Source organism: Streptomyces polyasparticus (genome assembly GCF_014493765.1).
GTDB lineage: Bacteria > Actinomycetota > Actinomycetes > Streptomycetales > Streptomycetaceae > Streptomyces > Streptomyces polyasparticus.
Window position 1 is genome coordinate 1 of record NZ_JACTVJ010000006.1, and the last position, 57,360, is coordinate 57,360.

At 70.2% G+C, this 57,360-nt stretch carries 48 protein-coding genes (1 of these 48 only partly in view); 25 read left to right on the top strand and 23 right to left on the bottom strand.

The window, feature by feature from the left end:
- The first annotated feature begins 165 nt into the window (after positions 1–165).
- The gene (locus H9Y04_RS12035) at positions 166–1,617 is read left to right on the top strand and encodes an amino acid permease (protein ID WP_308800957.1); all 1,452 of its coding nucleotides are present in this window, start codon (positions 166–168) and stop codon (positions 1,615–1,617) included.
- A 31-nt stretch (positions 1,618–1,648) separates the two neighbouring features.
- Here the strand turns inward: H9Y04_RS12035 and H9Y04_RS12040 are convergent, their stop codons facing one another.
- A complete protein-coding gene (locus tag H9Y04_RS12040) occupies positions 1,649–2,848 on the bottom strand; it encodes an FUSC family protein (RefSeq protein WP_187813799.1) in 1,200 nt (399 codons plus the stop codon).
- A gap of 378 nt (positions 2,849–3,226) precedes the next feature.
- Between H9Y04_RS12040 and H9Y04_RS12045 the strand changes: the two genes are divergently transcribed.
- The 3 genes from H9Y04_RS12045 to H9Y04_RS12055 are packed head-to-tail and all read left to right on the top strand — an operon-like array spanning position 3,227 to position 6,404.
- Complete coding sequence (locus tag H9Y04_RS12045; protein WP_187813800.1) at positions 3,227–4,708, top strand: AlkA N-terminal domain-containing protein; 1,482 nt, start codon at positions 3,227–3,229, stop codon at positions 4,706–4,708.
- Positions 4,708–5,217 carry a methylated-DNA--[protein]-cysteine S-methyltransferase gene (locus H9Y04_RS12050; protein ID WP_187813801.1) on the top strand — a complete coding sequence of 170 codons (510 nt, stop codon included), beginning with the start codon at positions 4,708–4,710 and terminating at the stop codon, positions 5,215–5,217. Before H9Y04_RS12045 ends, H9Y04_RS12050 begins: the two co-directional genes overlap by 1 nt.
- A 59-nt stretch (positions 5,218–5,276) precedes the next feature.
- Positions 5,277–6,404 carry a MerR family transcriptional regulator gene (locus H9Y04_RS12055; RefSeq protein WP_214661171.1) on the top strand — a complete coding sequence of 376 codons (1,128 nt, stop codon included), beginning with the start codon at positions 5,277–5,279 and terminating at the stop codon, positions 6,402–6,404.
- A 52-nt stretch (positions 6,405–6,456) separates the two neighbouring features.
- Here H9Y04_RS12055 and H9Y04_RS12060 read toward each other — a convergent pair whose 3' ends face one another.
- Entirely contained in the window at positions 6,457–7,182 is a 726-nt protein-coding gene (locus H9Y04_RS12060) for an SIR2 family NAD-dependent protein deacylase (protein WP_187813803.1), read from the bottom strand.
- A gap of 180 nt (positions 7,183–7,362) precedes the next feature.
- Between H9Y04_RS12060 and H9Y04_RS12065 the strand changes: the two genes are divergently transcribed.
- Positions 7,363–8,526, top strand: coding sequence for a low temperature requirement protein A (locus H9Y04_RS12065; protein WP_187813804.1), 1,164 nt, complete (start codon positions 7,363–7,365; stop codon positions 8,524–8,526).
- Between the two features lie 108 nt (positions 8,527–8,634).
- Here H9Y04_RS12065 and H9Y04_RS12070 read toward each other — a convergent pair whose 3' ends face one another.
- Positions 8,635–9,801, bottom strand: a complete 1,167-nt coding sequence (locus H9Y04_RS12070; RefSeq protein WP_308800958.1) for a glycerate kinase — start codon at positions 9,799–9,801, stop codon at positions 8,635–8,637.
- Between the two features lie 155 nt (positions 9,802–9,956).
- Between H9Y04_RS12070 and H9Y04_RS12075 the strand changes: the two genes are divergently transcribed.
- The 3 genes from H9Y04_RS12075 (at position 9,957) to H9Y04_RS12085 (ending at position 13,049) form a co-directional block, all read left to right on the top strand.
- Entirely contained in the window at positions 9,957–11,696 is a 1,740-nt protein-coding gene (locus H9Y04_RS12075; RefSeq protein WP_187813805.1) for a BCCT family transporter, read from the top strand.
- Entirely contained in the window at positions 11,696–11,902 is a 207-nt protein-coding gene (locus H9Y04_RS12080) for a hypothetical protein (protein WP_187813806.1), read from the top strand. The genes H9Y04_RS12075 and H9Y04_RS12080 overlap by 1 nt, the downstream gene beginning before the upstream one ends.
- Positions 11,903–11,993: 91 nt before the next feature.
- The gene (locus H9Y04_RS12085; RefSeq protein WP_187813807.1) at positions 11,994–13,049 is read left to right on the top strand and encodes an ADP-ribosylglycohydrolase family protein; all 1,056 of its coding nucleotides are present in this window, start codon (positions 11,994–11,996) and stop codon (positions 13,047–13,049) included.
- Positions 13,050–13,541: 492 nt separating this feature from the next.
- Here the strand turns inward: H9Y04_RS12085 and H9Y04_RS12090 are convergent, their stop codons facing one another.
- The gene (locus H9Y04_RS12090; protein WP_187813808.1) at positions 13,542–14,741 is read right to left on the bottom strand and encodes a PucR family transcriptional regulator; all 1,200 of its coding nucleotides are present in this window, start codon (positions 14,739–14,741) and stop codon (positions 13,542–13,544) included.
- A gap of 205 nt (positions 14,742–14,946) precedes the next feature.
- Between H9Y04_RS12090 and H9Y04_RS12095 the strand changes: the two genes are divergently transcribed.
- The 5 genes from H9Y04_RS12095 to H9Y04_RS12115 are packed head-to-tail and all read left to right on the top strand — an operon-like array spanning position 14,947 to position 19,807.
- Complete coding sequence (locus tag H9Y04_RS12095; RefSeq protein WP_187813809.1) at positions 14,947–15,756, top strand: ABC transporter ATP-binding protein; 810 nt, start codon at positions 14,947–14,949, stop codon at positions 15,754–15,756.
- Positions 15,753–16,535, top strand: coding sequence for an ABC transporter ATP-binding protein (locus H9Y04_RS12100; RefSeq protein ID WP_187813810.1), 783 nt, complete (start codon positions 15,753–15,755; stop codon positions 16,533–16,535). Before H9Y04_RS12095 ends, H9Y04_RS12100 begins: the two co-directional genes overlap by 4 nt.
- Positions 16,532–17,422 carry a branched-chain amino acid ABC transporter permease gene (locus tag H9Y04_RS12105; RefSeq protein WP_187813811.1) on the top strand — a complete coding sequence of 297 codons (891 nt, stop codon included), beginning with the start codon at positions 16,532–16,534 and terminating at the stop codon, positions 17,420–17,422. The genes H9Y04_RS12100 and H9Y04_RS12105 overlap by 4 nt, the downstream gene beginning before the upstream one ends.
- The gene (locus H9Y04_RS12110) at positions 17,415–18,542 is read left to right on the top strand and encodes a branched-chain amino acid ABC transporter permease (protein WP_187813812.1); all 1,128 of its coding nucleotides are present in this window, start codon (positions 17,415–17,417) and stop codon (positions 18,540–18,542) included. The genes H9Y04_RS12105 and H9Y04_RS12110 overlap by 8 nt, the downstream gene beginning before the upstream one ends.
- Complete coding sequence (locus tag H9Y04_RS12115) at positions 18,539–19,807, top strand: ABC transporter substrate-binding protein (protein WP_187813813.1); 1,269 nt, start codon at positions 18,539–18,541, stop codon at positions 19,805–19,807. The genes H9Y04_RS12110 and H9Y04_RS12115 overlap by 4 nt, the downstream gene beginning before the upstream one ends.
- Positions 19,808–20,151: 344 nt before the next feature.
- On the opposite strand, the gene pssA is transcribed toward H9Y04_RS12115, so the two are convergent.
- The 9 genes from pssA to H9Y04_RS12160 form a co-directional block, all read right to left on the bottom strand.
- On the bottom strand, positions 20,152–20,934 hold the full coding sequence (gene pssA, locus H9Y04_RS12120; protein WP_093607321.1) for a CDP-diacylglycerol--serine O-phosphatidyltransferase: 783 nt from the start codon (positions 20,932–20,934) through the stop codon (positions 20,152–20,154).
- Positions 20,935–20,989: 55 nt separating this feature from the next.
- The gene (locus H9Y04_RS12125; protein ID WP_187813814.1) at positions 20,990–21,646 is read right to left on the bottom strand and encodes a phosphatidylserine decarboxylase; all 657 of its coding nucleotides are present in this window, start codon (positions 21,644–21,646) and stop codon (positions 20,990–20,992) included.
- A 169-nt stretch (positions 21,647–21,815) separates the two neighbouring features.
- On the bottom strand, positions 21,816–23,021 hold the full coding sequence (locus H9Y04_RS12130) for an acyl-CoA dehydrogenase family protein (protein ID WP_187813815.1): 1,206 nt from the start codon (positions 23,019–23,021) through the stop codon (positions 21,816–21,818).
- A 22-nt stretch (positions 23,022–23,043) separates the two neighbouring features.
- The gene (locus H9Y04_RS12135; RefSeq protein WP_187813816.1) at positions 23,044–23,547 is read right to left on the bottom strand and encodes a MaoC family dehydratase; all 504 of its coding nucleotides are present in this window, start codon (positions 23,545–23,547) and stop codon (positions 23,044–23,046) included.
- Between the two features lie 6 nt (positions 23,548–23,553).
- Positions 23,554–24,516 carry an HpcH/HpaI aldolase/citrate lyase family protein gene (locus tag H9Y04_RS12140; protein WP_187813817.1) on the bottom strand — a complete coding sequence of 321 codons (963 nt, stop codon included), beginning with the start codon at positions 24,514–24,516 and terminating at the stop codon, positions 23,554–23,556.
- Positions 24,513–26,612: a protein meaA gene (locus H9Y04_RS12145; RefSeq protein WP_187813818.1), complete on the bottom strand. Its 2,100-nt coding sequence runs from the start codon at positions 26,610–26,612 to the stop codon at positions 24,513–24,515. Before H9Y04_RS12145 ends, H9Y04_RS12140 begins: the two co-directional genes overlap by 4 nt.
- Entirely contained in the window at positions 26,612–27,949 is a 1,338-nt protein-coding gene (gene ccrA / locus H9Y04_RS12150; RefSeq protein WP_187813819.1) for a crotonyl-CoA carboxylase/reductase, read from the bottom strand. Before ccrA ends, H9Y04_RS12145 begins: the two co-directional genes overlap by 1 nt.
- A 481-nt stretch (positions 27,950–28,430) precedes the next feature.
- On the bottom strand, positions 28,431–29,264 hold the full coding sequence (locus H9Y04_RS12155) for a TetR family transcriptional regulator (protein ID WP_187813820.1): 834 nt from the start codon (positions 29,262–29,264) through the stop codon (positions 28,431–28,433).
- A 238-nt stretch (positions 29,265–29,502) separates the two neighbouring features.
- On the bottom strand, positions 29,503–31,293 hold the full coding sequence (locus tag H9Y04_RS12160) for a 3-hydroxyacyl-CoA dehydrogenase family protein (protein ID WP_187813821.1): 1,791 nt from the start codon (positions 31,291–31,293) through the stop codon (positions 29,503–29,505).
- Positions 31,294–31,739: 446 nt separating this feature from the next.
- Between H9Y04_RS12160 and H9Y04_RS12165 the strand changes: the two genes are divergently transcribed.
- From H9Y04_RS12165 to H9Y04_RS12175, 3 genes are all read left to right on the top strand, one after another.
- Positions 31,740–32,117, top strand: coding sequence for a nuclear transport factor 2 family protein (locus H9Y04_RS12165; RefSeq protein ID WP_187813822.1), 378 nt, complete (start codon positions 31,740–31,742; stop codon positions 32,115–32,117).
- A gap of 61 nt (positions 32,118–32,178) precedes the next feature.
- Positions 32,179–32,760 (top strand): adenylosuccinate lyase, encoded by a 582-nt coding sequence (locus H9Y04_RS12170; protein ID WP_187813823.1) that lies wholly within the window; start codon positions 32,179–32,181, stop codon positions 32,758–32,760.
- A 44-nt stretch (positions 32,761–32,804) separates the two neighbouring features.
- The gene (locus H9Y04_RS12175) at positions 32,805–33,125 is read left to right on the top strand and encodes an SCO4225 family membrane protein (protein WP_187813824.1); all 321 of its coding nucleotides are present in this window, start codon (positions 32,805–32,807) and stop codon (positions 33,123–33,125) included.
- 57 nt (positions 33,126–33,182) lie between these two features.
- On the opposite strand, the gene H9Y04_RS12180 is transcribed toward H9Y04_RS12175, so the two are convergent.
- From H9Y04_RS12180 to H9Y04_RS12225, 10 genes are all read right to left on the bottom strand, one after another.
- Entirely contained in the window at positions 33,183–33,746 is a 564-nt protein-coding gene (locus H9Y04_RS12180; RefSeq protein ID WP_187813825.1) for a GNAT family N-acetyltransferase, read from the bottom strand.
- A 9-nt stretch (positions 33,747–33,755) separates the two neighbouring features.
- Positions 33,756–34,157 (bottom strand): RidA family protein, encoded by a 402-nt coding sequence (locus H9Y04_RS12185; RefSeq protein WP_187813826.1) that lies wholly within the window; start codon positions 34,155–34,157, stop codon positions 33,756–33,758.
- Between the two features lie 82 nt (positions 34,158–34,239).
- Positions 34,240–35,826 carry an alpha/beta hydrolase gene (locus H9Y04_RS12190; RefSeq protein ID WP_187813827.1) on the bottom strand — a complete coding sequence of 529 codons (1,587 nt, stop codon included), beginning with the start codon at positions 35,824–35,826 and terminating at the stop codon, positions 34,240–34,242.
- Between the two features lie 144 nt (positions 35,827–35,970).
- Positions 35,971–37,020 (bottom strand): Rv2578c family radical SAM protein, encoded by a 1,050-nt coding sequence (locus H9Y04_RS12195; RefSeq protein ID WP_187813828.1) that lies wholly within the window; start codon positions 37,018–37,020, stop codon positions 35,971–35,973.
- Between the two features lie 220 nt (positions 37,021–37,240).
- Positions 37,241–38,554 carry a M60 family metallopeptidase gene (locus tag H9Y04_RS12200; RefSeq protein ID WP_187813829.1) on the bottom strand — a complete coding sequence of 438 codons (1,314 nt, stop codon included), beginning with the start codon at positions 38,552–38,554 and terminating at the stop codon, positions 37,241–37,243.
- A gap of 202 nt (positions 38,555–38,756) precedes the next feature.
- Positions 38,757–39,947, bottom strand: a complete 1,191-nt coding sequence (locus H9Y04_RS12205; protein WP_187813830.1) for a Gfo/Idh/MocA family protein — start codon at positions 39,945–39,947, stop codon at positions 38,757–38,759.
- Positions 39,944–41,401 (bottom strand): M1 family metallopeptidase, encoded by a 1,458-nt coding sequence (locus tag H9Y04_RS12210; RefSeq protein WP_187813831.1) that lies wholly within the window; start codon positions 41,399–41,401, stop codon positions 39,944–39,946. Before H9Y04_RS12210 ends, H9Y04_RS12205 begins: the two co-directional genes overlap by 4 nt.
- Entirely contained in the window at positions 41,398–43,083 is a 1,686-nt protein-coding gene (locus H9Y04_RS12215; RefSeq protein ID WP_187813832.1) for an extracellular solute-binding protein, read from the bottom strand. The genes H9Y04_RS12210 and H9Y04_RS12215 overlap by 4 nt, the downstream gene beginning before the upstream one ends.
- 97 nt (positions 43,084–43,180) lie before the next feature.
- Complete coding sequence (locus H9Y04_RS12220) at positions 43,181–44,041, bottom strand: carbohydrate ABC transporter permease (RefSeq protein WP_187813833.1); 861 nt, start codon at positions 44,039–44,041, stop codon at positions 43,181–43,183.
- Positions 44,042–44,060: 19 nt separating this feature from the next.
- Positions 44,061–44,939, bottom strand: a complete 879-nt coding sequence (locus H9Y04_RS12225; RefSeq protein WP_438818106.1) for an ABC transporter permease — start codon at positions 44,937–44,939, stop codon at positions 44,061–44,063.
- Between the two features lie 325 nt (positions 44,940–45,264).
- Here H9Y04_RS12225 and H9Y04_RS12230 point away from each other — a divergent pair, with 325 nt between their 5' ends.
- The 9 genes from H9Y04_RS12230 to H9Y04_RS12270 form a co-directional block, all read left to right on the top strand.
- On the top strand, positions 45,265–46,299 hold the full coding sequence (locus tag H9Y04_RS12230) for a hydroxyacid dehydrogenase (RefSeq protein WP_308800959.1): 1,035 nt from the start codon (positions 45,265–45,267) through the stop codon (positions 46,297–46,299).
- A 79-nt stretch (positions 46,300–46,378) separates the two neighbouring features.
- A complete protein-coding gene (locus H9Y04_RS12235) occupies positions 46,379–47,524 on the top strand; it encodes a LacI family DNA-binding transcriptional regulator (protein ID WP_187814405.1) in 1,146 nt (381 codons plus the stop codon).
- 420 nt (positions 47,525–47,944) lie between these two features.
- Positions 47,945–49,279 (top strand): M60 family metallopeptidase, encoded by a 1,335-nt coding sequence (locus H9Y04_RS12240; protein WP_187813835.1) that lies wholly within the window; start codon positions 47,945–47,947, stop codon positions 49,277–49,279.
- 5 nt (positions 49,280–49,284) lie between these two features.
- Complete coding sequence (locus H9Y04_RS12245) at positions 49,285–51,192, top strand: DUF2264 domain-containing protein (protein ID WP_187813836.1); 1,908 nt, start codon at positions 49,285–49,287, stop codon at positions 51,190–51,192.
- Positions 51,193–51,302: 110 nt separating this feature from the next.
- Positions 51,303–52,637: a S28 family serine protease gene (locus tag H9Y04_RS12250; protein WP_187813837.1), complete on the top strand. Its 1,335-nt coding sequence runs from the start codon at positions 51,303–51,305 to the stop codon at positions 52,635–52,637.
- Positions 52,638–52,720: 83 nt separating this feature from the next.
- Complete coding sequence (locus H9Y04_RS12255) at positions 52,721–53,164, top strand: hypothetical protein (RefSeq protein WP_187813838.1); 444 nt, start codon at positions 52,721–52,723, stop codon at positions 53,162–53,164.
- Between the two features lie 98 nt (positions 53,165–53,262).
- The gene (locus H9Y04_RS12260; protein ID WP_187813839.1) at positions 53,263–53,715 is read left to right on the top strand and encodes an SRPBCC family protein; all 453 of its coding nucleotides are present in this window, start codon (positions 53,263–53,265) and stop codon (positions 53,713–53,715) included.
- A gap of 180 nt (positions 53,716–53,895) precedes the next feature.
- Complete coding sequence (locus tag H9Y04_RS12265; RefSeq protein WP_187814406.1) at positions 53,896–56,265, top strand: MFS transporter; 2,370 nt, start codon at positions 53,896–53,898, stop codon at positions 56,263–56,265.
- 183 nt (positions 56,266–56,448) lie between these two features.
- Positions 56,449–57,360, top strand: the beginning of a protein-coding gene (locus tag H9Y04_RS12270; protein ID WP_187813840.1) for an ATP-binding SpoIIE family protein phosphatase. It continues 1,515 nt past the right edge of the window; 912 of the gene's 2,427 nt are visible here — the first part of the coding sequence; its start codon is at positions 56,449–56,451; the stop codon falls past the right edge of the window.

Sequence of the window (57,360 nt, forward strand, 5' to 3'; positions counted from 1 at the left end):
CAAGCTCCTCCGGAGTCATACCCCCAGCGAACTACCAACTCCAGAACCTGACCAGCCACCTAACAAAGTCCTACTAGCAGCACGCGGCATTACGGGGATATCGCCCTCCTCGGGGATAGAACAGGCAAATGCCCTGTTCAGCCCGCCGAAGGTGAGCACGCCCCCGTGACCAAGGACCTCGACACCTCTCCCGCCGCCGAGCCCGCCGATCCCGATCCGGAGGTCGTCCTCGACGTAGGCGACGCCGGATACAGCAAGACACTCAAGCCGCGCCACATCAGCATGATCGCGATCGGCGGCGCCATCGGCACCGGCCTGTTCCTCGGCGCCGGCGGCAACCTCGCCAAGGCGGGGCCCGGACTCGCGGTCGCGTACGCGGTGTGCGGCGTCTTCGCGTTCTTCGTCGTCCGCGCCCTGGGCGAACTCGTGGTGCACCGGCCCTCGTCGGGCGCCTTCGTCAGCTACGCGCGCGAGTTCCTCGGCGAGAAGGGCGCCTACGTCGCGGGCTGGATGTACTTCCTCAACTGGGCGACCAGCGGCATGGCCGACATCACGGCCATCGCGCTGTACGTGCACTACTGGTCGATGTTCACCTCGGTCCCGCAGTGGGTGCTCGCGCTGATCGCGCTGGCGATCGTGCTGAGCGTGAACCTCATCTCCGTCCGGCTCTTCGGGGAGATGGAGTTCTGGTTCGCCATCGTCAAGGTGGTCGCGATCGTCGCGTTCCTGCTCATCGGCGTCTGGGTGCTCGCCACCCGGCACCCGGTGGACGGGCAGGTGCCCGGACTCCATCTCCTGAGCGACAACGGCGGCCTGTTCCCGCTCGGTGTGCTGCCGGTGGTCCTGGTCGCCCAGACCGTCATCTTCGCGTACGCCTCGATCGAGATGGTCGGCGTCACGGCGGGCGAGACGGCGAAGCCCCAGGAGGTGGTCCCGAAGGCCGTGAACTCGATCATGTGGCGCATCGCCGTCTTCTACGTCGGCTCGGTCTTCATGCTGGTCCTGCTGCTGCCGTGGACCGCCTACTCCGGCAGCCAGAGCCCCTTCGTCACCGTGCTCTCCGGGCTCGGTGTGCCGGCCGCCGGCGGGCTGATGAACATGGTCGTCCTGACCGCGGCGATGTCGAGCCTCAACTCCGGGCTGTACACGACGGGCCGCATCCTGCGCTCGATGGCGATGGCGGGCTCCGCGCCCGGGTTCACCTCGCGGATGAGCCGCAGCAACGTGCCGTACGGGGGCGTGCTCCTGACGTCGGCCGTGATCCTGTGCGGTGTCGCGCTGAACGCCTGGCTGCCGGACAAGGCCTTCGGCATCGTCACCAACATCGCGGCGCTCGGCATCATCGCCACCTGGTGCATGATCATGATCTGCCACCTGGCGTTCGTCCGCCGCGCCAACCTCGGGCTCGCCGAACGCCCGGCGTTCCGGCTCTGGGCGGCTCCCTGGGTGAACTTCCTGACGCTCGCCTTCCTGCTCGGCGTGATCGTCATGATGTGGTTCGACACGGACGGCCCGGGCCGCGAGACGGTCCTGCTCATCCTGCCGATCGCCGCCGCCCTTGCCTTCGGCTGGTACCGCGTACGGTCACGGGTCCGCGATCCGCTGCAGCGGCTGTGAGGTGAGGCTCTGACCGGGGGCGCGGGACCGCTCAGTCGCGGAAGGCGCGCTGATGCGGTCCCAGCTGCGGATCCAGCTCGTGCAGCACCTTGCGGGCGTCCTCGAGAATCCCGGCCGTGCACAGCTCGCGCCAGTCGGCGTACGCGGCCTGCTGCGTCAGCGCACAGGTCAGGAAGCTGGTCTCCGCGGCGCCCAGGAGGCTGCGCAGCCGCTCCCGCAGCTGCGGTGTCGGGCTGTCGTGCAGCAGCCGCGGCTCCGCGAGGACGGCGAGCGTCGAGGCGAGGTCCGCGAGCAGCTGGTCGAGGCCTTCGGGAGTGCGGGTCGGCTCCGGGCGCAAGGCGCGGTCCTCGTGCGACCAGTGCAGGGCAGGCGGCCTGCCCTCTCGATACGTCAGGTTGTACAGGCCCCGTGCGATGCCGCGTATCTGATGTCCTACGTGATCGAGGCAGCGGGTCGACTCGATGAGCCGCTCCACGCGCAGGGTCGCGTCCCGGGTGTGCGGGCGCCAGCGGTTGGCGTCCTCGGCCGCGGCCACCGCCGTACGGACCTTGGTGAGGCGCTCGGACAGCGCGCGGGCCCGCTCGACCCACTCACCGCTGTGCGCGTCCCAGTTCCCGTCCCGCAGCTGCTCGGACATCTCATTGAGAAGCTCGCTCATCTGCCCCGAGAGGTGGGCCAGCTTCTCCGAGGCGCGCCGTGCGAACGGCGGCGGCGGTACGGCGAGTCCGACGGCCGCGCCGATGGCGACGCCGAGCAGATTCGCCGCGAGCCGGTGGACGCCGTAGTCGAAGTGGCCCGGCACGCCCATGACCAGGACCGCGGTCAGGGCGATCTGGTGCACCTGGCCGCCGAGCCGGAGCAGCCGTCCCGCGCACATGCCGACGAGCACGGTGGCGAACATCGTCAGCGGGGTCACGCCGACCGTCATCGAGGCCGTCAGACCCAGCGCGCCGCCGAAGGCCACCCCGGCCCCGCGGTGGAAGGCCCGCCGCGCGGTGCCGTACGGGGTGAGCTGACAGGCCAGCATCGCGCCGACGGGAGCGAGATCGGGCGCCGAGAGGTCGAGCAGATCGGCCGCCACCCACCACGCGAGCGCACTGGCCAGCGCGGCCCGCAGCACGAGGTTCGCGTCGCCGAACTGGGGGACGGCGCGGTCGGTGAGTGCCTTGAGCTGAGTGCGCGCAGGGGAGCCGGGCTCGGCGGCGGCCGATGTGCTGGCAGGCTGGGTCATGGTGCGGCTCGAGGTTCGTCGGTGTGATGGCGGGCCACCCACCACTGTCCCTCCGGCCACCTGCCCGACCCTGCGGTCTTTGGACCCGAATCCGCCGCCATTGCTCCCTGATCCACCCGTGCAGGGCGACACCCCCGCACCTGGGCCCGCGGGGCTCCGCCCCCTGCACCCCCCACCTGGGCCCGCGGGGCTCCGCCCCCTGCACCCCTGCACCTGGGCCCGCGGTGCCTGCACCCCTGCACCTGGGCCCGCGGTGCCTGCACCCCTGCACCTGGGCCCGCGGTGCCTGCACCCCGCACCCCGACCTCCCCACCCAGCCCGCACGTCCATGTCGGATTTCCGCCAGCCAAGCCACCTGCCTTGTACGAAGCTGTCCGTATGCACACCGAGACCGAGCGCTGCCTGCGAGCCGTCCAGTCCAAGGACGCACGCTTCGACGGATGGTTCTTCACCGCCGTGCGCACCACCGGCATCTACTGCCGCCCGAGCTGCCCGGTGGTCGCACCCAAACCCCAGAACATGACCTTCCTGCCCAGCGCCGCCGCCTGCCAGCAGGCCGGCTACCGGGCCTGCAAGCGCTGCCGTCCCGATGCCACCCCGGGCTCCCCGGAGTGGAACCACCGCGCCGACCTCGTGGCCCGCGCCATGCGCCTGATCGGCGACGGCGTCGTGGACCGCGAAGGCGTTCCAGGGCTCGCCGCGCGGCTCGGCTACAGCGCCCGGCAGGTCGAGCGCCAGCTCCAGGCCGAACTCGGGGCGGGCCCTCTCGCCCTGGCCCGCTCCCAGCGCGCACAGACCGCGCGGCTCCTGATCGAGACGACCGCCCTGCCGATGGCGCAGATCGCCTTCGCGGCGGGCTTCTCCTCGATCCGTACCTTCAACGACACCGTACGAGAGGTCTTCGCCCTCACCCCCGGAGAACTGCGCACCCGCGCGAGCGGCCGCCGCGGCGAGAGCGCCCCGGGCGTCCTGAGCCTGCGGCTGCCGTTCCGCAAGCCGCTCAACCCCGACAACCTCTTCGGGCATCTCGTCGCGACCGCCGTACCCGGGGTCGAGGAGTGGCGCGACGGAGCGTACCGGCGCACGCTGCGTCTGCCGTACGGGCAGGGCGTGGTCGCCCTGACCCCGCAGCCGGACCACATCGCGTGCCGGCTCTCCCTCACCGATCAGCGCGACCTCACCGTGGCGATCAGCCGCTGCCGCCGCATGCTCGACCTCGACGCCGACCCGGTGGCGATCGACGCGCAGCTGAGCACCGACGCGCTGCTCGCGCCGCTCGTCGCGAAGACGCCGGGCCGGCGGGTGCCGCGCACGGTGGACGAGGCGGAGTTCGCGATCCGCGCGGTGCTCGGCCAGCAGGTGTCCACGGCGGCGGCCCGTACGCACGCCGGCCGCCTGGTCGAGGCGCACGGCGAGCGGATCGACGATCCCGAGGGCGGACTCACCCACCTGTTCCCCGCCCCGCAGACACTCGCCTGTCTCGACCCCGAGACCCTGGCGATGCCCCGCACCCGCCGCACGACCCTGCTCACCCTCATCGGCCAACTCGCAGACGGCACCCTGCACTTGGGCCCCGAGAGCGACTGGAACGAAGCGCGCGCCCGGCTCGCCGCGCTGCCCGGCTTCGGACCCTGGACCATCGAGGTGATCGCGATGCGGGCGCTCGGCGACCCCGACGCCTTCCTGCCCGGCGACCTCGGCGTCCGCAAGGCCGCCGAAGGGCTCGGCCTCAAGTCAACCCCGGCCGCGCTCACCGCGCGTGCCGCCGCCTGGCAGCCCTGGCGCGCGTACGCGGTCCAGCACCTGTGGGCCACGGACGACCACCCCATCAACTTCCTCCCCGTACAAGGAGATTCGTGATGCGCACGCACACCGTGATGGACAGCCCGTACGGACCGCTGACCCTGGTCGCGACCGACGGAGTCCTGTCCGGCCTCTACATGACCGACCAGCGCCACCGCCCGCCGCAGGAGACCTTCGGCCTGCCGGACGACACCGGATTCGAGCCGGTCGTCGAGCAGCTCACCGCGTACTTCGCGGGCGAGCGCACGGACTTCGACCTGCCGCTGCACCTCGACGGCACGGAATTCCAACGCACCGTATGGGCCGAGCTGTTGAAGATCCCGTACGGCGAGACCCGCACCTACGGCGAACTCGCCGAGGCCCTCGGCAACCCCGCCGCATCCCGCGCCGTCGGCCTCGCCAACGGCAAGAACCCGGTCGGCATCATCGTCCCCTGCCATCGCGTCGTCGGCGCGAACGGCAGCCTCACCGGCTACGGCGGCGGCCTCGACCGCAAGCGGCAGCTCCTTGACTTCGAACGGAAGGGGGCGTGCGATCCGAACGGGGTGGCCGACGCGCTCTTCTGACGGGCCGCTCAACATCCTTTTCCCGCCCGTCCCTTGACCCTCACGTGACGTGATGCCGCATGGTCGTAGGCGTGGAAGATCACCTGACAGTGGGACGTGTGGCCGAGCTGGCCGGAGTGAGCGTCCGCACGCTGCACCACTACGACGAGATCGGCCTGGTCCACCCGTCCGCGCGCACCGCGGCCGGGTACCGGGCCTACTCGGCGGCGGACGTGGAGCGGCTGCGGGAGGTGCTCGCCTTCCGGCGGCTCGGCTTCGGACTGCGCGAGATCGCGGATCTGGTGGACGACCCGGCCACCGACGCGGTCGCGCGGCTGCGCCGCCTGCGCGGGCTGCTACTCGAACAGCGCGACCGAGCCGCCGCCATGGTGACGGGCATCGACAGGGAACTGGAGGCACGGGCCATGGGAATCGAGGCCACGTCGGAGGACCAACTGCGCATGGTCGGGGCGCAGTTGTACGAGACGATCGGGTCCGCGTATCCCGCGACCCGGCGCACCGATCCGCGGATCGCCGCGAGCATCTGGGCGGCGCTCGGGGACGCGCGGACCGTACTGAACGTCGGCGCGGGCACCGGATCGTACGAGCCGGCCGACCGCGAGGTGACCGCGGTGGAACCCTCCGCCGTCATGCGCGCCCAGCGTCCGGCCGGCGCGGCGCCGTGCCTGGACGCGAGTGCGGAGAGCCTGCCGTTCGAGGACGGCGCCTTCGACGCCGCGATGGCCGTCAGCACCGTGCACCACTGGCACGACCCGATCGCCGGGCTGCGGGAGATGCGGCGGGTGGCCAAGCGCGTCGTGGTGTTCACCTACGACGCCAGCTCCACCGGCTGGCGCGACCGGTTCTGGCTCACGCGCGACTATCTGCCGGAGTTCGCCGGACTGCTCACCGACTGGCCCTCGCTCGCCGATCTGACCCGGGCGATCGACGGCCGCGCCGAGCCGGTGCTGATCCCGTGGGACTGCGCCGACGGATTCTTCGAGGCCTACTGGCGCCGGCCCGAGGCATACCTGGAGGAACATGTGCGCCGCGCCGTCTCCGTGTGGACCCGGGTCGGCGCCGAGGCCGAGCGGCGGGCCGTGGACGGACTGCGCGAGGACCTGGCCTCGGGCCGGTGGGCCGAGCGCAATCGCGACGTGGCCGCGCTCGACACCGCCGACCTGGGCCTGCGCCTGCTGGTCGCTTGAGTCTGCTGGTGACCTGTGCCCGCTGGTGGCCTCAGCCTGCGCCCTCGTGTGCCTAGGCGCCCAACTGCCCCAGCAGCTCCGGCAGTACGGTCCCGATCGGCTCCCGTACGACCTCGGCCGCCATCGCGTCGTACGGCGTCGGATCGGCGTTGACGATCACCAGACGCGCACCGTGCTCCGCGGCGATCCCGGCGAGCGAGGCGGCGGGCTGTACCTGAAGGCTGCTGCCCACGGCGAAGAACACCTGGCACGCCTTCGCGATGCTCATCGCCTCACCGATCACCATCGGGTCGAGCCGCTCGCCGAACATCACCGTCGCCGACTTGAGCACCCCGCCGCAGGACCGGCAGGCCGGATCCTCCTCACCGGCCTCGACCCGGGCGAGCGCGTCCTCCATGGGGCCGCGGTCATGGCACTCGATGCACACCACTTCCCGTGCGGTGCCGTGCAGTTCGAGCACCTTGCGCTCGGAGAGACCGGCGCGCTGATGCAGTCCGTCCACGTTCTGCGTCAGCACCCGTACAGGGATACCGCGCTGCTCGAGGCCGGCGACGGCACGGTGCGCGGCGTTGGGCTCCGCGTGCCGCGCGGACCCGTTGAGCCGCATCTGCCAGGCGCGGCGCCGGATCTCCGGATCGCGCACGTAGTAGTCGTACGTGACGAGCTTCTCGGCCTCGGGGTCGCGCCGCCACAGTCCGTTGGGCCCGCGGTAGTCGGGGATGCCCGAGTCCGTGGAGACACCGGCACCGGTGAGGAGCGCGACGAGTGGCTTGGTCATGGGGCGAGGGTACGGAGTGCGGGGTGCGAGGGCGAACCGGTTTTCCACGGCCATGCCAGGGCCGTTCCAGGGGCCCCGGCCTGTCGACGGCCGCCGCACCCGCCTCCGAACCGGTACGAATCCGCCTGTCCGTACCCGATCGCCCCCGCCGCGTCCCGGATTCCTGCTGAGCTGTCGACCATGACCCGAATGACCGCCCGCAGCCGGCACGAGCAGCACCGGGCGGCGACGCCGCTCGAGCTCCTCTTCGACCTCTGCTTCGTCGTCGCCGTCGCCCAGGCCAACTCCCGTCTCGTGCATGCCTTCGCCGAAGGTCACTGGCAGCAGGGGATCACCGGCTACCTCGCCGTGTTCTTCGCGATCTGGTGGGCCTGGATGAACTTCACCTGGTTCGCCTCGGCCTACGACACGGACGACGCCCTGTACCGCGTCGTGACCCTCGTCCAGATCACCGGCGTGCTCATCCTCGCCGCCGGAGTCCCGCGCGCCTTCGACGACGGGGACTTCACGCTCGCGGTCATCGGCTACGTGGTGATGCGGCTCGCCCTGACCTTCCAGTGGCTGCGCGCCGCGCACGGCACCGCGGATCAGGCCGAGAAGCGGGTAGCCCGGCGGTACGCCATCGGCCTCGTGCTGACCCAGCTCGGCTGGATCGGCATGCTGTTCGTGCCCGACGCGGCCCGCGGCTATGTGTTCATCGCGCTCGTCCTGGCCGAACTCGCCGTGCCCGTGGTGGCGGAACGCGACTGGGCCACGCACTGGCATCCGCACCACATCGCCGAGCGCTACGGCCTGTTCACACTGATCGTCCTCGGCGAGACGATCGCCGGGGCCACCGTCGCCGTACAGCAGGCCGTGGACGGAGACGGGCACGGCAGCCTCGACGGTCTCGTTCCGCTGGCCGCCGGCGGACTGCTCCTCGTGTTCTGCGCGTGGTGGATCTACTTCGCGGTGCCCATCCACGAGCACCTCGCCTCCAACCGGCAGGGCTTCGTCTGGGGCTACGGCCACTTCCTGGTCTTCGCCGCGGCCGCCGCGATCGGCGCGGGCGTGGAGCTGGCCGTCGAGCAGTCGGTCGGCGAGGCACACATCTCCGAACGCGCGGCCGCGGCGGCCGTGACCGTGCCCGCGGCGCTGTTCTTCCTCGTCGTATGGCTGTTGCACGCACGCCACTTCAAGCGCACCCTCGCCCAGCAGCTCACGCTGCCGGCCGGCGCCCTCGCCATCCTTCTGTGCACCTTCGCCGGATCCGCAGGGGTGCCGCTCGCCGGGGTGGCGGCCGCACTCACCGTGGCCGTGGGGTATGTGCTCAGCAGGCGGAATGCGGAGCCTGCGGTGGCGTGACCGGGGACGGATGCGCGGGCCGCGGCGGCCCGGCGCCCGGCCGGGGGCGGGGCCTCACAAGGCCCCGCCCCAGCAGGTGCTCGGCTCGGAGAGCCGCCCGCTGTCGGATCAGCTCAGGAAGTCGCGGGCGATCTGCTCCGCCACCCGCTCCAGGATCGGTCCCGCCTCGGCGATGCACTTGGCCACGTCCGGCTCGACCGAGGTGAGCGGGTACGCACGGCGGATGCCGGCCTTGCCCAGGGCCTCCGGGGGCAGGGCGAGTCGGCCGCACACCGCGACGACCTCGACACCGGCCGCACGCGCCGCCGCGGCGACACCCGCCGGGGCCTTGCCGTGCAGGGTCTGCTCGTCGAGGGAGCCCTCGCCGGTGATCACCAGCGTGGCGCGCGAGAGCGCGGGCGCGAAGCCCAGCACGTCGAGCATGACCTCGATGCCCGGACGGAACCGCGCACCGAGCGCGACGAGCGCGCCGTAGCCGATACCGCCCGCGGCGCCCGCACCCGGGGACGCGGCGAGCTCGGCGGCCTTCGACCCGATGGACTTCTCCAGGACCTGCGCGAAGTGTCCGAGCGCGGCGTCCAGGGTCTCGACGTCCTCGGGCGTCGCGCCCTTCTGCGGACCATAGACCGCGGGCGCGCCCTTCGGGCCGGTCAGCGGGTTGTCGACATCGCTCGCGAGGACCAGGTCCACCTCGGCGAAGCGCGGGTCGATGCCCGACAGATCCGCGGTGGCGAGATCGGCCAGCGGACCGCCGCCCGCGCCGACCGCCTCACCGGCCGCGTCGAGGAACTTGGCGCCCAGCGCGGCCAGCATGCCCGCGCCGCCGTCGGTCGTGGCGCTGCCGCCGACACCGAAGACGATCGTGCGCGCACCCGCGTCGAGCGCCGCGAGCAGCAGCTCACCGGAGCCGTACGTGGTCGAGGTCAGCGGCGCGAAGACACCCTCGGGGAGCAGCTGGAGACCGGAGGCCTCGGCCATCTCGACCACGGCGGTGTCGCCCCGTAGCGCATAAGCGGCCGTGACGGGCTCGCCCAGCGGGCCCGTGACCTCGACCTCGCGCCGCTCGAAGCCGCCCGCGACCGCCGCCGCCACCGTGCCGTCGCCGCCGTCCGCGACGGGCAGGGCCTCGACCGCGAGCTCCGGCAGCACACGGCGCAGCCCGGCCGTGACCCGCTCAGCGACCTGCACGGCCGTGAGCGAACCCTTGAACTTGTCCGCGGCTATCAGCACCCGGCTCGCACTCGCCGAGTGAGCCGTCTCTGCAGCGTCCGCCACCTTGGTTCCCCTTGCTTTCGGGCCTTGCTCGCGTCAAGGCAGTCGCGCCGCCCCGACCTTAACCGGAGCAAGGGGTCCCTGCCCATGGCCGCCCGTGCGCTGAGACGGCGCGCCCAGGCGAAAAACACCACTATTTCCGACCATAGTGGGGCGCCATGAGCACGGAAACGATCGATCAGAACGGCCCCGCAGAACCTCCGGGACCCCCCGGACGCACCGACGCCGCCGAGCCCGGCGGCCCCGCCGAGGAGCGCGAACCCGACCTCACTGTGGTCGGCATCGGTGTCGCGGCCGTCGTCGGCGTCGTGGCCTGGGCCGCGATCGGCAAGAAGTCCTTCGACAGCGCCTCCTCGACCGCACTCGCCTGGGTCCTGGAGAACTTCGCCTGGCTCTTCGTGATCGCCGCGGACATCTTCCTGGTGCTCTGCGCGGTGATCGCCGTCAGCCGCTTCGGCCAGATCCGCCTCGGCCGCGACGACTCCGAGCCCGAGTTCACCAACCTCGCGTGGATCGCGATGATGTTCAGCGCGGGCATGGGCATCGGCCTGATGTTCTACGGAGTCGGCGAACCGCTCCAGCACTATCTGAGCCCGCCGCCCGCGGCCGCCGGGGTCGAGCCCGGCACGGACAGCGCGGCCGGCACGGCGCTGCAGTACTCGTTCTTCCACTGGACGCTCACGCCCTGGGCGATCTACGGCATCGCCGGCCTCGCGCTCGCGTACGCGGGCTTCCGCAAGGGCCGCGGCAACCGGCTGAGCTCGGTGTTCGTCCCGCTGATCGGCGAGCGCAGGGCGGCCGGCTGGCCCGGCCGCCTCATCGATCTGCTCGCGGTCTTCGCCACGGTCTTCGGCACCGCGACCAGCCTCGGCGTCGGCGCGCTCCAGGTGGCCAAGGGCCTCAACCTGACCACGGGCGTCGAGGACTCCACCTCGCTCGAAGTGATCATCATCGTGGCGCTCGGCGCGGCCTTCGTCGGCTCCGCGTTCTCGGGCCTGCACAAGGGCGTCAAATGGCTCTCGACGCTCAACATCGTGCTCGCCGCCTGCCTGATGGTCTTCATCTTCGTGCTCGGCCCGACCGTCTACATCCTGGACGCGATCCCCGCGAGCGTCGGCAACTACCTGATCAACCTCGTCCCGATGGCCACCCGCACCGGAGCCTTCACCGACAGCTCCTGGCTGGGCAGCTGGACGATCTTCTACTGGGCCTGGTGGATGTCGTGGGCGCCCTTCGTGGGCACCTTCATCGCGCGGATCTCGCGCGGCCGCACGATCCGCGAGTTCCTCATCGGCGTCCTGCTCGTGCCGAGCGCGGCGACCGTGGTGTGGTTCTGCGTCATGGGCGGTACGGGCATCCGCCTCGACGCCACCGGCAAGGCCGACATGGCGGGGCAGATCTCCGAAGGCCCGGAGGCCGCGCTGTTCGCGATGCTCGACGCGCTGCCGATCGGCACCGTCACCTCCTGGATCGCGATGATCCTCGTGATGACGTACTTCGTCACCAGCGCCGACTCCGCCTCGCTGGTGATGGGTTCGCTGACCAGCCGCGGAGCGCTGCACCCGAAGACCTGGCTGGTGGTGGTGTGGGGTGTCCTGATGGCCGCGGTCGCCGCGGTGCTCCTCGTCGCCGGCGGGCTCAACTCGCTGCAGAGCGCCACCATCCTGGTCGCGCTGCCGTTCGTCATCGTGATGCTGGCGCTGTGCTGGGCGCTCCTGAAGGAACTCCGCGAGGACCCGGGCGCGGGCCCGCGGCGCCACCACGCGCTGCACGGTCTGCGGGACGCGGTCAAGGCGATGGTCGGCGACGCGATCACCGAACAGTCCCCGACCCGCCACCACCGACTGCGCAGGGCCATCAAGTCCCGCAGCCAGGACGAGGATCCGGGGAGCCCGTGATGCGCGCACGAGAAGCGGGGGCCCTGGCGGCCGCGGTGGTCTCGGCCCTGACGCTGGCGGCGCCCGCGGCGGCTGCCGCCCCTTGGCCCGAGCCGCTCGTCAGAACCGGGGACATCGACGTACTCGAAGACGTACTGGAGCACATCAGCGTGCCCTTGGGAGAGGGCGGCAAGGCGGTGCATCAGCTGTACGGGGCGGAGAAGTAGTGCGGTTCGCGGAAGCGGTGCCGGTCGGCGATGTGGTGGGGGTCGGGGAAGCGGTGCGGGTCGGCGATGTGGTGCGGGGTAGACCCAAGCCATGACGGATACGGACCTGAGCGACCGGATCCTCGGCGGCTGGCTCGGCCGCATCGCCGGCAACATGCTGGGCAAGCCGGTCGAGCGGGGCGACTACTGGACGCGGCAGCGCATCGACGCGTATCTGCGCCGCTTCGACGCGCTGCCGCTCACCGGCTATCTGCCCGAACCCGTGGGCTGCGAGGGCGAGTTCGAGCTGCGGCCCGAGTGGCGCTCGTGCGTACGGGGGCGGGTGCACGGCAGCTGCCGTGACGACGACATCGACTACGCGATCCTGGGGCTCGAGCTTCTGGAGACGTACGGGTTCTCGTTCAGCACCGAGCAAGTGGGGGAGCTGTGGCTGCTGCGGCTGCCGTTCCTGCAGACGTTCACGGCCGAGCGGGTGGCGTACCGCAATCTGGCGAACGGTCTGAAGCCGCCGCTGACGGCCACGTACGACAACCCGTACCAGGAGTGGATCGGTGCGCTGATCCGTGCCGACATCCACGGCTGGACCCATCCGGGGCAGCCGCGGCGGGCGGCGGCGATGGCGCGGCGGGATGCGGTGCTCTCGCATACGGGGAACGGGGTGTACGGGGCGATGTGGGCGGCGGCGCTGATCTCGGCGGCGTTCACCGCGTCGTCCGTGCGTGAGGCGCTCGACGCCTCGCTCGCCGTCTTCCCCGCGAGCAGTCGGCTTGCGCGGACCGTGCGTCGGGTGATGGCGCTGTACGCGTCGGGGCTGACGTGGGAGTCCACGCTGGAGGCGGTGGAGGCCGAGGTCGCGGGCCTCGACTGGATCCACACCGTTCCCAACGCTGCGGTCCTCACGGCCGGGCTCCTCTACGGCGAGGGCGACTTCACCTCGACGATCGCGCTCACGGTGCGGGGTGGTCTGGACACGGACTCCAACGGGGCGACGGCGGGGTCGGTGGCCGGGGTGCTGTGCGGGGCCTCGGCGATCCCGCCGGAGTGGGTGGATCCGCTGGAGGACCGCGTACGCAGCGCGGTCTTCGGCTGGGACGGAGTGTCGATCACCTCGCTGGCGTCGCGCACGCTGGCGTTGGCGAACCCGTGACGTCACGGGGGCTCTGCCCCCGGGCCCCCGCTGGTGGCTGCGCCCCCAGGCCCCCGCTGCTGGGGGTGCTGCTTCGTGTCCGGCGTTCTGCCGGTGCGTTTTGCCGCCTGCGGTTCGTCTTCTGGGTCGGTGCCGGGGTGGGGTACCTGGTTTTCGGGCAATGTGAGCCGGTACCGAGGGACTCGCGTTGTCGTCTCGGACCGCCCGAAAACCAGGCACCCCACCCCGTCCCCTCCGGCCGTCTCGCGGGTGCACATTTCAGCCCCTGCGGCGATTGAGCAGATCCGCACGAAGTGCGGATGCGGGGGTGCAGGGGGCGAAGCCCCCGCGGGCCCACCCACCCGGGGTCTCCGCGAAAGGGGGTCCGGGGGCGAAGCCCTCGGTTTCGGGAAGGGGCGGGGCGGGGAGAAAAGCCCGCCGCAGGCGCCACCCACCCGCAGCCGACGACGAAACCGCAGGCAGGCGCCACCCCACCGCAGCCCAGAACGCACCTCAGCCGACCGCCAACCGATGCGCGTCCAACGCCAGCGTCATCTCCGTGAGATCCCGCGGCCGGGACAGATCGCGGCCCGTGAGCTGTTCGAGGCGGCGCAGGCGGTTGAAGACGGTGTTGCGGTGGCAGTACAGGCGGCCGGCGGCGCGGCCCGCCGAGCCCTCGCAGTCGAGCCAGGCGTCCAGGGTCTCCAGGAGGACCGCCCGGTCGGCGGGGTCAAGGGACATCAGCGGGCCGAACACGTCCTGGACCAGGCGGGCGGCCAGCTCGGGCTGTCCGACGACCAGGGCCGTGGGGACGCGGCGGTCGAGGCGGACGATCGCCGTCGAGTCCGGGGGACAGGTGCGCAGGGCGAGTTCGGCGAGGCGGCGTGCCCGGCCGAGTTCCGCGAGGCCGCTGACCACGGGTGAGATCCCGCCGGGGCCGGTGCACCCCGAGTCGAGCAGTCCGGACAGGGCGTCCAGGCCGACCGATGCGTCGAGGGCCGCGACCCCCAGCTCGCAGTCCGCCCGCATCCGCCAGACGAAGCGGACGCCCGTCGCCCGTATCAGCCGGTGCAGTTCGCTGCCGTCGCGGCGGTCGAGCGGCAGCACGACCACCGCGTACCGGCCCTGCTCGGGCAGGTCGAGTCCGGCCGCGGCGCGCGAGGTCAGCTCCGGTGCGGCCTGGCCGTCGAGCAGGGCGTCGAGCAGTGCCTGCAGACGCTCGTCGGTCCGGCGGCGCAGTTCGAGCTCCGTCGCGCGGTACGCCTCCGAGAGCGTGTCCTCCTGGTCGTTGACCGCCGACCAGACCATCGAGGCCGACTGCATCAGGACCGGCAGCCGCTCCGGGTGCCCGGGGCGCTGCGCCTCGGCGAGCAGTTCGTCCCAGACGAGCCGCCCCGCCTGCCGGTACGCGTGCACCAGGAGGTTCAGCGGCAGGCCCTGCTGGGCGCTGCGCCGGCCCACCCACTCCGCGCGTTCCAGGTCGCGGCGCGGCGAGTGCTTGGGCGCGCAGATGGACTCGATCCCGATCCGTATCGAGACCTCCGCCTGCTGCCAGTGCTGGTCGTAGGGGATGACGTGTTCATAGGTGGGTGAGTGGGCGTCGAGCAGCCGAAGATGCCCGTCCACCAGGTCCGGAACGCGCGTGAGCAGTGCTTCGCACGTCTCGGCGAGCACCTTCCACTCCTGCTTCGTACGAGGTCCTCGAGCCGCCATGAGCGCCGAGGATGCCACCTGCGACCCCGGGCGGATAGGCCCCTGACACGGGGTCTTGTGCAGCAGCACAACGGCCGGGGGCCTCGTCTGGTCATGGGCAACGTTTCATTACTGACCCGTAGACATACCGGCTGGTCGGTGCTGATTCTGTGCCGACCCCAAACCGCGCTGCCCCTTGATGGGCCCGGCTTTCGAAAGGGGAGCCATGCAAGGTGCCGCACTCTCCGTGCGCGACCTGTCGGCGTCCTACGGACCCGTGCGTGCCCTGCGCTCGGTATCGCTCGATGTGCCCGAAGGCGGTGTCGTCACCGTGCTCGGCGGCAACGGCGCCGGGAAGTCGACGCTCCTGCGCGCCATCTCCCGCACCCTCGCCTTCCACGGCGGTTCCGCCACCGGGACCGTGCACTTCGACGGAAAGCCGGTGCAGGCCCACGGGGCCGACCGGATCGTCGCGCAGGGCATCTGCCAAGTACCGGAAGGGCGGCAGGTGTTCGCCCGGATGACCGTCGAGGACAACCTGCGCGCCGGAGCGCTCGGATCGCGCGGTGACCGCACGGCCAAGTCCGCGGCGCTGCGCCGCGTGCACGAGCTCTTCCCGGTGCTCGCCGAACGCGCCCACCAGCGCGCGGGACTGCTCTCCGGCGGCGAACAGCAGATGCTCGCCGTCGGCCGCGCGCTGATGGCCGAGCCCAAGCTGCTGCTGCTCGACGAGCCCTCGCTCGGCCTCGCGCCGATGATGGCGACGCGGATCGCCGACACCATCCGGGAGATCAACTCCCAAGGTGTCTCGGTCCTGTTGGTGGAGCAGAACGCCGCGCTCGCGCTCAAGCTGGCGACGACCGCGTACGTACTCGAAGTCGGCGAGGTCACCCTCTCCGGCAACGCCGACACGCTCGCCGCCTCCGACGAGGTGCGCCGCCGCTATCTCGGCGTGGTCGACGAGGATGCCGCAGCCGATGCCTCGCAGGCCGCCGCCAAGCACCCCGTCCTCACGCGCTGGGAGGAGGCCCGATGATCGTCCCCGCACTCGAAGTACGGGAACTCACCGTCCGGTTCTCCGGGCTCACCGCCCTGGACGCGGTGGACTTCACCGTGGCGCCCGGCACCGTGCACGCGGTCATCGGGCCCAACGGCGCGGGCAAGTCCACCTGCTTCAACGTCCTTTCGGGCGTCTACCGGGCCACCTCCGGCAGCGTCCGCTTCGGAGATCAGGAACTGACCGGCGAGCCTCCGCACCGCATCGCCGCGCTCGGTATCGCCCGCACCTTCCAGAACCTGGCCCTGCCCCCGCGCGCCACGGTCGCCGACTCGCTCCTGCTCGGCCGCCACCGCCTCACCCGTACCGGCTTCGTGGCCGCGGGACTGCGTCTTCCGCAGGCCGTACGGGAAGAGGCGCGGCACCGCGAACGGGTCCGGGAGATCGCCGCGTTCGTCGGCATCGAGGAGCACCTGGACAAGCCCGCGGGCTCCCTGCCGTACGGCCTGCAGAAGCTCGCCGAGCTCGCCCGCGCGCTGTGCATGGAGCCCAAGCTCCTGCTGCTCGACGAGCCGGTGGCCGGCATGACCGCCGACGAGCGGCGCCGTACGGCAGGAGTGATCGCGGGTGTACGCGACAGCCTCGGAATCTCGATCGTCCTCGTGGAGCACGACATGGGCATGGTCATGCGGCTCGCCGACTCGGTGACCGTTCTCGACTTCGGCAAGCGCATCGCCGACGGCACCCCCGCAGACGTACAGAACGACCCGGCAGTGGTACGCGCCTACCTCGGCCAGAGCGAGGAGACCGCGTCATGAGCACCTTCATAGAACTGCTGCTCAACGGCGTCTCCATGGGCTCCGTGTACGCCCTGATCGCGCTGGGCTTCGTGGTCATCTTCAAGGCCACCGAGGTGGTCAACTTCGCGCACGCTTCACTGCTGTTGGCGGGCGGCTACGTCACCGCGGTGCTGCACGAGGACATCGGCTTCTGGCCGGCGCTCATCGTCGGCATCGTGGGCGCGGGCCTGGTCGGTGCCGCGATCGAGTTCCTGGTGATGCGGCGCTACCGGGGCAAGGACCACAGCGTCCTCGCGATCGCCACGATCGGTGTGGACATCCTGCTCGTCACCGATCTGACCCGCCGTATCGGCACCGATGTGCTCGCGGTCGGCGACCCCTGGGGCGACTCGCTCCTGGAGATCGGTCCGGTGACGATCGCGCACACCCGGATCGCCGCGTTCCTGGCGGCCGGGCTGCTCATCACCGCGTTCCTGCTCGCCTTCCGCTACACCTCCTGGGGTGTGGCGATGCGGGCCGCCGCCGAGAACGCCGAGACCGCGGCCCTCATGGGCATCCGCCTCGGCCGGGTCTCGCTCGGCGCCTGGGCCGTCGCCGGCGGGCTCGCCGCGGTGGCCGCGCTGTTCCTGACGGTGTTCCCCACACCCGGCCTCGAACGCGCCACGTCGCTCGCCGCGCTGAAGGCCTTCCCCGCCGCGATCCTCGGCGGCCTGGACTCCACCACGGGCGCCCTGGTCGGCGGACTGATCGTCGGGGTCACCGAGTCCCTCGCGACCGGCTACCAGAGCGATCTCACCTTCCTCGGACGCGGACTCGGCGAACTCGCGCCCTACCTCGTCATGGTCGCGATCCTCCTCGTCCGCCCCGCAGGCCTGTTCGGTACGAAGGAGCTCGCCCGTGTCTGACCTCCTCACCAAGCCGGCCGCGGACGCGCCGGCCGCCCGCACCCGGAAGCTGCCGGGCCCCCGGATCTACGTATGGATCGCGGGCGCCGTGCTGCTGCTCGTGCTGCCGTTCTACCTGGAGCGGTTCTGGCTGCAGGCCGGTCTGTTCGCGATGGCCGCTGCGATCGGCGCGATCGGGCTCAACCTGCTCACCGGCGCCACCGGCCAGCTCTCCATGGGCCATGCCTTCTTCCTCGCGGTGGGCGCGTACGGATACTGCGCCTTCGCCGGGGACGGGGACGACGGCCTCACCGGGCTCGGTCTTCCGACCGGGATCGCGATGGTCCTCGCCGTCGGGCTCGCGGGCATCGCGGGCGGCGTCTTCAGCCCCATCGCGGGCCGGCTGCGCGGCGCCTACCTCGGTATCGCCACGCTCGCGCTGATCTTCATCGGCCAGCATGTGCTGTTCAACGCGCACGATCTGACCGGCGGCTTCAACGGCCGTGACGTACCGCCCCTCAACCTCTTCGGCCTCACCTTCGACGACAGCGAACTCATGGTCGCCGCCGTGCCGTTCGGGGCCTCGGAGAAGCTCTGGTACCTGGGGCTCGTGCTGCTCGCCGCGGGCGGTCTGTTCGCCCGCGGGGTGCTGCGCGGCCGCCCGGGACGCGCCATGAACGCCATCCGCGACCACCAGATCGCGGCCGGGGTGATGGGCGTGCCCGTCGCCCGCTACCGGGCCGCGGTGTTCGTGCTCTCCTCCATGTACGCGGGCCTGGCGGGCGTCCTGCTCGCCATGGTCTTCCAGCGCACCGTGCCCGAGTACTTCGGCATGGTCCTCTCGCTCGAATATCTCGCCATGATCGTGATCGGTGGCCTCGGTTCGGTCTCCGGTGCCGTCGTCGGCGCGGTCTTCGTGTCCTTGCTGCCCCAGATCCTCACCCGCTACAGCGACTCGCTGCCGCTGGTCTCCGACGTCGGTACCGGCGGAGTCAGTCCGGGTGAGGCCGCGAAGTACCTCTACGGCGCCGCCCTCGTGGCCGTCGTGCTCTTCCTGCCGGGCGGTCTCGTCCGCCTCGCCGCCCGGCGTACACAAGCAACTCCAGGGGAACCCTCCGGCTCTGAAGGGAACGACCGATGACAACAGCGCGTGCACACAGGAGGAAGGCCACGGCGGCGGCGATCGCCGCGGTCCTGGCCATCGCGGGAGCGGCAGGCTGCAGCTCCAAGGCGAAGGACAAGGACACCGGCAAGGCGGGCGCCGGCGGGGTGAAGACCGATGTGGGCGTCACCGACAAGACCATCAAGCTCGGCGCCCTGACCGATATGACCGGTGTGTACGCCACCCTCGGCAAGAGCGTCACCCAGGCCCAGCAGCTCTACGTGAAGCAGACCAATGCCGCGGGCGGCATTTGCGGTCGCCAACTGGAACTCACGGTCCGCGACCACGGATACGACCCGCAGAAGGCCGTCGCGGGCTACACGGAGCTGGAGCCGGAGGTGCTCGGCTTCGCCCAGTTCATCGGCTCGCCGTTCGTCGCCTCCGTCAAGCAGCGCATCGACGCGGACAAGCCCCTGGTGCTCCCGCAGGCCTGGTCGGCCTCGCTGCTCGGCTCCGATTACGTGCGGGTCCTCGGCTCCACGTACGACATCGAGACGATCAACGCGATCGACTTCCTGATGAAGGAGAAGGGGCTCAAGAAGGGCGACAAGCTCGGTCATGTCTACTTCGAGGGCGACTACGGCGAGAACGCGCTGTCCGGCTCGAAGTACATGGCGGAGCAGAACGACCTGACCATCGTCGAGCAGAAGATCAAGCCGACCGACAACGACATGACCGCGCAGGTCGCCGCGCTCAAGAAGTCCGGCGTCAAGGCGATCGTGATCAGCGCGGGCCCGCGCCAGGCGGCCTCGCTCGTCGGTGTCGCGGCGGCCGGCGGCCTCAAGGTGCCGATCATCGGCAACAACTCCGCGTACGCCCCGCAGCTGCTCGCCACCCAGGCGGCGCCCGCGCTGGAGGCGATGTACTACGTGGCCACGCCGGCCCTGCCCATCGGCGACGACGCCGAGGGCCCGAGCAAGCTGGCCGCGGACTACACGGCCGCCTACCCGAAGGACGCCCTCGACAACGGCGTCGTGGCGGGCTGGACCGCCGCCAAGACCATGGGCGAGGCGCTCACCCGGGCCTGCGAGAAGAAGGACCTCACGCGCGACGGCGTGGACAAGGCCCTGCTGAGCATCAAGGACTGGAACGCGGGCTTCGGCGTCCACGACTTCACGGACCCGAACGCGCCCTCGTCCCTGGAGAGCGTGATCATCAAGCCCGACAAGGCCGCGAAGGGCGGCTCGTCGGTGGTCCGCGAGCCGGAGGTCTCGGAGGCGGCGCAGAGCTTCAAGCGCTCCTGACCGAGGCGGCAGCACGCAGGCGGGGCCCGAACCGTTCCGGTTCGGGCCCCGTCCCGCTATGCGGCCGTGAGCCGGGCCGCGAAGGGCGCGGAAGGCCCGCTCCGAGGTCCTGAACGAGGATCTGCCGGACGATCCGGCCGAGTGCCCGGCCCTGGGCCGTCAGCCGCCTCGCGGACGCTCAGCTGGGCGACGAGGCGCTCTCCCGGGCCAGTCCCGCTTCGCCGCGCCCACGGATACGCAGCCCTGACGCCCGCCCAGCCCACCGGACCCAGCCCAACAGGCCCAGCCCAACGCGAAGGGGCCCCACCGAAAACGGTGGGGCCCCTTCGTCACGTACGAACAAGCTAGGGCAGCTGCGCCGCCCGCGCCTCACGCCGGTTGTCCCGGAAGTTGTTCACCCGACGAGCCGTGGCGAACAGCGGAATCACCGCACCGAGCACGAGCTGCAGCGCACAGCCCGTCTGCAGCAGCAGCTGTCCGCCGGGAGCGTCGAACGCCCACGCCGCCAGCAGACCCATGCTGAGCACGATCCACGACAGCATCGCGACGGCCAGGCGGCCGCGCGGCTTCGGGTACTCGACCCGCGAGACCATCAGCCAGGCCGTACCGGCCACCGCGAGCAGCGTCGCGATGAACGGCAGCTCGAGCAGCACGATCGACACCACGGTCAGCGCGCCGAACGGTGAGGGCATGCCCTGGAAGGTGCCGTCCTTCACCGTCACGCAGCTGAACCGCGCAAGCCGCAGCACCACCGCCAGCAGCACCACGATCGCCCCGACCGCGGCCACCTTCTGGTGGGCGCCGTCCGTCACCATGCCGTACACGAGCACGAAGTACGCCGGCGCGAGGCCGAAGCTGATCAGGTCCGAGAGGTTGTCCAGCTCGGCGCCCATCGGCGAGGAACGCAGCTTGCGCGCGACCAGGCCGTCGAACAGGTCGAAGACGGCCGCGCACAGCATCAGGATCACGGCCGTGGCCGCGCTGTGCCGCGCCATGCCGACTTCCTCGCTGCCCGTGAAGTGCGGGATGAGGATGCCGGTGGTGGTGAAGTACACCGCCATGAAGCCACACGTGGCGTTACCGAGCGTGAGGGTGTCCGCTATTGAGAGGCGGAGCGACAGAGGCATTTCCTCCTCGTCGTCCTCCTCGGCCTCGGGAACCCAGCCGGCCTGTGTATCAGGATCAACCACGGTCAATGCGAGTCACCCCAGCCACGGTCTTCTGCCCCACTTCCACATCCACCTCGATGCCCTCGGGCAGGTAGATGTCGACACGCGAACCGAAGCGGATCAGGCCGATGCGCTCGCCCTGCTCGACCTTGGTGCCCTGCGGCACGTACGGCACGATGCGACGCGCGACCGCTCCCGCGATCTGGACCATCTCGATGTCGCCGAGCTCGGTGTCGAAGTGCCAGACAACGCGCTCGTTGTTCTCGCTCTCCTTGTTGAACGCCGGGACGAAACCGCCGGGGATGTGCTCGACCGACGTCACCGTGCCCGCGAGGGGCGCGCGGTTGACGTGCACGTTCAGCGGGCTCATGAAGATCGCGACGCGGGTGCGTCCGTCCTTCCACGGCATGATGCTCTGCACCACACCGTCGGCCGGGGAGATGACCCGGCCCTGAGCGATCTCGCGCTCGGGGTCGCGGAAGAACCACAGCATGCCCGCCGCCAGGGCGGTGGCGGGTACAGCGACGGCCTTCGCGGCGCCGGAGCGGCGCGAGCGGACGAGGCTGAGAGCTGCGGTGGCGACGGTCGGCAGAAGCCACGGCGACGCTCCGCGAGCAAGGCGTACGCCGAGGCGGCTGTCGCTTGGTGCAGAGTTCTGGCTGTGGGGCATGGATGACCTTCGTAGCGGATGATGCCGCGCGGTGACGGGGGACGGCGGCTTTCCCGGGATGGTAGCGGTTGCGCACCGCAACTGGGCAAGCCAGGAAGCCGAGTCGGAGGCCGAAGAGCGCTCACAGGGTGTGATCTTCGCCCTTGACCAATCACCCCAAACGGGACGTTCAGCCCTGAACTCGATATTCCTCGAGCAGCCTTCGACCAATGATCATTTTCTGGATCTCGGCGGTACCTTCACCGATCAGCAGCATGGGGGCTTCGCGGTAGAGACGCTCGATCTCGTACTCCTTGGAGAAGCCGTATCCGCCATGGATGCGGAACGCGTCCTCCACGACTTCTTTGCAGTACTCGGAGGCGAGGTACTTCGCCATCCCTGCTTCGAGGTCGTTTCGCTCCCCAGTGTCCTTTTTGCGCGCTGCATTCACCATCATCGCATGCGCCGCTTCCACCTTGGTGGCCATCTCGGCCAGCTTGAACTGAATCGCCTGGTGGTGGGCGATCGGCTTACCGAAAGTGTGACGCTGCTGGGCGTAGGAGACGCCGAGTTCGAATGCACGTTGTGCGACGCCACAGCCACGCGCAGCGACATTCACACGGCCGACCTCGACACCGTCCATCATTTGGTAAAAACCTCGGCCCGTCTCACCACCCAGGACGCGATTGGCCGGAATTCGCAGGCCGTCCATGATGAGTTCGGTGGTGTCGACCCCCTTGTAACCCATCTTGTCGATCTTTCCCGGAATGGTCAGGCCCGGGCGGACCTCGCCGAATCCCGGTTCCTTCTCGATCAAGAAGGTCGTCATCGACTTGTGGGCCGGGGTGCCCTCGGGGTGTCCTTCGTCACTTCGTACGAGAACGGCGACCAAAGTTGACGTTCCGCCGTTGGTCAGCCACATCTTCTGGCCGTTCAGGACGTACTCGTCGCCGTCCTTGACCGCCTTCGATGTGATCGCCGACACATCGGAGCCCAGACCGGGTTCGGACATCGAGAACGCGCCGCGGACCTCGCCGGCGGCCATGCGCGGCAGGAAGTAGTCCTTCTGCTCCTGCGTGCCGTGCTGCTTGAGCATGTACGCCACGATGAAGTGCGTGTTGATGATCCCGGACACGGACATCCAGCCGCGCGCGATCTCCTCCACGCAGAGCGCGTACGTGAGCAGCGACTCGCCCAGACCCCCGTACTCCTCGGGGATCATCAGCCCGAAGAGCCCCAACTCCTTGAGCCCGTCGACGATGTCCTGCGGGTACTCGTCGCGGTGCTCGAGCCCGGTGGCGACCGGAATGATCTCTTTGTCCACGAAGTCCCGTACGGTGGACAGGATTTCCTGCTGGATGTCCGTCAGGCCGGCGGTCTGGGCGAGTCGTGCCATGTCTCAGCGCTCCTGCACGTAGTCAGTTGGAAGGGGTCGGGCGGCCGGGCTGTTCGCCGCCGCGCTCCTTGATGTACGTCTCGGTGGGGACCATGACCTTGCGGCGGAAGACGCAGACGAGCGTGCCGTCCTGCTTGTAGCCCTTGGTCTCGACGTAGACGATCCCGCGGTCGTTCTTCGACTTCGAGGGCGTCTTGTCCAGGACGGTCGTCTCGCCGTAGATCGTGTCGCCGTGGAAGGTCGGCGCCACGTGCTTGAGCGACTCGACCTCCAGGTTGGCGATCGCCTTGCCGGAGACATCCGGCACGGACATGCCGAGCAGCAGCGAGTAGATGTAGTTGCCGACGACGACGTTCTTGCCGAAGTCCGTCGTCTGCTCCGCATAGTTCGCGTCCATGTGGAGCGGGTGGTGGTTCATGGTGAGCAGGCAGAAGAGGTGGTCGTCGTACTCGGTGACCGTCTTGCCGGGCCAGTGCTTGTAGACGGCGCCGATCTCGAACTCTTCGTAGGTGCGGCCGAACTGCATGGTGTCTTACGCCTCCGGGGCCTCGAACTTCGACGTGCGCCGCATACCCGCCGCACGCCCCTTCCCGGAGATGACGAGCGCCATCTTCCGGCTCGCCTCGTCGATCATCTCGTCGCCGAGCATCGCCGAGCCCTTCTTGCCGCCTGCCTCGGACGTGTAGTACTCGTACGCGTCCAGGATGAGCTCGGCGTGGTCGAAGTCCTCCTGCGAGGGCGAGAAGATCTCGTTCGACGCCTCGACCTGGCCGGGGTGAAGCACCCACTTGCCGTCGAAGCCGAGCGCGGCGGCGCGCTGGGCGACCTCGCGGTAGCCCTCGACGTTGCGGATCTGCAGGTAGGGGCCGTCGATCGCCTGGAGGTCGTTGGCGCGGGCCGCCATCAGGATCTTCATCAGGATGTAGTGGTAGGCGTCCGCCGGGTAGCCGGGCGGCTGCTCGCCCACGACCAGGGACTTCATGTTGATGGACGCCATGAAGTCGGCCGGGCCGAAGATGATCGTCTCGATACGGGGGGAGGCCTCGGCGATCGCGTTGACGTTGTTCAGACCGCGCGCGTTCTCGATCTGCGCCTCGATGCCGATCTTGCCGACCTCGAAGCCCATCGTCTTCTCGATCTGCGTGAGCAGCAGGTCGAGCGAGACGATCTGCTCGGCCGTCTGCACCTTCGGCAGCATGATGCAGTCGAGGTTCTGGCCCGCGCCCTCGACCACGGTCACGACATCGCGGTACGTCCACTCGGTGGTCCAGTCGTTGACCCGCACCACGCGCGTCTTGCCGGTCCAGTCGCCCTCGTTGAGGAACTTCACGATGGTGTGGCGCGCCTCGGGCTTGGCGAGCGGGGCGCAGGCGTCCTCCAGGTCGAGGAAGACCTGGTCTGCGGGGAGGCCCTGGGCCTTCTCCAGGAAGCGGGGGTTGGACCCCGGCACCGCGAGGCAGGAGCGACGCGGACGGAGACGGTTCACCTGGGTCATGCGGGGACCTCCAAGGGGTCGAGCTGGTTCGCTGTGCGGATCTCGTCGACGATACGGCCGATGATCTCCGTGATGCCGAAGTCCTTCGGCGTGAAGACGGCGGCCACTCCGGCGGCCTTCAACTGCGCGGCGTCGGCGCTGGGAATGATGCCCCCGACGATGACGGGGACCTCGGCCGCCCCCGCCTCGCGCAGCCGCGCCAGCACATCCGGCACCAGCTCGGCGTGCGAGCCGGACAGGATGGACAGACCGACGCAGTGCACGTCCTCGGCGAGCGCCGCCGAGACGATCTGCTCGGGCGTGAGCCTGATGCCCTGGTAGACCACCTCGAAGCCGGCGTCACGGGCCCGTACGGCGATCTGCTCGGCGCCGTTGGAGTGCCCGTCCAGGCCGGGCTTGCCGACGAGCAGACGGAGCTTGCCGCCGAGCTCCTCGCCGGTGCGGCGGACCTTCTCGCGGACGAGGGCGAGAGGGGAGCCCTCCTCCGCCGTGACCGCGACCGGAGCCGACGAGACGCCCGTGGGCGCCCGGAACTCGCCGAACACCTCGCGCAGCGCCCCCGCCCACTCGCCTGTGGTCACACCGGCGCGCACGCACTCCAGCGTGGCCTCCATGAGGTTCTCCGTGCCCGCCGCGGCCTCCTTGAGGCGGTCGATCGCCTGCCGGGTGGTCGGGTAGTGGAACGGATCGCCCAGCCCCTGGCGGTCGCTGGACTCCTCACGGGTCGTACGCCACTCGCCGATGGCCCGCACGACCTTGGCCTCGACCGCGTGGTCCACCGTCATGATCGCGGTGTCCAGGTCGGCCGTGAGCGGGTTGGGCTCGGTGGTCTCGTAGATGTTGACGCCGACGATCTTCTCCTCGCCGCCCTCGATCCGCGCCCGCCGCTCGGCGTGCGAGGCGACGAGCGCCGACTTGAGGTAGCCGGATTCGACGGCCGCCATCGCGCCGCCCATCTCCTGGATCCGCTCGATCTCCGCGAGGGACTCGGCGACCAGCTCGTCGACCTTCTTCTCGATGACGTGCGAGCCCGCGAAGATGTCCTCGTACTCGAGAAGGTCGCTCTCGTGCGCGAGCACCTGCTGGATCCGCAGGGACCACTGCTGGTCCCACGGCCGCGGCAGGCCCAACGCCTCGTTCCAGGCCGGGAGTTGTACGGCGCGGGCGCGGGCGTCCTTGGAGAGGGTGACGGCCAGCATCTCCAGGACGATGCGCTGGACGTTGTTCTCCGGCTGCGCCTCGGTCAGGCCCAGCGAGTTGACCTGCACCCCGTAGCGGAACCTGCGCTGTTTGGCGTTCTCGATGCCGTACCGCTCGCGCGTGATCTGATCCCAGATCCGCCCGAACGCCCGCATCTTGCACATCTCCTCGATGAAGCGGACACCCGCGTTCACAAAGAAGGAGATGCGGGCGACGACGTCCCCGAACTTCTCCTGGGGGACCTGCCCTGCGTCGCGTACGGCATCGAGAACGGCGATGGCGGTGGACATCGCGTACGCGATCTCCTGGACCGGTGTGGCCCCCGCCTCCTGGAGGTGGTAGCTGCAGATGTTGATCGGGTTCCACTTGGGGATGTGGGACACCGTGTAGGCGATCATGTCCGTCGTCAGGCGCAGGCTCGGCCCCGGCGGGAAGACATGCGTCCCGCGCGACAGGTACTCCTTGACGATGTCGTTCTGCGTCGTGCCCTGCAACTGGGCGATGTCCGCGCCCTGTTCCTCGGCGACCACCTGGTAGAGGGCCAGGAGCCACATGGCGGTGGCGTTGATGGTCATCGAGGTGTTCATCTGCTCCAGGGGGATGTCCTGGAACAGCCGGCGCATGTCACCGAGGTGCGAGACCGGGACGCCCACCCGGCCGACCTCGCCGCGGGCCAGGATGTGGTCCGGGTCGTAGCCGGTCTGGGTCGGCAGGTCGAAGGCGACCGACAGACCCGTCTGGCCCTTGGCGAGGTTGCGGCGGTAGAGCGCGTTGGACGCCTCGGCCGTGGAGTGGCCCGCGTAGGTGCGCATCAGCCACGGGCGGTCCTTCTGCCGGGGCCGCTGGTTCGGTTCCCGAGGTGTCCGCGGCTCCTGGGGTTCCTGAGAGGGAGTCATCAGATGTCCCGGAAGCGGTTGATGGCGTCCAGGTGCTTGGCGCGCATCTCCTCGTCCCGCACGCCGAGCCCCTCCTGAGGCGCGAGCGCGAGCACGCCGACCTTGCCCTGGTGGAGGTTGCGGTGCACGTCGTACGCCGCCTGCCCGGTGTCCTCCAGGGAGTACGTCTTGGAGAGCGTCGGGTGGATCTTGCCCTTGGCGATCAGGCGGTTGGCCTCCCACGCCTCGCGGTAGTTGGCGAAGTGCGAGCCGATGATGCGCTTCAGGGACATCCACAGGTAGCGGTTGTCGTACTCGTGCATGTAGCCCGAGGTGGAGGCGCAGGTGGTGATGGTGCCGCCCTTGCGCGTGACGTAGACGGAGGCGCCGAAGGTCTCGCGGCCCGGGTGCTCGAAGACGATGTCGATGTCCTCGCCGCCGGTGAGTTCACGGATGCGCTTGCCGAAGCGCTTCCACTCCTTGGGGTCCTGGGTCTGCTCGTCCTTCCAGAACTTGTAGCCCTCGGCGTTGCGGTCGATGATCGCCTCGGCGCCCATCTTCCGGCAGATCTCCGCCTTCTGGTCGCTGGAGACGACACAGATCGGGTTGGCGCCGCCGGCCAGGGCGAACTGCGTGGCGTAGGAGCCGAGTCCGCCGCTGGCGCCCCAGATCAGGACGTTGTCGCCCTGCTTCATGCCGGCGCCGTTACGGGAGACCAGCTGGCGGTACGCGGTGGAGTTGACCAGACCGGGAGCGGCGGCCTCCTCCCAGCTCAGGTGGTCCGGCTTGGGCATCAGCTGGTTGGACTTGACGAGCGCGATCTCCGCGAGCCCGCCGAAGTTGGTCTCGAAGCCCCAGATGCGCTGTTCGGGGTCGAGCATCGTGTCGTTGTGGCCGTCGCTGGACTCCAGCTCGACGCTCAGGCAGTGCGCGACGACCTCGTCGCCCGGCTTCCAGGCGTTGACACCCGGGCCGGTGCGCAGGACGACACCCGCGAGGTCGGAACCGATGACGTGGTACGGCAGGTCGTGCCGCTTGGTGAGCTCCGACAGTCGCCCGTAGCGCTCGAGGAAACCGAAGGTGGAGAGCGGTTCGAAGATCGACGTCCACACGGAGTTGTAGTTCACCGAGCTGGCCATGACGGCCACCAGGGCCTCGCCCGGGCCGAGTTCGGGCACGGCGACCTCGTCGAGGTGCAGCGACTTGCGCGGGTCCTTCTCGCGGGTCTCGAGTCCGGCGAACATCTCGGTCTCGTCCTTGTGCACGGTGACCGCGCGGTAGGACTCGGGGATGCGCAGCGCGGCGAAGTCGGCCGGGGTGCTGTCCGGCGACTGGATCGCGTCCAGGATTTCCTTCACGGTGTTGCCTCCGGCGAAAGCGGTACGTCGGGGTGAGGGTGCGTCGAGCTGAGGTGAGGGAACTGCGGTGGTGGTGCCGTCGGTTCGGCGGAGACTGCGGGCGGCGGTCGCGGACGACCGGCCAAGTGCGGTGCTGCGGCGGCGCTTTGTGTGCGCGGGAGGTGCCTGTGACGCAGGCGTCCGGGCGCTCAGGCCCCTTGCGGGACCTTGAGGGGACAGCCGGCGCACGAGGGTTCTCTGCGCGCCGGCCGCCCGGACTGATTTCAAGTTATGGCACGGCGTGCCAAGCGGCAAGACACCGAGTGCCAACATTTTCTCTCAGGTGTCACCAGGCCGGTTCAGATGAGCGATGATCGATCAAATGCAGCGAGGAAAGGGCCTCTGGCCTGCGGAAACGCGAAGACGGCCGCCCCTTCGCAGGGGCGGCCGTCGGTCGAATGTGGCCTACGTTACTTGCGAGTATTCGGGTTTTCCGGAGGGCTTACGGGGCGTCCGGGGTGCGCAGCGCCCGCTCGATCGTGCGCATGACCTCGTCGAGCGGCGCGTCCGTGCGCGCCACCGTCACCAGCACCTCGCCCTCGGTGCGTGCCGCCGCCACCGGAGTGCTCCCGGACGGTGAACGCCCCGCCAGGATGCCGCTGCCGAAAGTGCGCCGGACGATCGCGAACGCGTGGTCGAGCTGGCCCTCCAGATCGCCCTTGCCGCCTGCCCGCAGCCAGCGCCGCAGCACATGGTTGTGCGCGGTCACCACGGCCGAGGCGGCGACCTCGGCGAGCAACGGATCGTCGTCGCCGTCGTGGTGGGCCTGCTCGTCGAAATGGCCGAGCAGATAGCGCGTGAAGAGCCGCTCGTAGCGGGCCACCGAGGCGATCTCGCGTTCGCGCAGGGTCGGTACCTCGCGCGTGAGGCGGTAGCGCTCGATGGAGACGGCCGGCGAGGCCGCGTACATCTTCATGACTTCCTTGATGCCGCGGCAGACCGTGTCGAGCGGGTTCTCGTGCGGCGGAGCGGCGTTCAGGACCGCTTCCGCGCGGATCAGGGTGTCGTCGTGGTCCGGGAAGATCGCCTCTTCCTTGGACCGGAAGTGCCGGAAGAAGGTGCGGCGCGCGACTCCGGCGCGCGCCGCGATCTCGTCGACCGTGGTGGCCTCGTATCCCTTGGCCGCGAACAGCTCCATCGCCGCGGCCGCCAGCTCCCTGCGCATCTTGAGCCGCTGGGCGGCGGCGCGACTGCCCGCGGCACTTTCCGGTGCGTCGGGCGCGGAGGTGGTTCTGGGGGTGTTGGCGGCACTGGGCATGGACCGAACGTACTGCATGGAATCGGTGTGCTGCGCCGCAGCGGAGGGGCTGATCGCCGGATCGAGCAGCCCACCCCACTCCGTACGGGACCTGGAGGCTGGTGTCCGACCCTTCTCCGGGGCCGAGGGGCCTGGCACCGCCGCCTCCTGCGTTGTCGTCGGTCGCGATGGCTCCGCCATCCCTCCCTCCTCCGCCTTGGATTCGACGGCGCCAGGCCCCTCGGCCTGATCCGAAGCGGGGTCGGACACCAGCCTCCTAGCGCCTGGCATATTCGCGGAAGCCGCGACCGGTCTTGCGGCCGAGGCAGCCCGCGGCGACCAGGTGCTCCAGGAGCGGCGCGGGAGCCAGGCCCGGGTCGCGGAACTCGCGGTGGAGCACCTGCTCGATCGCCAGGGAGACATCGAGGCCGACCACGTCGAGCAGCTCGAACGGTCCCATCGGGTAGCCGCCGCCGAGCTTCATCGCGGCGTCGATGTCGTCGAGGGTCGCGTAGTGCTCCTGGACCATCTTGATCGCGTTGTTCAGATACGGGAAGAGCAGCGCGTTCACGATGAAGCCGGCGCGGTCGCCGCAGTCCACCGGGTGCTTGCGGATCTTCGTGCAGACCTCGCGGACCGTGGCGTGCACATCGTCGGCGGTCAGGACCGTGCGCACGACCTCGACCAGCTTCATGGCCGGGGCCGGGTTGAAGAAGTGCATGCCGATCACGTCCTGCGGGCGCGAGGTGGCGCGGGCGCAGGCGACCACGGGCAGCGAGGACGTCGTGGTGGCGAGCACCGCACCCGGCTTGCAGACCTTGTCGAGCGTGGCGAACAGCTGCTGCTTGATCTCCAGGTCCTCGGCGACGGCCTCGACCGCGAGATCGACGTCGGCGAAGGAGTCGTACGAACCCGCCGGTGTGATCCGGCCGAGCGTCTCGTCCCGCGCCTCGGCGGTCATCCGGCCCTTGTCGACAGAACGCGAAAGCGACTTGGCGATACGGGACTTGGCGGTCTCGGCCTTCTCCTGGCTGCGCGCGGCGAGCACGACGGCGTAGCCGGCCTTCGCGAACACCTCGGCGATCCCGGAGGCCATGGTCCCCGAGCCCGCGACGCCGACGCTGCGCACCGCGCGTCCGGCGGCCAGCGGCGCGTCGTCCAGCGGGGTCAGCGCGTCGCGCACCGTCTCGGTGCTGCCGGGCTCGGCGTACGTGTAGAAGCCGCGCCCCGCCTTGCGGCCGGTCAGACCGGCCTCGCTGAGCTGCTTGAGGATCGGCGCCGGCGCGTGCAGCCGGTCGTGGGACTCGGCGTACATGGCGTCCAGGACGGTGCGCGCGGTGTCGATCCCGATCAGGTCGAGCAGGGCGAGCGGGCCCATCGGAAGGCCGCAGCCGAGCCGCATCGCGGCGTCGATGTCCTCGCGGCTGGCGTACTTGGCCTCGTACATCGACGCGGCCTGGTTGAGATAGCCGAAGAGCAGTCCGTCCGCGACGAAGCCGGGGCGGTCGCCCACGGACACGGGCTCCTTGCCGAGGTCGTGGGCGAGCGCGGTGACCGCGTCGACGGCCTCGGGCGCGGTGAGCACGGACGAGACCACCTCGACCAGCTTCATCGCGGGCGCCGGGTTGAAGAAGTGCAGGCCGAGGACGCGCTCGGGCCGGGTGGACTCGGCGGCGAGCCGGGTCACGGACAAGGCGTTGGTGCCGGTGGCGATGATGGTGTCCGGGCGCACGATCGCGTCCAGTTCGCGGAAAAGACGGCTCTTGAGCTCGTACGACTCCGGGATCACCTCGATGACCAGGTCGGCCGCGACGGCGACGTCCAGGGCGGTGAACGTACGGAAACGGCTGAGGAGTTCGTTGCGCTCGGCTTCGGTGATCCGCCCGCGCTGCACGGCGCGTGCGGTGGAGGCCTCCAGAGCGGCGACGGCCTGCACGGTCTGGGCCTCGCTGATGTCGATGCCGATGACGTCGCGGCCGGCGCGGGCGAGCACCTCGGCGATACCGGTGCCCATGGTGCCGAGGCCGACGACGGCGATCGTGCGCAAGGAAGGTTCGGGACGGTCCATCGCGGACTCCAGGGAGGGTGAGTGACGACTGAGAGGGGCGTACGCGCGGCCACCGGTGAACGGGCAGGGGGCGTACGGGAGTTGGTGTCGTGGTGTCCGGCCGCGCGCAGAGCGCGGACCGGCGCCGTGCCCGGCCCGCGCTCTGCGCGCGGAGCCGGTGGTGATCGACGGGCCCTGTCCCGGGGCCGCGTCGCAAGCGATGTACCGAACCGACAAGCTCTCGCCGGCTGCGTCACCAGGCCGGCGGGAGTACATACGGGGTGTGTCCCGCTCGTCTGAGCTTAACCGGTGGGTAACGAGCGCGCCAGACCCCGGAGTTTGTGGTCTGGCTCACGGTGCGGGGGACTCGCGGGGAAGCACGCCGGTGCCGCGACCGGGATGGTTCACCGTGATCGGAAGACGGCTCGCGGGAGGAGCGCACGCGAGGCGGCTGGTATTACTGGGACATGCAGGAAGAGACCGCACGCTCCGCGATCGACACGTTCATCTCCGCGTTCAACGCCTCGGACGACACCTATGTGACCACCCTGCTCTCCCAGGCCCTGACCTCGGATGTGGTCTTCTGGGGGCCGTTGGGCCGCAGCGAAGGAATCGCGGCGGTCGAGCGGTTCGTGCTGGACATCCGGCGCCACCCGGCGGGGACCGGCACGATGGTGCGCTGCTCCGCGGTGGACATGCCTGACGAGTGGGCCCGTTACCAATGGGTCTTCACCACACCGGACGGAGGCCCCCGCCTCGCGGGAACGGACGTCGTCCATCTGCGCCGGAGCCTCATCGACCAGATCATCGTCTTCGCGGGCGAGATCGGGCCGTCGGCCTCCTGAGCCGTCCAGCCCGCGCGACCACCCGGCGGACCTTCGCGGGCGCGGCATTAGGGTGGCGTTCATGGACGAAGAGTGGCGATCAGTGACGGAGCGCTTACGGCTCGAGGCCGGCGACGAGGGGGCGGCCACCTATGAGCGCCTGCGTGTCAGCAAGGACCACGACGCCCTGGCCCGCGTGCTGACCGAACCCCAACGCCCGCTGTGGGCCCGCGAGTTTGCCGCGCTGCGGCTCGGGCTGGCCGGTGACGGGCGGTCCTTCGAGACCCTGGTGCTGCTCCTCAACCACCGCGACCCGGAGCGCTGCGCGGCCGCGGCCGGCGCGCTCGCCCGCCTCGGCGACCCCCGTACGGCCCGCGCGGCGGCGGCCCTCGCGACCAACGAACTGCGCGTCGCCTACGCGCTGCACCCCGTCCGGCTGCTCACGGAGCTGCGCGCCCCCGAATCCGCACCCGCGCTCGTCACGGTCCTCGAACGCCGGCTCGCCTCGCCCACCGACCCGTACTGGCGCGTGGCCTTGGCCTGTGTCGAGGGGCTCGGTGCCCTCGCCGACTCGCGCGCCGTCCCCGCCCTGACGGCCGCGCGCGCACATCCACGGCTCGCGGCCGCGGCCACCGCGGCGCTGGCGAGGATGACGGACGCCTGAGACGGTTGCCGTACTGCTTGGTCCGTACGGCAGTTGGGGGCGCGATGAAAGGACGGCTCGGCGGGCTCGTCCGCCTCACCGTGACGAACCCGCTCTCCCTCGCCTATCTCGGCCTGATCGCCGCCTGCGCCCTCGCCGGGGCGCTCTACGAGTGGACCGTCGCCGACCCCGACTCGATGCTGAAGGGCGTGGGCTACTCGGCGGCTCTCCTCCCGCTGCTGCCCACCCTCCTCCTCTACATCCCGTTGGAGGACCTGGTGTACGACGGCCCCGCGCCGACGGGCTGGCTCTTCTACGTCTGGGCCGCCGTCAGCTTCCTGGTGCAGTCGGCGGCGATGGGGTGGCTGTGGCGGGGGCGTGAATAGGCCGTGCGCGCCCGCCTGTTGCCGTTCGACATCGGGCCGGTCCGGCCAGGAGAGCGCTCAGGTGCGCATCGACCCGCGCGGTGCCGTATCTCCTGCGGGCGGTCCGCCGAGGCGTCGCGCATAACGCACCTCGGGCACGGCCACGCCGTCCACGTCGTATGCCGTGGAGGTCCCGTCGGGGCCGAATCCGGCCCGCTCGTAGAAGCGGCGGGCGCGGTGGTTCCCGATGAGCACCCACAGCACGACGAGTTCGACTCCGGCCGTACGGCAGCGGTCCAGGCTCTCGTCCATGAGCGCGCGGCCCGCACCGGTGCCGATCCCGTCGGGGTGGACGTAGAGGGCGTACACCTCGTGGGCGCCCGCGGCGAGGTCCTCGTCCCGCGTGGGCCCGAACGCCGCGAACCCGATCACGCGTCCCTCCCGTTCGGCGACCAGACCGACGGCGCCGGGCCTGGGGTCGGCCCACCGCTTGCGCCGTGCGGCGGCGTCCGCCTCGGGGCTCATCGCGTCGAGATAGCTCTGCGGCATCAACCCGCGATACGCGAACTGCCATCCGCGCACACGGATCTCGGCGACGTCGTCGAGATCGGCCTCGGTCATCTCCCGTACGCGTAGATCCATGCGGGCACCTTAGGGGGTGGCGACCACGGCGAGCGCCTCGATTTCCATCAGGAACTCCGGGGCCACGAGGGCGGAGACCTGGACGGCCGTCGACGCGGGCAGCCGGTCCGGGTGGAGGTACGCGTCGCGTGCCGCCCGTACGGCCGGCATATGGGCGGTGTCCGTCACGAAGTACGTCAGCTTGACGACGTCGTCGAAGGAGGCGCCCGCGGCCGCGAGGCAGCGGCGGAGGTTCTCGAAGACCTGGCGGCCCTGCGCCTCGGGATCCCCGGGGCCCACGAGCTCGCCCCGTTCGTCCAGTGCGAGCTGGCCGGACACCGCGATGAAGGTGCCGGTGCCGAGGACGACATGCGTGTAGGCCGTGGCCGGGTGGACACCGTCGGGGGCGGGGATGCGGGTGAGGTCGCTCATCCACCCATCCTCTCCGCACCCCGACGGCGTCAGCGTGCCGGGTCGGGATCCTTCCGGTCAGGGGCCCGAGCCCGGGTTCAGGTCAGGACCTGAACCCGAGCATTCCGTGCAGGGTCGACCCGCCGCCCGAGGCCGATGCGGCCGCGGGCGCCTCCGGTTCGGGGTCGGGGAGCGCGGCGCAGGTCGCGTCGACCTCACCCGCACCCCGTGGCACCTTCCCCGAAGCGAGGTAGTCCGCCAGGTACTTGTCCAGGCAGGCGTTGCCGCTCAGCGTGATGCCGTGGTTGCCGCCGCCCTCCTCGACGACCAGGCTCGATCCGTGCAGCTTCCGGTGGACGACGAGTCCGCCCCCGTACGGGGTGGCCGCATCGTCCGTGGCCTGGAAGAGCAGCACCGGCGGCAGCTTGGAGTTGGAGACGTCCGGCGGGCTCAGCGGCTTCGTCGGCCAGAACGCGCAGGGCGCGTTGTACCAGGCGTTGTTCCATGTCATGAACGGCGCCTTGTCGTGCGCCTTCCACATGTCATGGCGCCACTGCCCCCAGTCGCGCGGCCACCACGCGTCACGGCACTGGACGGCCGCGTACACGGAGTACCCGTTCTCGCCCGACGCGTCGACGGCCGCGAAGTTCTCGTACGCCTCGACCAGCGGGCCGTCGTCCTTGTCGTTGACGTACGCCGCGAACGCCTCGGCCAGGTAGGGCCAGTAGCCGTTGTAGTACCCGCCGGGGATGAAGGTGTCCTCGAGCTCGCTCGCGCCCACCTTCTTGCCGGCCGGCTTCTTCGCCAACGCCGCGCGCATCGCGTACCACTTGGCCTCGATCTTCGCCGGGTCCTTGCCGAGCTTGTACGCGGCGTCGTGCTTGGCCACCCAGGCCGCGAAGGCCTTGTGGCGGGCGTCGAAGGCGTAGTCCTGGTCGATGTTGTCCCGGTACCAGACGCCCGTCGGATCCACGATGGAGTCGAGGACCGCCCGGCGCACCCGGTGCGGGTAGAACTTCGCGTACACCGCGCCCAGATACGTGCCGTAGGAGTAGCCGAAGTAGTTGATCTTCTTGGCGCCCAGTGCCTTGCGGATCGCGTCCATGTCACGGACGGCGCTCACCGTGTCGATGTACTTCAGGAGCGAGCCGTACTTCTTGCCGCAGGCGTCCGCGAAGGCCTTGGCCCGCTTGAGGTTCGCCTGCTCGATCCTCTGCGAGGACGGCACCGTGTCGGGCCTGACCGGATCGAAGTGTCCGGGGCGGCAGTTGAGCGCGGGCTCGCTCTTGCCCACGCCGCGCGGATCGAAGCCGATCACGTCATAGGTGGCGGCGACCTTCTTCGGCAGGGAGCCGGCCACGAACCCGGCGAGCGTGAGCCCACTGCCTCCGGGGCCGCCGGGGTTCACGAGCAGGGGTCCCTGGTACGACTTCGCCGAAGAGGTGTGCGGCACCCGCGAGAGCGCCAGCGTGATCTTCTGGCCGCCCGGCTTCGAGTGGTCGAGCGGGACCTTGAGCGAAGTGCACTGCAGCGTCGGGTAGTTCTCGGTCGAGCAGTCCTTCCACTTGAGTGAGGTGCGCGCGGCCGGGGCCTTTTCGGCCGCCGGGGTGCCCGCCGCCGACGGGACCGCGCTCAGCAGCCCGCCCACCATGGCGGCGACACCGCACAACGCCAGTGTGCGTGTTCTCATCCGACCTCCCGGTACGGAGGGTCCGGACCGCTGCCCGCGGCCCGGCTTCGGACTGTGCATGCCACAGCCCACGCCGCATCGTCCCGGAAACGGTCCCCGGAAGGACAGATTCTGTTGTGAGTTGACCGAATCGAGGGGAAACGGTCACAGGAGGGTTAGCTGAGTCGCCTCCGGTGCCAGAGGCTGCTGCGGCGCCGTGGACAGCGGTTGCGTCGCGGGCCGGTCGATCCGCCGGGCCTCGCCCGACGAGGACGGCCCGATCCCGAACTCCCTTGCCAGCTCGTGCACATGGCGGGTGATCCGCCGCTGGTACCACTTCGGCGCGTAGGCGCCCTCCGCGTACAGCCGCTCGTACCGCCGTAGGAGATGGGGGTGGTGCTGCCCGAGCCACGCCATGAACCACTCGCGGGCGCCCGGGCGCAGATGCAGCACGAGCGGTGTGACGGAGGTGGCGCCGGCGGCGGCGATCGCCCGTACGGTGCTCCGGAGCTGCTCGGGGGAGTCGCCCAGGAACGGGATGACGGGAGCCATCAGGACCCCGCAGCCGATGCCGTGCTCGGTGAGGGTGCGCACGACGTCGAGGCGGCGCTCGGGGGAGGGGGTGCCGGGTTCGACCGTGCGCCACAACGTCTGGTCGACGAAGCCGACGGAGACGGAGATGCCGACCTCGGTCACCTCGGCGGACTGCTTGAGCAGCTCCAGGTCGCGCAGGATCAGGGTGCCCTTGGTCAGGATCGAGAAGGGGTTCGCGTAGTCGCGCAGGGCCGAGATGATCCCCGGCATCAGGCGGTAGCGGCCCTCCGCTCGCTGGTAACAATCGACATTCGTCCCCATCGCGATGTGCTCCCCGTGCCAACGGTGGTCGGCGAGCTTGCCGCGCAGGAGCTCGGGGGCGTTCACCTTGACCACGATCTGCGAGTCGAAGCCGAGGCCGGTGTCGAGGTCGAGATAGCTGTGGGTCTTGCGCGCGAAGCAGTACACGCAGGCGTGGGTGCAGCCCCGGTACGGGTTCACGGTCCACTCGAAGGGCATCCGCGAGGCCCCCGGCACCCGGTTCACGATCGACTTCGCACGGATCTCGTGGAAGGTCATGCCGGCGAACTCGGGGGTGTCGAACCGCCTGGTCGTCACCGCGTCCGCACCGAACAGAGCGGCGTCCATCGGACGTTCATGGGTCAGGTTGTCCCAGCGCATGGAGCCTCCTCGGTTGCACTGGACCACAGAATAGAACACATGTTCCCTTGATCGTGCGCGGAGAGCGCCGGACTTTGCGCAGGGAACAGACGCCCGCCCCGGCCCGCCATGCGGTGGCGGCATGCGCCCGCCCCCGGCCCGCCATAGGGAGGCGGGGTCGGGGGCGGCCGATGCGCACGCGGGAGCCTCTGCGCCATTCGCGCAGGCGGGAGCCTCCGCGTCACTCGCGCAGGGTGCTCAGATCGGACGACGGCGGGTTCAGGCCGAGGGCGGCGATCCGGGAGCGGCCCGAAGCGGTCAGGGGGTAGCGCCACCTGTCGGCGAAGAAGCCGGTCAGGTCGCGGCCCATGGCGCGGCTGGCGTAGACGGCGAGGTTGTCGTAGCGGTCGGCGTCCGTGGCGGCGGGTGGGTTGTCGGTGCGGATGTGCCGGTGGACCAGTTGCCACAGGCCGACGCCGGAGGCCAGGTACAGCTGCCACAGCGGGACGAGCTTCGCCCAGACCGGGAGGTCCGCGTAGGCCGTGCCGGCGTTCCGTGCCGCGAAGGCCTGGTCGTACTCGTCCAGGCCGCTGCCGTTCTTCGTGAGCAGCCGGGAGGTGAGGCCCAGGGTGCGCTGGGCATACAGGGCGTAGAGGTTGTTGGTGACCTCCGTCAGGGCGGCCGGTTTCACGGCGGACTGCTGATGCTGATGGCCGAGTTCGTGGTACGTGCCCCAGGCGGCGGTGCGCAGCCGGCTCTCCGAGGCGAGGTTGACCACGGAGGCGTCGGGGAAGCCCATGAAGCCCGAGCTGGAGGCGAAGGCCCCCCAGCCGTCGGGGACCTTGGTGACGTTCACGAAGTGGTACGGCAGCGGGTTGCGGGCATGCAGGCCGGTGGTGCCGGACAGCCCGCTGAAGGTGGCGTGCGAGGCCAGCACCGTTTCATACGCGTCGAGCAGGGTCGCGTGGTTCTCGCCGCGATAGGTGAGGGCGGTGGCACGGGACAGGGTGACCAGGGCGTGCGCCGAGCGGAGCTGGACGTATCCCGCGCCCGGGTAGTTGTCGAGCTGCCACTGGAAGGTGGACTCGCTGGTGGTGCCGTGTACGAAGGTGGGCATGGCGAGGATGCCGGTGCCCAGCGTCACGGCCGCCTGTTCGCCGCTACCGATGAAGATCAGCTGGAGTGGGCCGCCGTGGGCGTCGGTGAGGGTGTTGGTCCCGGCGGAGAGCGTGTATGAGCGGGCGTTGGTGCCGTAGGGGTCGGGGATGCCGACGACGGCTTTCGGGACCAGTCCGTCCGGGGCCGAGACGGCGAGCGTGACCCGGACGCCCGCCGGGACGTAGGCGCCGGTGGCAAGGTAGTCGCTGGCCGGCATGGCGCAGGCCAGCCGGGTCCGCTGGGAAGCGGCGGATGTCCGAGCCGTGAGGTTGAGGGTGACGGCCTGGATCGACGCGGCCCCGGCGGGGCGCGCGGTCGGCAGCAGGGCGCTGACTCCGGCGGCGGCCGCCGCGGTGAGGACGGCGCGGCGGCCTGGTCTCGCGGAGGTAGGGCTCAAGACTTGCTCCCACGGGTGTGTCGGGACACGGGGTGTGGTGCGCTGGTCGAGCAGCCGAGACCGTAGTAAGCGTGTACATCAGACGTCAAGTAGTAAGGGCGAGAAGGTTGTTGATTCCCTGGCAGGCGTGCCCGAGAGCGGTGAACGCGGTTACCGTGCGAGACCTGCTCGGCGCTTTAGGGCCTGATCCACAAGGCATCCCCTAGTCCCGCGTCTGTCCCCGCTCGAAGTACGCCACGAGCTCCGGGGCCAAGGGCGGGACGGTCCGTGGGGTGCCGCCGTCGCGTAGTGACTCGGTGGCCCGCACCCCCGCCGCCACGGCCATCCGGGCCGCGACCGGAGAGGTGTCCGTCGGGGCGCCGTCGCGGGCGAACCGGAGGAACTCGTCGATCAGGAGCGGGTCCGCGCCACCATGGTTGCCCAGGTCCTGTACGGCGGGGATCTCGTGCACCTCGTCGGCGTCCGGGCGGTAGCCGGACCGCCGGGAGTTCCACACCTTCACACATCCGCCGGGCCCGTCGCCGAGGTTCTCCAGCCGGCCCGCGTCACCGATGACGGTGTAGTTGCGCCAGTAGTCGGGCGCGAAATGGCACTGCTGGTAGGCGGCCAACACTCCGTTGTCCAGGCGCATGTTGAGCATCGAGACGTCCTCGACGTCGATCACCGGATTGAGCGCCCGCTGCGTGGCGGGTGGCCAGTGGCCGTCCTTCGTGTACCAGTCGTCCGCTTTCGGCTCGCCGGGCGCACGGCGGTCCGGGTTGTCCCCGTACACCATGAGGTCGCCCAGCGCCTGCACTTCGGCGGCGTATCCGCCCGCCAGCCAGTGCACGACGTCGAGGTCGTGGGCGGCCTTCTGCAGCAGCAGCCCCGTCGTGTTGCGGCGTTCGGCGTGCCAGTCCTTGAAGTACCAGTCGCCGCCGTAGCCGACGAAGTGCCGAACCCACACGGTCTTGACCTCACCGACGGCGCCGCCGAGGACCAGGTCGCGCATCAGGCGTACGACGGGCATGTGCCGCATGTTGTGCCCGATGTACAGCCGGGTCCCCGTCTCGTAGGCCGTACGGAGAATGTCGTCACAGCGCTCGACGGTGATGTCCAAGGGCTTCTCGACCAGGACGGGTTTGCCCGCGCGCAGTGACTCGCAGGCCAGTTCGGCGTGCGTGTGGTCCGGGGTGAGGATCAGGACGGCGTCCACGTCGGGGTCGTCGAGGACTCGCCGGTGGTCGGTGTGCAGGGCCGCTGCGGGCAGCCGTGACCCGGCGTTACCCAGCGCCGCAGGGTCGGGGTCTGCCACCGCGGTCACCACCGAGCCCCCGCCGGGGCGGTGGGCGGTCAGGGCCAGCGAGGCGCGCAGGCCGAAACCGAGCACGCCCAGGCGGAGGTCGTCGGTCATGGCGTGGGTACCGTCCAATCGGGGTGTCCGGGCATCGGCGGGTTCACCGAGCCGAAAAGCCAGTCGCGCAGAAAGCCGTCGAGTGAGGCGTCGCCCGTCAGGTCGACCACGTGCCGGATGAAGTCCTCGCTGTCCACAGTCGAGTCATGGAAGCGACGCGGCCAGACCTTCATGATCTGCTCGAACTTCGCGTCCCCGACCTGCTTGCGCAGCGCGTACAGGACCAGCGCCCCGCCCTGGTAGATGTTGAACCCGCCCAGGGCCTTGGGCAGTCCGGGCGGCCCGTTGAGCGCTCGGTCAGAACCGAGCCTCGCGTAGTAGCCCTTCATCAGCGCCTCGAAGTCCTCCCAGCCCTGCTCGGCGCTGTACAGACGCTGGTAGTACACGGCAGGCCCCTCGTTCAGCCAGGCCTGCTGCCAGTCCTTCGGGGTCACGGAGTCGCCGTACCACTGGTGCACGAGCTCGTGGATCATCGTGTTCTCGTACGTCGGATGGCCCGCCGCGTTGAGCTTGAACCACGCGGTGGAGAACAGCGACAGCGTCTGGTTCTCCAGGGCCGCCTTGTACCCGTCGTAGATGTGCAGCCCGTACACGCTGAACGGGTAGCGGCCGAACTTGGCCTCCGCCCAATCGAGATGGTCCGCCGTGCGCTCGACGATCGGCGCGTACTTCTCCTCCTGGCCCTGCGGTACGACATGCCGCAGCCGCAGACCGCGGCGGCTGGTCCCGTACAGATACGTGCCCTTGACCACCGCGATGCCGACCAGTTCGGTGGCCATCCGTTCGCGCAGTGCGAAATGCCAGACCGCGGAGCCGTCCGGGCGCGGGGACTTGGCGAGCAGCTCGCCGTTCGCCGTGGCGACGAAGCCCTCCGGGGCGCTGATGTGGAAGGTCCACGTGGCCTTGTCGGACGGGTGGTCGTTGCAGGGGAAGAACGTGTCGGCGCGTGAGGACTGGGCCGCGCAGGCGAAGCCGCCGTCGGTGCCGAAGTTCCAGCCCGTCACGCTCGCCCGCGGCGCCTTGCCGTTGCCGTGGTAGCGGACCTCGACGGTGAACGGCACCGACTTCGCGAGCGGGCTCGCCGGGGTGACGGTGAGCTCCTGGCCGGTCAGCCCTGCGCTCAACTCCCATGAGGCGTCACGGCCGTTGACCTTGACGGAGTCGATCTCATGGCCGTCGGTGTCCAGATTGAACGCCGAGAGGTGCTGGGTCGCCTGGGCGAACATCTTCACCACGCCGGTGAAGTCGTACGTCACCGGCGTGAAGTCGAAGGTCAGGTCGTAGTGCGTGACCTGGTAGCCGCCGTTGCCGAGCGTCGGGTAGAGCGGGTCGCCGACGCCAGGTGCGCCGGGCGTCGGCTCGGCCGACGCCGCCCGGGCGATGCCCGTGACGGCGAGCGCGGCGGCACTCGCGCCGCCGAGCGTCAGGGCGCGTCTTCTGGTGTACGAGGTCACTTGGCGGTCACCTTCTTGCCCTGCTGCAGCGCCTCCTGGAACTCGGTGCGCGCCTGCTCGCCGCCCTGCGCCAGGTAGTCCTTGACCAACTGGTCGTACGCGGACATCGGCTTGCGGCCCGAGATGAGGTCCTTGAGGCCGTCCGACTTGAGGGTGAACAGGCTGCCGCTGCCCTTGGAGTCCCAGGTGGGCGACGAGTAACCGGCGTACTCCTTCGGAAGCATCAGCGGGATGATCTTCGAGTACGCCGCGTGGAGATGCCGCACACCCACCTCGGAGCTGGTGGAGAACAGGTCGGGGACGGCCGAGCCGAACAGCCTCCACGGCACGACCGTGTCCTGCGTGCCCTGCTTGGTGAGGACCGGGTTGCCCTTGGCGTCACGGGTGTGGTCGACGCCCTCGACGCCGTAGTTGATCAGTGTGTACTCCTCGCTGCCGAACGGGGCGGCGGCGAAGTCGGCGAGGGCGATGAGCTGCTTGACCCGCTTGTCGTCGGCCTTCTTGATGAACACGTACGACAGGGCGAGATTGTTGGGCCAGGCCACCGCCGAGGAGCCGATCGGTGTCATCGGCCGCGGGTCGAACTTCTTGTCCACGCCGGCCATCGCGTCCAAGTAGCCCGTGCTGGGCGTGAGATAGGCGGGCATGCCGTCGTAGACATAGGCGGCCTTGCCGTTCTTGAAGAAGCCGGTGTACTTCTCCTTCTGTGCGGCGGTCATCGCCAGTGAGCCGGGGTAGTAGCAGCCGGCCTTGTACAGCTCGCGGGCCGTCTCGACCGCCTTGCGGAACTCCTCGGTCTCCAGGTCCAGGGTGAACTTGCCGCTCGCCTGCTCCAGGCGCCAGTCGTACGGCGCACCGTAGGACATGGCCAGGAGATTGATGGCGGTGGCGCTGAGCGCGTACTGGTCCTTCTTGGGCCGGGTCAGATCCTTGCACAGCTCCACGAACGCCGCGACGTCGGTGAGATCGTCGAGCGATTCCACCCCGGCCTGGGCGTACAGGTCATGGCGGTAGAAGCCCACGCCGCCCGAGCCCGCACGGGAGATCGGGATGCCGTACAGCCTGCCGCCGAAGATCCCGTCCTGCCAGGCGGCCTTCGTGATGGCGGCCAGGTTCGGGTAGGCGCTCACCTTGTCGCCGGCCAGGAACGGCGTGAGGTCGGCGCACTTGGCGGCCAGGAAGCCGGCCTTGTTGTCGGCGCCGCCGGTCTCCGGGTACATGAAGATGTCGGCGATGTTGTCGCCCGCGACCATCGTGGAGAACTTCGTCGGGTAGTCGTCGGCCGGCACGATGGTGATGTCGACCTGGGCGCCGAGCTTCTTCTCGATGGCCTGCCAGGCGGCGTTCTCGTCGCGTCCGGGCGGCGGCGGGGCGTACGTCTGGAGCGTGGCCTTCACCGTCTTGGCGCCCTTGAGCGGAGCGCCCTTCACCGACGCGGTGGGCTGTGCCGGGTAGGTGAAGTAGCCATTCGGCACGCCGGCCGCGGTGCCCGGCAGATCGGGCTTGAGGCCGATGTTGCGAGGCGTGGTCTTCGGCAGCAGCGCGGCGTCCTTCGCCCCGGCCTTGGCCTGGGTTCCGCCGTCGCCGCAGGCCGCGAGGAGCGGTGCGGCGGCGAGGCCGAGGCCTGCGCCCAGGCCCAGACGGAGCAGAGAGCGACGGTTGATCTCGGTGGAGCTCGACACCTGAGGGTCTCCTAAGGATGAGGAACGTGCCGGAGCGGGGGGAAGGGTGGAACGGCCGTGCGGAAGAGGCAGTTGGGGTCGGCGCGAGGCAGGGGCGTCAGCCCTTGACGGCGCCCGTGAGGACACCCTTGGTGAAGTAGCGCTGCAGGAAGGGATAGACGAGCAGGATCGGGATCACGGCGATGACCAGCACCGCCATCTGCACCGACTGCTGCGGTGCGAGCGCCTCGCCTGCGACGGCGCCGTCCATGGAGCGGCCCTGCAGCACGAAGGTGCGCAGCACCATCGGCAGCGGCCACTTCTCGGAGTCGTCGAGGTAGAGCAGTGCGTTGAAGAAGGCGTTCCAGTACGTGACGGCGTAGAACAGGCTGATCACGGCGATCACGGCTTTCGACAGCGGCAGGACGACGCGCAGCAGGACCCGGAAGTCGCCCGCGCCGTCCACCTTCGCCGCGTCGTACAACTCCTGCGGCAGGTTCATGAAGAAGGCCCGCAGGACGACCAGGTTGAAGGCGCTGACCAGGACCGGCGCCACCAGAGCCGCGAAGGTGTTGTACAGGCCCAGCTCCTTCACCAGAAGGAAGTTGGGGATGATGCCCGGGTTGAAGAGCATCGTGAACAGCGCGGCCATCAGGATGAACCGGGAGAACGGCACATCGCGGCGGGAGAGGCCGTAGGCCATGCCGATGGTGGCCAGCACGCTGGCGACGGTGCCGGTCACGGTGATGAGCAGGCTCACCATCAGAGCGCGCATCACCACACCGCCCTGGAAGACGGTGCGATACGCGTCCAGGGTGGGGTGATCCGGCCACAGGACCAGACCGCTGCCCTTGAGGACATCCGTCTGACTGGCGAAGCTGGTGCCGATGACGGCGAGCAGCGGGTAGACGACGGCAGCCACCACCAGGGTGAGCGCCAGGCCCTTCAGCGCCTGGCCGGGGATGGTGGGCTTTTCCATCCAGGGCGGGCGAACCGATTCAGCTGTCGGCACGGCGGTAGATCCCTTCGTGACCGAGGCGATGGGCGAACTTGTTGGCGCCGAGCACCAGGGCTGTACCGACGAGGGCCTTGATCAGACCGACCGCGGAGGCCGTGCCCCACTGGCCGTCGCGGACGCCGTGGTAGTAGACGTAGGTGTCGAGGACCTCGCCGGCGTCCGGACCCACCGCGTCGCGCTGGAGCAGGATCTGCTCGAAGCCGACGGAGAGCACCATGCCGAGGTTGAGGATCAGCAGCAGGATGATCACCGGGACGATGCCGGGCAGCGTCACGTGCCACATCCGCCGCCAGGCCTTCGCGCCGTCGATGGCCGCCGCCTCGTAAAGGCCCCGGTCGATGGAGAGCAGGGCGGCGAGGATGATGATCGTGCCCCAGCCGGCGTCCTTCCAGAGCAGCTGCAAGGTGAGCAGCCAGGGGAACGCTTCGGGGTCGGACGTCATGTCGTAGCGCGGCAGGCCCACCGAGTCGAGCAGATCCGGTACGACACCCGCGCCGCCCAGGATCTGCTGGAACAGCGAGACGATGATGACCCAGCCGATGAAGTGCGGCAGATAGACCACGCTCTGCACGAAGCGCCGGATCTTGCTGCTCAGCACGCTGTTGAGCAGCAGGGCGAGCGCGATTGGCAGCGGGAAGAAGAACACTAGTTGGATGCCCGCGATCAGCAGGGTGTTGCCGAGGGCCGACCAGAACTTCGGATCCTCGAAGATCGCGGCGAAGTTGTCGAGTCCGGTCCACGGGCTGTGCATGAAGCCGAGGTACGGCTCGTAGTCCTGGAAGGCGACCATGAAGCCGAACACCGGCACGTAGTGGAAGACCAGGAAGTAGAGCAGGCCGGGCAGGGTGAGCAGCAGCATCACCTTGTCGCGTTTGACGCGCTGCCAGAGCGTGAGCCGCCGGCCCGGGATCCCCGGAGCGCGGGCGGGCGTGGACGCCTTGCCGGTTTCCACCGGCGGCCTCCTCGTTGCCGTATCGGTCATGGAGCGGGAACGTAGTAACCGCTTAACCCTGGCGTCAATACACCTGAAGAAACAAGCGAGTTACTTGCTGCCGCAGGCCACGCCAGAACCACGGAAAAGCGGGCATTCTTCCGGTGTTTTCGCTCGAACCGCTTGACGGCAAGGTCAAGTCCTCCCTAACTTCCAGACGTCCCGTAGTACACGCTTACTGTCCGGAGGCAGGGTGCGATCCACTGACGAGGAACCGGACAGGCCGCGAACGTTGCTGGTGCTCGACCCCGAGTTGCTCGACGACGTCTTCCCGACGACCGTCCGGGCTCGCCTGGAAAGCGTCGCCGATCTCCAACTCCCGTACGGAGTAAGTGAGTTCGAGACGCCCGCGGCGCAGGAGGCGCTGGCCGCCAGTGAGGTGCTGCTCACCGGCTGGGGATGCCCGCCGATCGACGAGAAGGTGCTCGCCCGCGCGCCACGGCTGCGCGCGGTGATCCACGCGGCGGGCACGGTGAAGCCGTTTCTGTCGCCACAGGTGTACGACCGGGGGATCGCGGTGTCGTCTGCCGCGGCCGCGAACGCGGTCCCGGTCGCCGAGTTCACCCTGGCGGCGATCATCCTCGGCGCCAAGCGTGCCTTCCCGCTGTCCTCCCTTTACCGACAGCGGCGCACCAGGCGCACGGGCGGCGACCTGCGACACCACCACTGGCTGGGCACCAACGGGATCACGGTGGGCGTGGTCGGCGCCTCACGGATCGGCCGGAGAGTGATCGAACTGCTTCGGGTGCTGGACGTGACGGTGCTGCTGCACGACCCGTATCTCACACCGGCCGAGGCGGAGTTGCTGGGCGTGGAGGTGGTGGAGCTCGACGCGCTGATGGCGCGCAGCGACGCCGTCACCGTGCACGCGCCGGACACGCAGGAGACCCGGGGGCTGATCGACGCGCGCCGCCTCGCGCTCCTGCGTCCGGGTGCGCTCCTGGTCAACACCTCCCGCGGGCGTCTCGTCGACACCGGGGCGCTGACCCGGGAACTGGTGAGCGGACGGATCGACGCGGTACTCGACGTCACCGACCCGGAGCCGCTGCCGGCCGGACATCCGCTGTGGGGGCTGCCGAACGTGTTCCTCACCCCGCATCTGGCCGGCGCCCAGGGCAACGAGATCGGCCGGCTCGGCGCCCTCGCGGTCGACGAACTCGCCCGCTTCGCCCGCGGCGTACCGCTCAACCATCCCGTACACGCTGATGAGTTGGAGCGGATCGCATGAGCGTCGACTGCTCGCCGCGAGCCGGCGGACACTGCAATACGATCGGCACCGGCACAGGTGAGGGCGGGGGATGAGTCAGATGCGCGGGACTTCGGGGACGGACGGGCAGCGCCGGGCCACGGTCACCGACGTGGCCAAGCTGGCGGGGGTTTCCACGGCGACCGTCTCACGGGTGCTCAACCGCAACTACCCGGTCGCCGGCGAGACACGCACCCGCGTCGAGGCGGCGATGGAGCAGCTCGGCTACGTCGTCAACGCCCATGCCCGCGCCCTGGCAGGGGCATCGGGCCGCACGGTCGGCATCATCGTGCACGACGTGATCGACCCCTTCTACGCCTACATCGCCCGCGGAGTGGAGCAGCAGGCCGCGCAGGGCGGCCGCCTGTGCCTGGTGTGCTCCACCCACGGCGACCCCAAGCGGGAGCTCGCGTACATCGACCTCATGCACGAGCGTCGCGCCGACGCGGTGATCGTGGTGGGCGGCGCCGTCGCCGACCGCACGTATACCTCGGAGCTGACCCGTCGCGCCGCTCAACTGGACGCGGGAGGCTCGAAGTTGGTGCTGTGCGGGCGTCCGTCGCTCGGCGGCCGCGCGCCGACGGCCTCGGTGGAGTACGACAACGAGGGCGGCGCCTTCGCCATTACCGACCATCTGCTCACCCAGGGCCACGAACGCATCCTCTACCTGGGCGGCCCGCCGAACCTGTCGACCACGCGCGACCGGCTCGCCGGGCACCGCCGGGCCCTTGAGCTGCGCGGTGTCACACCGGATCCGCGCCTGGAGCAGCCCGGAGCGTTCAGTCGGGCTTTCGGCTGGCGTCGGCTGACCGAACTCCTCAAGGAGAAGCTGGAGTTCACGGCTGTGTTCGCGGCCAACGACATCGTTGCGGCCGGCGCCCTGCAGGCGCTTGAGGAGGCGGGGGTACGGGTGCCCCAGGACGTTTCCCTCGTGGGCTACGACGATGTGCCGGTCGCGCAGGAGCTGCGGCCCCGGCTGACCACCGTGCATGTCCCGCTGGAGGAGATGGGCCGCCAGGCCGTACGCCTCGCGGTGCCTCCGGAGGACGAGGACGACTGGCGTGAGCCGATGACAGGGACCCTGCGGCTCGGGACGCACATTGTCGTACGGGATTCGGTGGCGCCTCGGGGTGTACGGGATTCGGTGGCGCCCCGCAGTGCAAGGGGGCCGGCGGTGCCTCGTGCTCGGAAGGGGCGGCGGGCCTGATCCGCAGGGCAGGCCCTAGGTGCCCGGACAGACCCCGCCCTCCTCGGGGGCCGAGCCCCATTCAGGCTATCGGCCATCACTGACAACGCCGCTCTCTCCAGGCCTGGCGAGTCCGGAGACCGCCTTGCACCTGGAACTACGCGTCTAGGGCTACCGCACCGCATCCGGACCTCCTCGCAGACCTCCGGGCCCACCACACCCCTTCCGGGCCCACCACACCCCTTCCGGGCCCACCACACCCCTTCCGGGCCCACCCCCGGGCTCACCGCACGCCCTGACAGCAACCGCTTACCCCCTTCCCCCTCCACGCACCTCCCAGGTGGAAACCGCCCACCCACTCGCATCTCCCCGACGGCAACCACCTACCCCCACGCGCCCGCCCCGCCCGCTCCACCCCTCCCTAAGAGACCAGGAGTTCCCATGCGCAACCTCGTCCTCAACCGCCGCACCGCACTCTCGGCGTTCGCAGGCGCAGGGGCCGCCACCCTGATCGGCGCCGGCGCCGGCACCTCCCGCGCCACCACACCGGCGAGCCTTCAGGTCAGCGCCTTCGCCGCCGCCGAGTCCGAGCGCACACGCCTCGCCACCACCTTCCGCGGCAGCGACTTCATCCCGACCGGCCGCTACGCCCCGCCCGGCGTCGACCTCACCCTCACCGTCAGGCCGCTGGACGGTGTCCTGCCGACCCTGCACATCGGCACGTACGACAACCACCACGAGAGCGCCGCCCAGCGATCCCCGCGCAACTACCCCCTCACCACCGGCCTGAACACCGTCTCCGACCCGTACGGCGGCCCCGTCTACCTGCGCTTCGCCGGCGACGGCGAGCGCGCCCAGGTCACCTTCGGCGCAGGCAGCGAGCGGATGGCGGTCTTCGAGCTCGGCAAGACACCCGAGGGCGCCTTCCAGGACCAGCTGGACGCCCGGGCCTCCGCCCCGTGGGTCGAACTCGTCTCGCCGTACGCCATTGTCACCGTGACCCGCGAGGCGGCCCTCCTCCACCGCGACCAGGACCACGCCGAGTTGATGCGACTCGTCGAGCGGGTGATCGCCTCGCATGCCCAGGTGAGCGGCCTGGACGGCTCGCGCCCGCTGCACGCCCGCAAGGCCGGCCGGTACCACTTCATCGAGGTCACCAAGGTGCCCACCGGGGTCGGCGCCTACGCCACCCATCACTTCAACGCCTTCCCCCGGGCCTATCTCGACCGCCTCCTCACCGTCGAGGGGCTGCGCGACCGGGGCTGGGGCTTCTATCACGAACTCGGGCATCTGCATCAGCAGTTCGCCTACCGGCCGGCCGGACTCACCGAGGTCACGGTGAACATCTACTCCCTTGAAGCCCAGCGCATCTTCGGCCAGACCTCCAACCTCCTCACGGTCAGCCCCAGTACGGGTCTCAACTGGTTCCAGTCCGCTCTGCCCAAGCTGGGCGCGGACGGCGTGAACTTCGAACGGACCTTCAGCGCCTACGAGAAGCTCGTCTCGCTGCGTCAGCTGGAGCTGGCCTTCGGCACCGGGATCTGGCCGGAACTGCACCGGCTGATCCGCGTGGAGAACCCGCAGTCCGACTGGCAGACCGGTGGCCATCTCCGCTACCGCGCCTTCGGTACGTACCTCAGCCGCGTCACGCGCCATGACCTGACGGACTTCCTGCTCCGCAAGTGGGGCTACCCCATCGACTCCGAGGGCGTCGCGGAGATGGCGGCCCTCGGTCTGCCCACGCCGCCGGTCGACCCGAGCACCTTGACGGAGTAGCAGCCATGACCACCCCTTATCTGCGCCTCCCCCCGGCCGACCGGCTCCGCTCACCGCGCACCGGCTGGACCCGGGCGCACTGGGAGGCGCTCGCCGACCGGATGCTGGACGCCCTGGTGCCGTACGCCACGCCGGGCTTCGCGCAGTACCGACTGCCGGGACGCAACAGCTGGTCGGGCGTGACCCTGGACGGCCTCGAAGGCTATGCCAGGTCCTTCCTCCTCGCCGCCTGCCGGATCGCCGGCTCGTCCGGCGGGCAGCCGGAACTGATCGAGCGATACGCGCAGGGCCTCGCGAACGGAGTCGACCGCGACAGCGCCGAGGCCTGGCCCGAACTCACCGACTGCTCGCAGCAGATGGTGGAGGCTGCGTCGATCGCCGTCGCCCTGCACGAGACCCGGTCCTGGCTCTGGGACAAGCTGGACGCGCGCGTCCAGGAGCGGACCGTGGACTGGTTCTCCGGGTTCGTCGGCGGTCGCACCTGGGACAACAACTGGCGCCTTTTCCAAGTGGTGTCGGAGGAATTCCTGGCCTCCGTCGGCGCGCCGCACAGCCGGCAGGACATCGACGACGGGCTCGCCCGGATCGAGGACTGGTACGTCGGCGACGGCTGGTACACCGACGGCGACGGCCGCAATTTCGACTATTACAACGGTTGGGCGCTGCACCTGTACCCGCTCCTCTGGTCGCGGATCGCAGGTGCGCAGGCCGACGAGCGGACGGCGCTGTACCGCGACCGGCTGCGCCAATTCCTGCAGACCTACCCGCAGTTCTTCGGCGGCGACGGCGCCCCCGTCCACCAGGGCCGCTCGCTGACGTACCGCCTGGCCACCGTGGCCCCCGTGTGGATGGGCGCGCTCGCCGACTGCACCCCGCTCGCGCCGGGACTGACCCGGCGCCTCACCTCCGCAGTGGCCCGGCACTTCGCCGAGCGCGGTGTGCCGGACCGGCGCGGGCTGCTGCCGCTCGGCTGGTACGACACGTTCCTGCCGAGCACGCAGCCGTACTCCGGTCCGGCCTCGCCGTATTGGGGGAGCAAGGGCTTCCTCGGACTGCTGCTGTCTCCCGAGCACCCGGTGTGGACGGACCGCGAGGAGCCGCTACCCATCGAGACGGGCGACCAGTACACAGCGCTGCCGGCACCGGGCTGGCTGCTGCACGGTACCCGGCACGACGGCATCGTCCGCCTGGTCAACCACGGAAGCGACCACAACGAGCCGGACGGCCCCGGCGAGGACGATCCGCACTACGCCAAGCTCACCTACTCCACGGCCACGGCGCCTGAGGCGGCGCCGCACGCGTGGGTGCGCAACACCGACGGCCATATCGCCCTGGTGGCCCCGGACGGCACGGCCTCACGCCGCCGCCGCATCCACCCGCTGTCCTGCGAGGGCCGTACGGCCTCCTCGTGGCACACCGCCGAACTCACGGGATACGAGGGGCAGTTCCGCATTCTGACGACGAGCCTGCTGTACGGGCCGTGGGAGGTGCGGGTGCATCACGTGGACGGTCCCGAGGACCATGAGGCGCCTGTCCCGTTCGGTCTCCGTGAGGGCGGTCACGCGGTGGCCGGATCCGTACGGCCGGCCGCCGAACAGGGCGAGCACTGGGCCCTGGCCCGCACCGAGGACGGTCTGAGCAGCGCGATGGCGGGCCTGTACGGCTGGGACGCCGACGCCGTCGTCGCGCGGGACATAGCGGCCAATTCCCATGGCCCGCACTCCGCCGTCCCGTGCCTGCACCTCGCGCGCCATCCCGGCGGTGGGACCGTGCACGTCTCCCTCGTCGCCCTGTCCCGGGACACCGTTCATCCGGGGGCCCTGCGCGAGGCGGTCGACGTCCAGGTCGCCGCCGATCGCGCGGTCACGATCCGCTTCCCGGACGGCCGAGCCCACCTCGTACGGCCCGAATAGCCACCACCCGTACGGCCCGGGCAGCCCCACGTCGCACCCGTCCGGGCAGCCCCACGTCGTACCCGTCCGAGCAGTCTCATGCCCACGCGCCTGCCCTGAAAGGACCCCTCATGCGCCGCTCCGCGATAACCGCCGCGATCCTGGCCGCCCTGTTCACCGGATCCGCCGCCCTCCCCGCGACCGCGACCGCCGTCACGGCCGCCGAAGCCGACGCCACGTCCGCCACCGAGTCCGACATCGGCGACCGGCTCGCCGCGCTCCCCGGGGTGAAGATCGTCTCCGTGGCCGACAAGGGCGGCTTCCCCCTCTACGCGCTCACGTTCACCCAGCCCGTCGACCACCGCGACCCCGCCAAGGGCACCTTCGAGCAGCGCCTCACGCTGTGGCACAAGTCCACGGCCGCGCCCGTCGTCTTCTACACGGGCGGATACGCCCTGTCCTCATCGACCCGTGAGATCACCACGCTCCTCGACGCCAACCAGATCAGCGTCGAGCACCGCTTCTTCGGCTCCTCGCGCCCCGAGCAGGTCGACTGGAAGGACCTCACCATCTGGCAGGAGGCCACCGACGAGCACCGCATCGTCGAGACCCTGCGCACCCTCTACCAGGCCAAGTGGCTCGGTACGGGCGCCAGCAAGGGCGGTATGACGCAGGTCTACCACGAGCGCTTCTACCCGGCCGACCTGGACGCGGTGGTCGCGTACGTCGCCCCGAACGACGCGGTGAACCAGGACGACCATGTGTACGAGGAGTTCTTCCGCACGGTCGGCACCCCCGAGTGCCGGGCGGCCCTCAACGCCGTCCAGCGCGAGATGCTGGTGCGCCGCGAGGCGCTGCTGCCGCGCTTCGAGGCCGCCGCCGCGGCCAAGGGCTACACCTTCGCCAACCTGGGCGGAGCGGACCGCGCATACGAGTTCGCCGTGCTCGACCAGGTGTGGAACTTCTGGCAGAGCGGCAAGCCCGAGAACTGCGCGACGATCCCGGACCCTGCCGCCGCCACCGACGAAGAGCTCTACACATGGGTCTCGGCGAACGGCCTGAGCATCTACGCCGACCAGCGCCAGGGACCGGCGGCCAACGGCCCCTACTACCACCAGGCGGCCACGCAACTGGGCTGGGCGGACCTCAAGTTCCGGCACCTGCGCGACGTGCGCCGCTACCCGGACCTCTACCAGCCCAACTCGGTGCTCCCCGAGGAGATGCGCGGACGCCACCAGGCCCTGCCGATGCTCGACATCAGCACCTGGGTGGCCACCCGGGGGCGGCAGATGATGTTCCTGTACGGACAGAACGATCCGTGGAGCGCGGAGAAGTTCACCCCCAGCACGTTCGACTCGCACCTCTATGTCGCCCCGGACACCAACCACAGCACGCTGCTCCCCAAGCTGACGGCCGAGGACCGGGCCGCGGCCGAGGCGACGATCCGGCGCTGGGCCGCCTCGTAGGCGCCACGCATCTCGTCGCGCGGCTGCAGCCAGTCGGCCGTACCCGCGTTGCCGGGGTGGCGGACCGTCGCCACCCTGGCCGCATGACTCGATCAACTCGCCTGTGGGGATACGTCCTGGCCGCGGCACTGCTCGCCCCGGCTCTCGGCGGTACGACGGCGGCCGCGGCCGGGCCCGGCCCCGAAACCGGCCGGCACGCCCAAGCCCCGCGCAAGGTGACCGGCACCTGGATCTCGCCCCGGGGCGGCGCCGACCGCGCGTACGAGCGCCGGATCACGTTCGCACGCGACGGCAGCTTCGCGATGCAGGACCTGGTGGCGCCCTGCCCGCCCAAGGTGCAGTGCGTGTGGTCCGGGATCGTGCACATCGACGGGACGTACCACGTCGACAAGGGGGAAGTGCGGCTCACCTACGCGACTGTCGGCGGCCAGGGCGTCGCCGAGCTGCCGACGGGCTTCGAGCTCGCCGGTCCGTACCTCGTGCAGAAGCTCGACGGGTACAGTCGCGCCGTTTATGTCAAGGCCTGACCGACCCGCGTACCGCTTCCTCCATGGGGCGCGACACAATGGGGCCGGCCGGACGAATTGTCCGGCCGACCCCGTAACGCAGCAGTGGAGGAAAGACCATGGCCCAGGTCGAAGCCGTGACCGAGCGGATCATCGCGGCGGAGCCGGACGATGTCTTCGACGCGATCGCGGACTACAGCGGTACGCGAGCGAAGCTGCTGCCCGAGCACTTCAGCGAGTACGAGGTGCGTGAGGGCGGCGACGGCAAGGGCACCCTCGTGCACTGGAAGCTGCAGGCCACCAGCAAGCGCATCCGCGACTGCCTGCTCGAGGTCGACGAGCCCACCGACGGTCAGCTGGTCGAGAAGGACCGCAACTCCTCGATGGTGACCACCTGGACCGTCACCCCGGCCGGCGAGGGCAAGGCGCGGGTCGTCGTGCAGACCGTGTGGAACGGCGCCGGCGGCATCGGCGGCTTCTTCGAGAAGACCTTCGCGCCCAAGGGACTCGGCCGGATCTACGACGCCGTGCTGGCCAAGCTGGCCGCCGAGATGGAGAAGCCCGCGGCGTGAGGTCGCGCAGGCGCGCCCAAGTGACCCACTCGAAAGGGTAGTTGCCCCGGTCACCGTTTCGAGTGGTTCTCGACCGTCGAGGGTTTTCTGCCGTAACTCGTCGCGCTTATCGCAGTTGTCGCGTATCGGCGGGAATTGAGCGATAAGCGCGACGAGGGGAGCGGCTCCGTGGGCGGGACGATCGGGACCACACTGGTGAAGGAAGCGCCCGGCGAGGCGCCCCCGCAGGAGCCCGGACCGCCACCCGCGCAGACGACCGCCGAACTCAGCCCGCGACAGGTGAAGTTGGTCTTCCTCGGGCTGATGCTCGCCCTGCTGCTCGCCGCGCTCGAGCAGATGATCGTCGCCACCGCCCTGCCGAAGATCGTCGGCGATCTGCAGGGTCTGGACCGGATGCCGTGGGCCATCACCGCGTATCTGCTGACCTCGACCATCGGTCTGCCGATCTACGGGAAGCTCGGGGACCTGTGGGGGCGCAAGGGCGTCTTCCAGTTCGCGATCGTCGTCTTCGTGATCGGCTCGGCGCTGGCCGGCTGGTCACGTTCCATGGACGAGCTGATCGCCTTCCGCGCCGTCCAGGGCATCGGCGCAGGCGGCCTGTTCATCGGTGTGCAGGCGATCATCGCCGATATCGTCCCGCCGCGCGAACGCGGCCGCTACATGGGCCTGATCGGCGCCGCCTTCGGTCTCGCCTCCGTCGCCGGCCCGCTGCTCGGCGGCTTCTTCACCGACCATGCCTCCTGGCGCTGGTGCTTCTACTTCAACGTGCCCTTCGGCCTGATCACCCTCGCCGTCGTCGCCGCCGTGCTCAAGCTGCCGAAGCCGAAGGTCAGGCCGCGCCTGGACATCCTCGGTTCGGTGCTGCTCGCGGCCGCCTCCACCTGCCTTGTGCTGCTGACCAGTTGGGGCGGTACGGAGTACGAGTGGGGCGACCGGGTCATCCTCGGACTCGCGGCCGGTGCCGTGGTCTCGACGGTCCTGTTCCTCGTCGCGGAGAAGTACGCCGCCGAGCCCCTCATCCCGCTGCACCTGTTCCGCGACGCCACCTTCAACCTGACCGGCCTGGTGGGGGCCATCATCGGGGTCGGGCTCTTCGGCGCCGCCAGCTATCTGCCGACCTTCCTGCAGATGGTGGACGGCGCGACCGCCACCGAGTCGGGCCTGCTGATGCTGCCGATGATGGGCGGCATCGTGATCGCCTCGATCGTCTCCGGGCAGCTGATCAGCAAGACCGGTCACTACAAGGTGTATCCGATCGTCGGCGGGCTGGCCTCCGCCGCCGGCATGTGGCTGCTCTCGCTCCTGGACACCGACACCTCCCAGCTCGAATACAGCATCTGGATGGCGGTGCTGGGCGTCGGTATCGGCCTGATCATGCCGGTGCTCATCCTCGCCGTGCAGAACGCGGTGCCGCCCTCCGACCTCGGCACCGCCACCAGCGCCAACAACTACTTCCGGCAGATCGGCGGCAGCGTGGGCGCCGCGGTCTTCGGCACGCTCTTCGCCAGCCGCCTCACCGACGCACTCGCCGACCGGCTGCCCTCCGGCGCCGACCTGCCGGACCCGGAATCCATCACCCCGCAGCTCGTCCACGCCATGGAACCCGCCCTCAAGGACGGCTACATCCAGGCGTACGCGGACGCGATGCCGCGGATCTTCCTCTATCTCGTGCCGGTGCTGCTGCTCGGCTTCGTCCTCGCTCTGTTCCTGAAGGAGAAACCGCTGGTGTCCCACAACACCCCCGCCGCCGAGCCCGCCGCCCAGATCCCGCAGGCACGCCTTGCGTACGCGGCCGGTGTGCCCGTGTGCGGAACGGTGCAGCACTCCGACGGCAGCACCGTGCCGCGCGCGGCCCTGACCCTGATCGACGTCCAGGGCCGCCAGATCGGCCGCGGCGCCAGCGGAGAGGACGGGCGCTATGCGCTGTCCACGCCGGGCGCCGGCGCCTACGTCCTGATCGCGGCGGCCGGCGGGCACCAGCCGCAGGCCGTCTCCGTGACCGTGGGCGAGCGGCCCGTCGAGCTCGACGTGGTGCTCGGCGGCGCCGGACGGCTCGCCGGAGTCGTCATGACCGCCGAGGGCTCTCCCGTACGCGACGCCGCCGTGACGCTCACCGATGTACGCGGCGAGGTGGTGGCCAGCACCCGCAGCGGCCGTGAAGGCACCTATGTGATCAACGAGTTGGTGGCGGGCGAGTACACCCTCGCCGCCAGCGCCCCCGCCTTCCGCCCGGCCGCGCTGCCGGTCAGCGTGCAGGCCTCGCGCGAGACCCGGCAGGACATCGAGCTGGCCGGCGGCGCGGTCCTGCGCGGCACCGTACGGGCGGGCGGCGGGCGGCCCGTCGAGGACGCCCGGGTGACCCTGCTCGACGCCGCGGGCAATGTGGTCGACACCCTCACCACGGGTCCCGACGGCACCTTCCGTTTCGTGGATCTGTCCTCCGGCGAGTACACGGTGATCGCCGCGGGCTATCCGCCGGTGGCCACGGTGCTGCAGGTCGCGGGCGGCGGACGGACCGAGCGGGATCTCCAACTGGGCCACGAGGACTGATCGTTCGCGTACGAGGGCATGTGTGCGCCCCTATTTCCGCGTTGCCGCACATCCCGAGGCGTCGTCGCCGTACCGTGGTTGATGTCGACACAGATCTTCGGCGCGCCCTCGGGCGCGAGCGGAAGGAGGGGAGCCCCGACGATGGACCGGTCCAGGGATCCCCTGCAGGGGCACGGTGAACCCATGGGGCACGACGACGGCCAGGAGCCGGACGCGCAGCACGCCGTGACCGGCCGCATCCCGCTGGCCGTGGTCGTGGTGGACGGTGCGGGCCTGGTCTCGCACTGGAGCACCGGCGCACGCCGGCTCTTCGGCCACACGCGCGAGGAGGCGGTGGGCCGCCCCGCCGTCGACCTGCTGCCCGTCTCCGGGGCGCTCCCGGACGAGCCCCGCGCACTCGGGGCGTACGAGGACTACGAGGCGTACCGCGAGCTCGGCCCCGATCTGGAGGCCTCGCTCGGCGGACGCACCTCCTACACGGCAGCGGGCCGCGCGCGGCTCGGCACGCACGGGCCCGACCGCATCGACGTGCTGTGGTGGGCCTATCCGCTGGTCGGCCCCGGACCCGAGCGGCTGCTCGTGCTCGCGGCGGACGCCGCGGGCCTGCACGAGGGCGAGGAATCCGGTGTGGTGGAGCGGATCGCTCCCGGCTTCGCGCTGCACACCGAGTTCGACGGCGCCGACGAGCTGGCCAGGAGGCTGCCCGAGATCCTGCCGAGCATGAGCGTGGGCGAGAGCTCGCGGATCGTCTCCCAGGTGCTCGAACTCGGCTATCCCGTCCTGGAGTTCAGCCAGAGCGACCGTGTGCCCGTCACGCCCGACTGGGGCGTGCCGCGGCGCGCCGAGCGGCGTGCGCGCCGGCAGGCGGCGGCGCAGGGAGCGGTGGTCCCGCAGGCGCGCGAGGCGCAGGAGGCCATGGACCTCGAGTACGCCGCCGTGCGGGAGCACCTCGAGTTCCTCAACGAGGTCTCGGGGCGTATCGGCACCTCGCTCGACCTGGCCAAGACGATCGTCGAGGTGAGCCGGGCCGTCGTGCCGCGGTTCACCGATGTGGCCGGGACGTATCTGCGCGAGCAGGTCGTCGCCGGAGAGGGC

Excerpts from the sequence above, each read along its gene's own strand:
- H9Y04_RS12130 (WP_187813815.1), bottom strand. The coding sequence starts at position 23,021 with ATGGCACGACTCGCCCAGACCGCCGGCCTGACGGACATCCAGCAGGAA.
- H9Y04_RS12050 (WP_187813801.1), top strand. The coding sequence starts at position 4,708 with ATGCGCACGCACACCGTGATGGACAGCCCGTACGGACCGCTGACCCTG.
- H9Y04_RS12190 (WP_187813827.1), bottom strand. The coding sequence starts at position 35,826 with ATGAGAACACGCACACTGGCGTTGTGCGGTGTCGCCGCCATGGTGGGC.
- H9Y04_RS12225 (WP_438818106.1), bottom strand. The coding sequence starts at position 44,939 with ATGCTGCTGCTCACCCTGCCCGGCCTGCTCTACTTCCTGGTCTTCCAC.
- H9Y04_RS12125 (WP_187813814.1), bottom strand. The coding sequence starts at position 21,646 with ATGCCCCACAGCCAGAACTCTGCACCAAGCGACAGCCGCCTCGGCGTA.
- H9Y04_RS12165 (WP_187813822.1), top strand. The coding sequence starts at position 31,740 with ATGCAGGAAGAGACCGCACGCTCCGCGATCGACACGTTCATCTCCGCG.
- H9Y04_RS12115 (WP_187813813.1), top strand. The coding sequence starts at position 18,539 with ATGACAACAGCGCGTGCACACAGGAGGAAGGCCACGGCGGCGGCGATC.
- H9Y04_RS12185 (WP_187813826.1), bottom strand. The coding sequence starts at position 34,157 with ATGAGCGACCTCACCCGCATCCCCGCCCCCGACGGTGTCCACCCGGCC.
- H9Y04_RS12085 (WP_187813807.1), top strand. The coding sequence starts at position 11,994 with ATGACGGATACGGACCTGAGCGACCGGATCCTCGGCGGCTGGCTCGGC.
- H9Y04_RS12055 (WP_214661171.1), top strand. The coding sequence starts at position 5,277 with ATGGTCGTAGGCGTGGAAGATCACCTGACAGTGGGACGTGTGGCCGAG.
- H9Y04_RS12175 (WP_187813824.1), top strand. The coding sequence starts at position 32,805 with ATGAAAGGACGGCTCGGCGGGCTCGTCCGCCTCACCGTGACGAACCCG.
- H9Y04_RS12100 (WP_187813810.1), top strand. The coding sequence starts at position 15,753 with ATGATCGTCCCCGCACTCGAAGTACGGGAACTCACCGTCCGGTTCTCC.
- H9Y04_RS12040 (WP_187813799.1), bottom strand. The coding sequence starts at position 2,848 with ATGACCCAGCCTGCCAGCACATCGGCCGCCGCCGAGCCCGGCTCCCCT.
- H9Y04_RS12075 (WP_187813805.1), top strand. The coding sequence starts at position 9,957 with ATGAGCACGGAAACGATCGATCAGAACGGCCCCGCAGAACCTCCGGGA.
- H9Y04_RS12135 (WP_187813816.1), bottom strand. The coding sequence starts at position 23,547 with ATGCAGTTCGGCCGCACCTACGAAGAGTTCGAGATCGGCGCCGTCTAC.
- H9Y04_RS12255 (WP_187813838.1), top strand. The coding sequence starts at position 52,721 with ATGACTCGATCAACTCGCCTGTGGGGATACGTCCTGGCCGCGGCACTG.
- H9Y04_RS12260 (WP_187813839.1), top strand. The coding sequence starts at position 53,263 with ATGGCCCAGGTCGAAGCCGTGACCGAGCGGATCATCGCGGCGGAGCCG.
- H9Y04_RS12245 (WP_187813836.1), top strand. The coding sequence starts at position 49,285 with ATGACCACCCCTTATCTGCGCCTCCCCCCGGCCGACCGGCTCCGCTCA.
- H9Y04_RS12235 (WP_187814405.1), top strand. The coding sequence starts at position 46,379 with ATGCGCGGGACTTCGGGGACGGACGGGCAGCGCCGGGCCACGGTCACC.
- H9Y04_RS12145 (WP_187813818.1), bottom strand. The coding sequence starts at position 26,612 with ATGACTCCCTCTCAGGAACCCCAGGAGCCGCGGACACCTCGGGAACCG.
- H9Y04_RS12250 (WP_187813837.1), top strand. The coding sequence starts at position 51,303 with ATGCGCCGCTCCGCGATAACCGCCGCGATCCTGGCCGCCCTGTTCACC.
- H9Y04_RS12105 (WP_187813811.1), top strand. The coding sequence starts at position 16,532 with ATGAGCACCTTCATAGAACTGCTGCTCAACGGCGTCTCCATGGGCTCC.
- H9Y04_RS12060 (WP_187813803.1), bottom strand. The coding sequence starts at position 7,182 with ATGACCAAGCCACTCGTCGCGCTCCTCACCGGTGCCGGTGTCTCCACG.
- H9Y04_RS12205 (WP_187813830.1), bottom strand. The coding sequence starts at position 39,947 with ATGACCGACGACCTCCGCCTGGGCGTGCTCGGTTTCGGCCTGCGCGCC.
- H9Y04_RS12140 (WP_187813817.1), bottom strand. The coding sequence starts at position 24,516 with ATGACCCAGGTGAACCGTCTCCGTCCGCGTCGCTCCTGCCTCGCGGTG.
- H9Y04_RS12180 (WP_187813825.1), bottom strand. The coding sequence starts at position 33,746 with ATGGATCTACGCGTACGGGAGATGACCGAGGCCGATCTCGACGACGTC.
- H9Y04_RS12065 (WP_187813804.1), top strand. The coding sequence starts at position 7,363 with ATGACCCGAATGACCGCCCGCAGCCGGCACGAGCAGCACCGGGCGGCG.
- H9Y04_RS12095 (WP_187813809.1), top strand. The coding sequence starts at position 14,947 with ATGCAAGGTGCCGCACTCTCCGTGCGCGACCTGTCGGCGTCCTACGGA.
- H9Y04_RS12090 (WP_187813808.1), bottom strand. The coding sequence starts at position 14,741 with ATGGCGGCTCGAGGACCTCGTACGAAGCAGGAGTGGAAGGTGCTCGCC.
- pssA (WP_093607321.1), bottom strand. The coding sequence starts at position 20,934 with ATGCCTCTGTCGCTCCGCCTCTCAATAGCGGACACCCTCACGCTCGGT.
- H9Y04_RS12155 (WP_187813820.1), bottom strand. The coding sequence starts at position 29,264 with ATGCAGTACGTTCGGTCCATGCCCAGTGCCGCCAACACCCCCAGAACC.
- H9Y04_RS12045 (WP_187813800.1), top strand. The coding sequence starts at position 3,227 with ATGCACACCGAGACCGAGCGCTGCCTGCGAGCCGTCCAGTCCAAGGAC.
- H9Y04_RS12220 (WP_187813833.1), bottom strand. The coding sequence starts at position 44,041 with ATGGAAAAGCCCACCATCCCCGGCCAGGCGCTGAAGGGCCTGGCGCTC.
- H9Y04_RS12080 (WP_187813806.1), top strand. The coding sequence starts at position 11,696 with ATGCGCGCACGAGAAGCGGGGGCCCTGGCGGCCGCGGTGGTCTCGGCC.
- H9Y04_RS12240 (WP_187813835.1), top strand. The coding sequence starts at position 47,945 with ATGCGCAACCTCGTCCTCAACCGCCGCACCGCACTCTCGGCGTTCGCA.
- H9Y04_RS12195 (WP_187813828.1), bottom strand. The coding sequence starts at position 37,020 with ATGCGCTGGGACAACCTGACCCATGAACGTCCGATGGACGCCGCTCTG.
- H9Y04_RS12170 (WP_187813823.1), top strand. The coding sequence starts at position 32,179 with ATGGACGAAGAGTGGCGATCAGTGACGGAGCGCTTACGGCTCGAGGCC.
- H9Y04_RS12160 (WP_187813821.1), bottom strand. The coding sequence starts at position 31,293 with ATGGACCGTCCCGAACCTTCCTTGCGCACGATCGCCGTCGTCGGCCTC.